Consider the following 57671-nt stretch of genomic DNA (forward strand, 5'->3'; position numbering starts at 1 on the left):
AAGCGCAACAGGTTTCGGTTCTATGCGTCCGGATGGCTCTGGAAGCCATGAGAGTTGGGAGGATTTTATTACAGCATTTTATGGAGAGGATCAAACGGGCACCTTTTGGGAAAATTGGCATGCGTTATTTGATACAAGTTGTCTTGAGCGTGATGTATTCAACGAATGTTATGCCCGGCTACTGGATTACAGCAAATATAACGCTCCGCATCGCTACTTCGTACACGGTGATTGTCATGAATGGAATATTCTTGCCGATGGCAGCAACATCACAGGGATTATAGACGGCAACTTTATGTATGGAGATTTTGTGATTGATATTGTTACGATTGAGCATATTGTTCCTAACAAGGATTTAGCCGTTGATTTTGGGAACTATTACGAGAAAATAGGCATATCTATTCCTGATTTCACCAACCGTTTGACAGGCGCTCGATTATTTAAAGGCTTAGACGGTCTACGATTCTTCGCAAAAATGGGCTGGGATCATGCGTATATCGAATTGCGTGACAGCTTGTTAGGTAAGCGGGGATAGAAATTGATTAGAACTATTTATTACCACGCACAGGATAGAAAAAATAGTAAAATACTACTATTGGACCTTCAAGTAGAATAAAATGGTGGTGTTTTGGAATGAATGAAATAGAAGTAAGGATTTTTACGGAAGATGATATGCAGAAGTTAGGCGATTTGTATCATGCCGTAACCTATAATCATAACTCCGTCTTTTGGTGGGTTGGAGATGAAAAAAATTGGCCGAACGTATTTATAGCGATTGAGGATGAACATATGATCGGTAAGGGCCAAGTTAGTATTATTTCCACGGTCCTGCCGGGCAGCCCAGAGGAGCGTTCGCACTATATTTATTTCAATTTGAAAACACTTCCACAAAGAGAAGACGACTATTCACTGTATGATCTCCTATATGAACGCTTGTTGAATAGGGCATACGAGTTAAAAGAAACACTTCCTGGTTCGAATAGAACTATTATTGGAATAGGTAATCAATCGACTGAAGAGTGTAACAATAACTATTTCATCTCGAAGGGCTTTATCTATGCGAAGAGCCTGTATACAATGCGGAGAGACTTATCCGAGAAGATTGAAGAGACCGTTCTTATTGATCCTTATCGATGCTCGAGAGAGACAATGGACTCAGAGAAACGTATCGAGGAATATTTAGCAGTAGACTTGGAGATTTGGCCGGATGCCCCGATTGGGTATCAGCAGTTGATGGATAGAAAGAAGAATTCTTCGTGGACTATTTTTATTGCCCGGGAAAATGAAACCTTAGTCGGGAGCATCATGGCTTGGATTGATGAGGATGGGGATGGGATTATTGAAGATCTGTTTGTGAGAAATCCTTATCGAAAACAAGGGATTGCAAAGTTTTTGCTATCTCAAGCATTAACATATCTCAAAGATCGTGGATGCTCGTCCGCAGAACTGCAAGTCGAGACAGCCAATAGTTCCGCGCTATCTGTATATCACTCCACTGGCTTCAAAGAAATATCTGAAGAAGTGCGTTACCATCGAGAACTTTAATTCCTGGAGCAAAAGGAAGCAAAACCCCAGCCAAGTGGCTGGGGTTCTTATTACGCTGCGAAAATGAAATGCGGCATCTTCATCAGCAGTGAATGACAGTTAGCCATTAACTTTGATGCTAACTTCCCCGCTTGAAAGATATTCTTCCTCGCCATTCTCATACCTGACTTTCAGGCGACAATTGTCATCAATATCAATGGCTGTTGCCAGGCATTGTTGGTTCTCCTTAAGTACAGTAACGGTTTTGCCCAGGAAAAATATACGTTTTTTATACTCAGGTAGAAATAGCCTGTCCGTCAACCGCGCATAAAAAGCCATGAAATTATTGAGTATTTCTGCCGCTAGCCGGTTACGAAGATCCCCGCTATTCTTGTCATCAGAAAATACAGATGCAGCGATATCTGTAATCTCTTCAGGGAATCCGTGAGAGGGTAGCGATACATTAATTCCTATGCCGAGAACTGCATAATCAAGCCAACCACTTTCTAGTGATAAGGAGGCTTCGGTAAGGATCCCACAGACCTTTTTACCGTCCATAAATACGTCGTTAACCCATTTTATCTTCGCATCTTTATGGGCTACACTCTCGATGGCCATCGAAACTGCGACTGCCGCGGAAGTCGTTAGAAGAAAAGAATCTTGCGCCGAAATCTTCGGGCGTAAAAGGATGCTCATATAGATACCCGTTCCCGAAGGAGAAAAGAACTGGCGGCTTTTTCTACCGCGTCCGGCTGTCTGCTCCTCCGAAAGGATCACTATTCCCTCAGCTGCTCCGTTCAAGGCGAGCTTTTTAACAGCTTCATTCGTTGATGGTACTGTCTTGAGAACTTCAATTTGCAGGTTCTTACACTCGATATTTAAGTAATTCGAAATTGCAACAGCAGATAAAATATCCGTATTAGGTGATAGTGAATATCCTTTATTTGTTACAGCGGTTATGGAGTAACCTTCGTTCTGCAGCGATTTGATGGACTTCCAAACCGCGCTGCGCGTAACGGATAGCTTGGCAGCTAACTCCTCGCCGGAGATATATTCGCCTCTGTTGCCGTCGAGTAAAGCTAAAATACGTTCTTTTACCGTCATGGCAATAAACCCCCACTAGTATATGTCTAACAACCCTATCCCTATATTTTAACATGCCAGGCTGGATAATAACCAGTTGCAAAAGTTAACCGCATGAATGGCCTAGTTTGCCTATTATTGCTCCTAGTTAGGTCATTTCTCATAGTTATAGCTAACGATAATATGTTAGGCCAAGGCAGGCTCTTATATAGCATATTTGAACACTCTTTGGTTGCACGTTTACGTCACTATTGTAAACCAATAATTATTTTTAGGTTTACAATCATAGATTGCTCTATTATAATTCAGCGTATGGAACAGTTTCGATAACATCATCAATACATTTTATGTTCCCAATGGAGGTCTATTTCTTGAAAACAAAAGAACTTGTCTATGCTGCATTATTCGCCGCTCTAATCGCGGTGCTGGGTCTGATTCCACCTATACCACTTGGCTTCATTCCCGTACCAATCACTGCCCAGACACTTGGTGTCATGCTGGCTGGATGTTTTCTAGGCAAAAAAACGGGCGGTCTGAGTCTTGTTATTTTCATCATTCTCGTGGCGATCGGTTTACCTGTGCTGACAGGCGGACGCGGGGGTCTGGTGGCGTTGGTTGGACCGTCTGCAGGCTACATATTCAGTTGGCCGATTGCGGCCTATCTTATTGGTTGGGCTACTGAGAAAATCTGGCCCCAGGTCAAAACATGGAAGCTAGTTGTCATCAATCTGATTTTTGGTGTAATAGTGGTGTATCTCATTGGCGCCCCTGTCATGGCTCTGATTACGAATACGTCGATTTGGGCTGGATTAATAGGTTCGATAGCCTTTCTTCCAGGTGACATCATAAAAGCCATTATTGCAGCCGTCATTACGATGCAGCTTAAAGCGATCAGTCCCATTGAAGAAAAAGTATATAACTCTTGATACTTTACAGAAATTTTTTCACGGCTTGGAAGTAGTGAAGGGAGCAAGACAAATGCTTGTTTTTGATCAAGTTGATTATTATTACCGCCGAGGAAATCCCGTTCTTCAAGATGTAAGCTTCGAGATTCACCCCGGAGAATTTGTCGCCATCGTCGGCGGGAACGGAAGCGGAAAGTCCACACTTGCCAAGTTAATAAACGGTCTGCTGCAGCCGCGAAAAGGGCAAGTTAGGCTCAATCAACTGAATACACTTGACAATGTGGATCTGAAGATGATTCGTGAGCAAGTTGGGCTGGTCTTTCAGAATCCTGAAGATCAATTTATTACGACAACCGTTCTAGATGAAATCGTCTTCGGGTTGGAGAATCTTCGCATAGCAAGAGAAGAAATGCTGCCTCGAGTGCATGGGGCTTTGCAGGCCGTTCGTATGGAAGAATATTTAGACGCCATGCCGCATCAGCTGTCAGGAGGAGAGAAACAACGGGTTGCGATTGCGGCCATTCTGGCCATGCGCCCTTCTGTTCTAGTATTCGATGAGGCTACTTCTATGCTTGATCCGCAGGAGAGAAAAGACATCCTTGAGGTCATGCGCACCGTTCACCGGTCAGGGATGACGATCATTCATATTACTCACCACATGGATGAGATTCTGTCAGCAGATCGGGTGCTGCATCTAAGCAACGGAGTTATCCATTTTGATGGTACTCCGTCAGCCTTCTTCAACAACTTGTCCCTGACTGACCAACTGCCTCCTCCTTTTGTAGTAAGACTGCATCGTACGCTCGGGTTAAATGCTCCCTTGTGTTCTGAATGGAAGGAGACGATCACCACCTTATGGTCTATGAACTAAGGGATGTAAGTGTATCTATGAACGACAGAGAGGTTCTGCAATCGGTAAGCTGCACGCTTCAGGAAGGGAAATGGATCTCTGTCATAGGTCACAACGGGGCAGGGAAGTCCACCTTCGTCAAAGTTATAAAAGGTTTGATTCCATCATTTAGCGGAGAGTACACGATTAATCAACAGCCACTTCCTCGAGATCGTAAAGGGAACATGAAGGTCGTTCCGCAGATTGGTTATGTATTTCAGAATCCGGAGCAGCAAATTTTTGAAACAACTGTCTATAAAGAACTGGCCTTTGCTCTGAAGATAAGAAAGGATCACACTGGAAATAGGGAGCAGGAAATAGAAGCTGTTATGAAGCAAATGGAGCTCTCGTCAGACCTTCTGAATATGTCTCCATACCAGCTAAGCGGGGGACAAAAGCGGCGTGTCGCCATAGCTTCAGTGCTTATTGCAGATCCCGAGTTGCTGATTCTGGATGAACCAACGGCTGGACTTGACCCCTTAAGCAGGGTTGCGCTCCTAGAGCAGATCAAAGCATGGCAGAGGATGAAGAATCGGACGGTAATCTTCATTTCTCATCAGATGGAAGATGTTGCGGAATATTCGGATGAGGTTATGATCTTTAATAGAGGACGTTTATTGGTCCAGATGAATGCGAATGAGCTTTTTTTGCAGCATACAGCGTTCATGGAGCAAGCAGGTCTTCCTTTACCGGAGCCGGTACAACTCCTTAAGCTGATCGAGGAACTATCCGGTCAGATCATAGAACCAGCTAGTTGCAGGGAAGAAGACATTATGCAACAGGTTAGAGCAGTCTGGCAGGCAAGAGGTGTTCAAGACGATGGATAAAATCATACTGGGGCAATATGCAGATACCGACTCAATCATTCACCGACTTGACCCTCGAACCAAACTATTGAGCATTCTTGCTATCATGATTAGCATTGCTCTGATTAAGACGTTTGCCGGATATGTAGCGACAACTATTCTGATGGCAGGACTGGTCCTGTCCGCTAGAGTGCCGATTGTGATGGTTTTCAGAGGATTAAAGCCCATTCTCTTCATTCTTTCCTTCACCTTTATGTATCATATCTTCTTGACTACTGGAACCCCCATCTGGCCTGGATTCTTTCTAAATGTCACACAAGAAGGGATAAAGAACGGAAGCTTTATTGTCTGGAGGATGGTATTGCTTATATTACTAGCTTCGCTTCTAACGTTGACAACCAAGCCGCTTGATCTGGCACAAGGTCTTGAAAAGCTGCTTAAACCGCTGTCACGGTTAGGTGTTCCGGTCGAAGCTTTTGCACTGATGATCGTGCTTGCCATCCGCTTTATACCAACAATTATGCAGGAGCTTGATCGCGTGATGCTAGCCCGGAAGGCTAGAGGTTATGACGAAATGTCTGCCAAGGGCTTCGGGAAGATATTGGCTTATACATCCATTCTGATCCCGCTATTCGTTACGACGATTCAGCGAGCGGAGCAACTGGCTTTAGCGATCGATGCAAGAGCCTACGGGGATGGAAGGGGCCGTACTTCATATAAGGAGCTGAATTTCGCACGGGTGGATTATGTCGCTAGCGGACTAACACTTGCTTTTGTATCATTTATCCTTTATTTGTAAGTAAGTTGGGATCATTTTCATTTTACAGCTGCGTTAATCGCGGCTTTTTTTGCGTTTAGATTAGGAATTTCAATGATTTGTTCGTTTTCTACTTGACAGTAGATAGAACCTGGCTTATATTTAATCATGTGGTTAATTAACCAAAAGGTTAAACAATAAAATCTAACTAAAGGCAGGTTTTTAATTATGGCGACCGTATTGTACATCACTGCAAATCCGAATGATCAAGAAGCATCTTATAGCTTGACTGTAGGAGAAGAATTCGTAGAAGCTTATCGCTCCGCCAATCCCAATGATGAGGTTATTCGTCTGGATCTCTATAAGAATGATATTCCGCAACTGGATGCTGATGTTTTTAGTGGCTGGGGCAAACTGGGAGCAGGAACTGCCTTTGAAGAATTGACCGATGCTGAAAAAGCGAAAGTAGGTCGTCTTGGGCAACTGGTTGATCAATTTGTAGCTGCCGATAAATATGTTTTTGTCAATCCGATCTGGAACTTTTCTTTCCCACCTGTTTTGAAAGCATATATTGACGCGATCTGTGTTGCTGGCAGAACGTTCCGATATACCGATAAAGGTCCGATTGGCCTTATGACTGATAAAAAAGCTGTTCACATCCAAGCTAGCGGAAGCGTATTGTCTCCAGGCTCAATGTATGCAGATTCAGAAATGGGCCACCGTTACTTGGATTCCATTATGAAGTTCATCGGCGTTCCTAGCTTTGAAGGCATCTTTGTTGAAGGCATGGCTAAGTCTCCGGACCAAGCACCAGCGATTAAAGAAAAGGCGATTCAACAAGCGCGCGAAGTTGCCCAAAGTTTCTAATTAACCCTTTGCACAGCCGAGCCGAGCGAGTTTCAGGTCTTTAACCCTGAACCGCTTGGCTCTTTTTTACGCCTACCCGTTTGTATACCTGATTGGGTTATGTAGATGTAACTTCTTGACAATAGATAGGAATGGGAATAAAATTAAACACATGGTTAAATATGACGATGAACTTTTGGATAATGTTTTCCACGTGCTCTCTGATCCGACGAGAAGGGAAATTCTAAAACGTTTGGGTGTCGGAGAGATGACCGTTATGAACTTGGCGAAACCTTTTGATATGTCATTGCCAGCGATCTCTAAGCATTTACGGGTGCTGGAAAAGGCTGGTTTAGTTTCGATTCGGAAGGAAGGAACCTATCGATATTATTATTTGAATCCAACGACTGTGGACAGGGCGCACGAATGGTTAATGGAACTCAGGAATTTCTGGACTCCGCAATTGTCTAACCTGGAGCTTTTCTTGGACAATCAATCAAAAGAAGACTGACGGAGGCACTCTTAATGATAACTATGCTGAATGGAAAATACTCGCTTACGCTTCAACATGTTTACAAAGCGAGCAAGGAAAGAGTGTTTCTGGCCTGGACGAAGAAAGAACAGCTAGAGCAATGGTGGGGGCTGGTAGGCTTTACGACGACGGTTGAACAAATGGAAGTAACCGTGGGCGGAAAATACCGTTTTCATATGCAAGCTCCAAGTGGTAAGGTTTATACTTTAGAAGGTCGGTATGCCGACATCGTTCAGAATGAAAAGCTATCGTTCACCTGGAAGTGGTTAAATGAAGGAGACGATGCAGAGGAAACGCTGGTTACCATAGATTTTGTTGAAAAGGAAGACACAACGGAGCTTGTTATTAAGCACTCTGCTTTTTCTGCAGAGAAGGTAGCTAAGAGACACAATAATAACTGGAACAATGCTCTGGAAGCAAGCCTGTATAATTATATTAATTAAGAGTGTAATGCCCTTGTAACAGCGCCATACTTTTGGACACGCTTCTATAGCGTACACTGAAAGTTGGCGCTGTATTTGTGTTAGCAGGATTAATTAGTTTTAACTGTTTTCTACCGTTCAATTGGAAGGGAAATATTGGTAAAATGTATATATATTGAAGAAGTGTAGAAGGGGAGATTGAATGAATTATAACGAAGTTGTACAAATTGGTGAGACATATTTACTTCCATTAGTAGTAGAGCTTTACGGGCTGGGGGACTATGATATTAGCCGGATTGCGCCCCATGAGGGAGGGCGGAATATCGCCTATTCCTGTGCAAAAGAGGGTGCTGATGCCAAAATAATCAGACTCGCTTACTTAACGGACAGAAGCCGGGAAGATATTCTGGCCGAAGTGGAGTATGTCCGGTTTTTATTTGAGCATGGCGGCAGCGTTTCGAATGTCATCAGTTCTCAGAATGGGAACCTGCTGGAAGTGATTACTCATCAAGACTACAACTTTTATATTACAGTGTTTGATAAGGCCAGGGGAAAGAGGCTGTTGGATAATCATTATCAATACCGGGAAGGCGTCCCTATTACCGAATATTATTATAACTGCGGTAAAACCTTGGGAAAACTGCATCAACTATCAAAAGAGTATACGCCAGTCCATCGCCGGTACAGTTTTTTTGATAAGTACAATGCCGAGTATATTAATGAACTGATTCCCGATTCCTTGTCTCTGCTGAAGGAGAAGATGGTTGAGCTGCTTACAACCTTGCAAGGATTGCATCAGGATAATGAGTCCTATGGGATGATTCATTGTGATTATGGGGACGGAAATTATCATATCGATTTTGATACCGGACAAATTACAGTATATGATTTTGATAACTCGTGTTTCGGTGGGTACATGTTAGACCTGGCATCGACCTGGAGAAATGGAGTGGGTTGGACACAATTTGAACCAGACGTAGACAAGCGCAAAGCGTTTATGGATGATTACTTTAAAGTAGTCCTTGAGGGATATCGATCCGAGACCCAACTCGAACAAGCGATGCTAAGTCAATTGCCTTTATTCATCCAAACGCACCTTATGGAAAACATAGTAGATATCTTCGAGTATAAGCGACACGCCGGTGAAGAGCCAAAGTGTGATGAGGAATTGTCCTATCTCATAAAATGTATGGAAGACGATATTCCGTATTTCGGATTCTTTCATGAGATATACTCGTGTGCGGAACCTTTTGAATATGAGAAACGAGAGATCTAGACTGTATATAGGTTGACGGCTGCCCCGCAGTGCTGGAGTTACAGCACTGCGGGGCAGCCTGCGTATACAAGCATATGTGGAGTAGTCCATCAAGGGAAGATACTTGGCATAAAGGATAAGATATGGGATGATGAAGGTTCAGAAGGAATATGAGCTGAATAATGGAGAAGTTGAGGATGGAGGGGCATATGGAGATTTTTGCAGAGTATTTGGCGAAAATAGATAACCCGCAGCACCGGTCGCGCACAGAAGAAGTGTTGACTTGGGTCGCAGAGAAGTATCCGGAATTAGGGCAAAGAGTGGCCTGGAATCAGCCGATGTTTACCAATCATGACACATTCATAATGGGCTTCAGTGTATCCAAACAGCACTTAGCTGTTGCACCTGAAGGTGCCGGGATCAGCCGCTTTTCGGATGACATCGTACAGGCCGGTTATGACCACACGAAGCAGTTGCTGCGGATTCGGTGGAATCAGCCAATTGACTTTGCATTGCTGGAGCGAATGATTGACTTTAACATTTCGGATAAAGCAGATTGTTTAACATTTTGGCGGAAATAGTATCTAACAAGCACGCCAAGTTGTAATCAGGCTATCGTTTACGGGACGTATAAAGACTCTACACCGGAACGTGACATTTCTATAAGAGAATTAAATAAGGTGAACGGCAGCCCCACTGAGTTACAGCACATTGGGGCTGCTTGTGTCTGCGCGGACATAGGATTAATCGCAGTCGGTTTAAATATCGGTTTCGTTGAGCATGCTTTTGAAAGAGCAATGATCTTGAAGAGGACATTCTGGAAAGGAAGCACTGTTCACCGGCAGTACAGGCTGAATCTCCCTTGTAAGACGTCTAATACTTTTTCCGGGATCTCCCTGACCGTAATATCTTCACCCAGGAAAAGCAGCCAGTTGGTTATTTCCGTTAATTCTTCTGAATGATGAACATTGATAAAAGTTTTTAAGATCGCTGTGGTTTGGTAAGGATTCGTGTATGCGATTGAAAACTTTAGAGGATGGTATTTTTTGAACTGGGCGATTGCCGTTGGACCTAGCTCAAGGACGAGGTTAATTTCTTCTTCCTGCTTGCTGAGTTGTTCCAGGATCTTTTTTTTGCTTACTCTTTTTTTCGTAGGATATGGCTCTACACTCGTGAGATTGTCGACAGAAAACATCCGCCGCTTCTCTTCCACGATGTCAAAGCCTTCAATGATCCATAAGCTTTTTTCACGATAAAGGTGCAGGAGATGGATCGGGTAGGACTTGATTTCCTGCTCTTCTTGGATGGACACCAATAAACAACTGTCCTGCAGAATCATTTGAATGAGGTTCTCTAACATCGGATGGGGCAAATCAGATAATTCAAGCAAGTCGGGATTATTGGGATTGGTTCCTTCAAAGAGCAGGATTTGATTTAGAAGAACAAGGTCATCTTGCTGGTTTTCCGAGATCAGACCTAGCAGTTTTTCAGCTAGTGACTGTCGACTTTTCAGATAAGGGAGCTGTTGATTTCTTGTAGCCATGAAGGCAAGGAACAGCGCCTTAATCTCATTATCGGTAAAGCGGACCGTGGGCAGGACAGAGTTGTTCATGACAGAATAACCCCCATCCCGCCCAACTTCGGCGACTAGCGGCATCCCCATTGCTTCAATTTCTCTGACATCACGAATCGCCGTCGAACGTGAGATGTTGAATTCTGTCATGAGCTCAGAAATGGTAAAGTGGGCGCGGTTGTTGATATAGCGCATGATGATATTAATCCGTTCAACCTTTTTCATAAAGCCCCCTAAACAGTATCACTTTTTGACATGGTTTGAGATTATTATAAACCCATCAAGTGAAAAGACAAAGCAATGGATAAATTTATAAAAAGGAAGGTTTTGAACATGGCAAATTATACGCTTGAAGAAAAAGACAGCTTTATCGTATTAGGTATTGGAACGGAGCTGAAGAGCCATTACACAGACTTTGCTGGCATCAATAAAGAGAAGGCGGATTTCTGGGAAGCTGTGCAACAAGACGGAAGACTTGACGCATTAAAGGCACTTGCCACGAATGACTACATTTTTGCCGTGAACGAAGCGGTGAATAATAAGATGATGTACTATGCTGGCGTGCTGACAGAGGCGACCTTACCAGAAGCAACTAGAGTGATCCAATTTCCTAAGGGAGAATATCTAGTTGTAAAAGGGGAAGGGAACTCAGGGGAAGAGCTGAGCAATAAGCTTACCGGCATTGCTTTTGGCCAAGCCTTGGGAGAAGCCCAGGATGTTGCTTATGTGGGCGGGCCAAATACAACGGTAGAGATGGGGCAGCGTGACGGCGTCGTCTTTGGTGAAATGTGGATTCCCGTTGTTAGAAAATAGAAAATAAATAGAGCGAAGGGGGATGAACATGTCCTATATCGTTGATTTTAAAAATGTGTCTACGGTTGGTTTAGAATCTTCACCGGTCGTAGAAGCACTTGCTGGCTTAAGAGCGAATGAAGCCCGTTATTTTATGAACAAATATAAACATGAGTTTACGGTGATTCCCGCTAGCGAAAGCCAGGAAGCCCTGGATTATGTGAACCGGATTTTGAAAGAAGAACGGGATATCGTGTTTGCAGCCAAGCCTTTAGAAACGTCACGTTTTCAAGTGGAAAATATTCAATTTACCTACGTTTTCTATGAGGATGGGCTTGCGCTTAACGTTATGTATACGGTGGATGATGCTAAGAAGCGGGCTGTCGGGTTCAAGCTTTCTGAGGGAATGGATATTCCCAAGGAGCTGGAAGAGAAGTTTAAGTTCGCAAGGCAGAAATCCAAATTAGCCGGAACGATCCGGGGCTCGTTTTTTGTGATTAAAGGAGAGTATTAAAGCACTACCAGAGATTAGAAACTCCTAGATTTAGCGTAAAGACTAATAGTTATTCACTGAAAAGGGCTGCGATCTAACGCGGCTCTTTTTTTGATTAATGAAGTCATGTTATAACAATTGTTGTAAACACAACAGTTGTTATATAATAAACAAGCTTCAGATTATATATTGCTAAGGAGAAGATCGATAATGGCTAGCGCTGTATCTCATAATCCCAAGGATCTCCGCGTTATTAAGACACGACAACTTATTCTAGATTCTTTTATAAATCTGCTCGGTAAAAAAGATTTTATGTCGATCACAGTGAGTGATATCACAAGAATTGCACTTATTAACAGGGCTACTTTTTACGCTCATTTCCCTGATAAATATGGGCTGCTTAAAGCGCTTCTGTCTGACGCCTTCATGAATTATGTGGATAGAAGAGTGCCAAATGATGCAAAACTAACAGAAGAAACAATAAAACAACTGGTTATTGCTTTATGTGATTATCACGAAGAATCAAGCAGGCAGTGTGTCAAAAACTATGAATCGGTTGCACCATTGGTAGAAAAAAATATCATTTCTGAACTGGAAGAATTCGTCTTTCTTTTATTGTCTAGAACCTGCCAGTCGGAAAATAGCGGACGACTGGAGCGGGCAGCCACAGTAATTAGCTGGTCCATCTACGGTTCCGCTTATCGTTGGTATCTTAATGGCAAAAAGGAGACCCCGGCTGAATTATCGAATGATATTGCGCCTTTGTTTGCTTCATGGATTGTTTACGCCTAATATTGACGCAACAATTATTACGACTTGTATAATATACGACAAATTTGCAAACTTGCTGGTTGAAGAGCCTCAAAGCGCACTGATATTATAACACTTGTATTATAAATAACAGTTGCTGCTTAAGGAGGAACCAACATAAGTACTAATTTTAAACCGTTGAATCAAGTCCCTAGTGCTTTTCATAAAAAAATCGGAGGCATTATCGTTACGGTATTATCAGATGGTAATTTGGAATTTCCATTGGATGCTTTCTTCGAACTAGATAAAGAAGAAGCAATTCAAATGCTGAGAGATAATCTTCAGGCTGTGCCTCCACACATGAATACAAATGGATTTGTAGTGAATAACGATGGCCATATAACTTTAATAGACACGGGATTTGGATCAAGTTATGGACCGTCAGGAGGCCATCTACTTAATAATTTAAATGCTGTTGGTTACTCAGCCAATGATGTTGATGTTGTACTTTTGACTCACATGCATCCAGATCATGTGAATGGCTTATCGCTAGCAGATGGAACTAAAGCTTTTCCAAACGCTAAAGTCATTGTTCATGAGCAGGAATACGAATTCTGGACAAATGAAAATGCTGAGGAGAGTTTCAAGGAAAGCTTCCAAGAACAAGCACAAATGATCGTCCAAATGGTTCAATCAGCCATTGCTCCTTATAAAGATGACATCGTAACCTTCTCCGATTCCGTTGACATTCCTGGAATTACGGCAATAGAAGCTCATGGGCATACGCCTGGTCATACAGCATATCTAATTGAATCTGAAGGAGAGAGATTGTTAATATGGGGTGATATCATCCAGAATGTCACCATCCAGTTCTCCCGGCCACAATTGAAGATTGCCATGGATATTGACTCTGAGCAAGCTTTCAGATCACGCATTAAATTGCTCGACCTCGCTTCAGAGAAACAAATCCGAGTAACAGGGATGCATCTGGATTTCCCGGCTTTTGGTTACGTCAAAAAAGAAGACAACCACTATGTTTATGTGCCAGAACAATGGAGACCTAATGATATCTAAGGGCAGATGCCTAAGCAAAAAAAGAACCTGAATGAAAGATTCAGGTTCTTTTTTATTGCATATGACCAGACATGATGATATAATCTGATCGCGACTTTTAAATTATAAATGGTCATAGAAAGTCTATCTTATAATTTAATCTTACTATGTCGGCCGAGCTCTTGTCAAATGTTTTTTTCTCAAATGAAGGTAAGGAGAGATGTGGAATGCGATCTTTGGTTCTGGATTTTCAGGAAGTGGACAATACACAGCTATCACTCGTGGGAGGAAAAGGGCTTAATCTAGGGACGCTTTCCAAAATGGATGGCATACAAGTGCCGGAAGGATTTTGTGTTACTACTGCGGGATATCAGCAAGCAATGGCACGAAACAAAACATATCCTGTCTTGCTGGATCAGCTCAACACGCTGACTGTAGAAGATCGGGATCAAATCGCTGATCTCAGCAGAAAGATTCGCCAGACAATTATCGAAGCTGAAATTCCTGCTGACGTTGTGAAGGTAGTGACTTATTATCTCTCCCGGTTTGGCAAGAACCAAGCCTATGCCGTACGTTCCAGTGCGACTGCTGAAGATTTGCCCCATGCCTCTTTTGCCGGTCAACAAGATACGTATCTAAATATCATTGGTCTAGAAGACATCTTGCAGCATATCAGCAAATGTTGGGCTTCTCTATTTACGAATCGCGCGGTGATCTACCGGATGCAGCATGGTTTTGAGCACAGACAAGTTCATTTATCTGTTATTGTGCAAAAAATGATCTTCCCAGCGGCCTCAGGGATTATGTTCACCGCTGATCCGATTACAGGTAACCGGAAGCTGTTATCCATCGATGCCAGTTATGGACTTGGAGAAGCACTGGTTTCTGGCCTGGTCTCGGCTGATGGCTATAAAGTACGTGAAGGCGAAATCGTGGAGAAGAGGATTGCAGCTAAGCATCTCGCTATTTACGGGCGAAAAGAAGGCGGAACAGAGACTCGGCCCATCGATCTGGATCAGCAAAAAACACAAACCCTAACGGATCAACAGATTTTAGAGCTGGCACGCCTCGGAAGAGAGATCGAAACTTATTTTGGCAGCCCACAAGATATTGAATGGTGTTTAGCCGAGGATACCTTTTATATTGTCCAAAGCCGGCCGATCACGACATTATTCCCGATCCCTGAAAGTAATGATCAAGAGAATCATGTCTACATCTCTGTGGGTCATCAGCAAATGATGACAGATGCCATTAAGCCACTGGGACTGTCATTTTACCTGTTAATAACGCGTGCACCTATGCGTACCGCTGGAGGAAGGCTCTTTGTGGATGTTACACCTCAGCTGGCCTCACCCGCCAGCAGAGACATAATAATAAACACGTTGGGGCAATCCGAGCCGCTCATCAAAGACGCGCTAAAGACCGTCGTAGCACGAGGCGATTTTATTAAAGAGTTACCGGTGGATACCGCAGTGCCTAACCCAGCCAAAAATTACGCAAGTATGCCAGCACCAATCGAAGCCGATCACTCAATTGTTGCGGAATTGATTAAGAATAGTGAAGCATCATTAGCGGCATTACAACAAAATATCAAAGGAAAATCGGGTGTAGACTTATTTGACGTTATTCTGGAAGATCTCCAGGAATTAAAGAGACTTCTCTTCGACCCGCAAAGTATAAGAGCCATTATGGCTGGGATGAACGCGTCCGCATGGATCAATGAAAAGATGCAAGAATGGCTGGGCGAAAAAAGTGCAGCCGACGCCCTTGCTCTATCTGTGCCGAATAACATTACTTCAGAGATGGGACTGGCGCTCCTGGATGTTGCAGATGTCATTCGCCCTTACCCGGAAGTCATTGCTTATTTGCAGCAAGTCAAAGAGGGCGGCGCTCTGGATGAACTGATTAAGGTTCAAGGGGGACAGGAAGCTTATGAGGCGATTTCTGTTTTTCTGGACAAATACGGAATGCGGTGTGCCGGGGAAATTGATATCACAAGAACTCGCTGGAGCGAACAACCTTCAGCCCTTATCCCGATCCTTCTTGGCAATGTTAAAAACTTCGAGCCTAAGGCTAGTCAGCAGAAATTTGAGCAAGGGCGGCTTGCAGCTTTGAGAAAAGAACAAGAGCTATTAGAGCGACTCAAAGCAATGCCCGATGGCGAGCAAAAAGCAACAGAAACCAAACAAAGGATTGACCTCATCCGGAATTTCAGTGGGTATCGGGAGTATCCAAAGTACGGAATTGTAAATCGCTATTTCGTCTATAAGCAGGCTTTATTAAGAGAAGCTGAAGCACTCGTACAGACAGGCATTATTCATCAAATAGAGGATATCTTCTATCTTTCTTTTGATGAACTTCATGAAGTCGTACGCGCTCATAAACTGGACTATCAGGTCATCAGTAAACGACAAGAGGAGTACAAATTATTCGAAAAACTATCCCCTCCGCGTGTGATCACGTCGGATGGTGAGAACATTACAGGGCAATATAAGCGAGCGCATCTGCCCGCCGAAGCGATTGCAGGTCTGGCGGTCTCCTCTGGAGTGATAGAAGGCCGAGCACGTGTCATCTTAAACATGGAAAAGGCGGATATAGAAGACGGAGATATTCTAGTCACTGCCTTTACTGACCCTAGTTGGACACCACTCTTTGTATCTATAAAAGGCCTGGTCACCGAAGTGGGCGGACTGATGACTCATGGAGCTGTGATCGCCCGTGAATATGGCTTGCCAGCTGTTGTCGGGGTGGAGAATGCTACTAAAATGATCAAAGACGGGGATCACATTCGGGTGAATGGAACTGAAGGGTATGTTGAAATTTTGAAATCCAATTAGACAAAGGAAGCGATGCACGTAAAGAAGCTAACCTCTAGATTGATGGTTAGCTTCTTTTATTATGAGATGAACATTTATTAGAAGTAATAGACAATCAGTTCTCCTTGTTACTGAGACTTTGTTTTCGATATTCCTGCGGAACGAGACCCAATTGTTTACGGAAATTATAAGTGAAGTAACTGGCACTTTGAAAGCCGCATGCCATCGCAATCTCACATACAGATCTCTTTGTTTCCATTAACATCTCGCAGCTCTTTTGAATCCGATATTTCGTTAAATATACATTTGGCGTTTGACCTAAATGCTTGTTGAATAGAGCAACACAGCGGCTTCTGCACACAGCTCCTGCTGCTGCGATATCATCAAGGCTAATTTTATGTTCATAATTCTGATGAATGAAGCTAGTCATCTTCTGGATGAACGTCCACAGTTGTACCTCTTCAGCATGCTCTTCTTTTTGTTGTAATTGATCTCCCATGCCAGCACACAAGGATAAGGCTTGAGCTATTAATCGCAGCGGATTGGGAAGAAGAGGGGCATGCATTTCCTCGTAAATCTCCTGTAAAGAACTCAGGATTGCTAGTTGCCATTCAATCTGAGCATTAAGCAGAACAAAGTCCTCCATCAATGAGCTGAATTTACTTTCCCAATATTTTTTTGCCAGTGACGTACTCTCGCCAAGAAGCGATGGATGAATAACAACGACAATGTATTTGCAGTCTGTGCGATTTTCGGAAAAACCACAATGGAGACGATTGCTATTCACGAATATCCCATTCCCCTGTTCAATGCGAACGGTCTTCCCATTCACAAAATAGTCCATGGTACCTTCAAGAACAAGAATGAACTCCACATCCGGATGCCAATGCGCAGTAGCTGAGTAATTATGAAATTGCTGCAAGTTTCCTTTTCGAACGTAGAGTGGTAGGTCAGAAAGATTATAATTTAAGCGCTCTGATAAATCAGAGAACACTTCTAAGGGTTGGTTCAACGGAATGATCTCCTCTAGTGATATACGATTTTGATAGAATTATATTCGATATTAATGGATAATGCCAATTTATTTAGTCTATATTGATATTGTGACAAGTACAGGAGAAGAAAGGGTTGTGAGGTGAAAAGAAATAATATTAATACTAGGGCGATAAATCCATCGTTTCACCGTGAGTTGTTAACACTAGTCATTCCCATTGCACTGCAAAACCTAATCTCGGCGATGGTCATTTCAGCGGATGTAGTCATGCTGGGGATGATTAGCCAATCTGCAATGTCAGCCGTATCGCTTGCAGGTCAGATTACGTTTATTTTGAGCTTGTTTTATATGGGGATATCAGCAGGAGCAGGAATCCTAACTGCACAGTATTGGGGGAAAAAGGATCTTCGAACCATTCAGCGTGTGCTGAGTATTGCATGCCTATTCTCGTTATGTATCTCTCTGCTTTTCTTCATGTTTTCCTTTTTGTATCCGGAGATGCTGATGAGTTTTTTTACAAGGGACAGCGAGTTAATTCAGTATGGAGCACATTTTTTGCGCTATAATTCGATTTCTTTTCTTGCAATGAGTATCTCTCAGATGTATCTCGGTGTGATTCGAAGTATGGAGAACGCGCGGCTTTCGGCTTGGATTAGCTCGATGTGCCTGATTTTGAATATAGGGCTTAATGCAATATGTATCTTTATACTCTATCCAGGGAACCCGATTAAGGCTATTCAAGCAGTTGCACTTGCCACGGTCATTGCGCGTTTTATTGAACTCGGATGTTGCTTGATTCATTCTGCTACAAGAGGTTCCATTGGCTTCAAATTTCAGAAATGGGATCATGTAGGACGTCATTTGTTCAAGGATTTCATGAAGTACACCTTACCGGTTCAAGGTAATTATCTGGTATGGGGCGGGGCGATCACGACAACCACAGCGATTATTGGTCATGTCAGTGCGGATATGGTGGCAGCGAATTCGGTCGCTTCTGTAGTGAAGAATTTGGCTATTGTACTGTGTGGGGGTATTGCCACCGGCGGAGCGGTGCTCGTCGGGAAATATCTTGGGAATGGGCAGTTGGATAAAGCGAAGCAAGCTGGCAGCAGAATGATTCTCTACGCGCTGATTTTCGGGGTCTTGGCTGGCTGTACGATTTTATTGTTGAAGCCGCTAGTTTTGAATGCCGTGAATTTAAGCGGAACCGCACAAGATATTTTAGGGCCAATGCTTTATATCTGTGCTTATTATTGCATTGCAAAATCCTTGAATGCTACAACCATTGCAGGGCTCTTCATCGCTGGCGGAGATTCCAAGTTTGGTTTTTGGTGCGATACGATTGTCATGTGGGGCATTATACTGCCGCTTAGCTACATGTGTGCTTTTGTCTGGCAGGTACCTCCCGTTATTTTATATGCCGTTATCAGCCTAGATGAAATCATTAAATTACCAGCGGCTTATTATCGGTATCGTCAATATAAATGGCTTAACAATATTACAAGGAACTTTGCGGAGAACGGATAACATCAGCAAATGCTAAAGGAGATTAAGTAATGAATATAAGAGAACGAATGGCTGCCTGCCAACTATTTACGGATCATGATAATAATTATCCAGAGGAAGCTGCTGAATTGGAACGAGCGCGTCAGCGCGGCAAGGTACTTTGTTATGAGATCAATCGTTTACATCCCGACGATATCGAAGGGCGTAAGACCTTAATGAAACAACTCTTTGGCAGAATGGGCAATAACGTGTGGATGGAACCTCCGATTCGTATGTCTTACGGCTCAAATACAACGGTGGGCAACAATGTGTACATGAACTTTAATTTAACAGTAGTTGATGATTATAAGGTGGATATTGGAAACGATGTTATGTTTGGCCCGAATGTTACGATCGCAGTCACCAGTCATCCTGTTCATCCTGTGAAGCGAAAAGAAGGTGCAATGTATGCTCTGCCCGTAGTGATTGAGGATGGAGCCTGGATCGGCAGCGGTGCAATTATTCTGCCTGGGGTAACGATTGGTAGAGGAAGTGTAATCGGAGCAGGAAGCGTCGTCACCAAAAGCATTCCCGCTAACGTTATTGCTGTAGGAAATCCATGCAAGGTACTCCGCGAGATTACAGAGCATGACAGAGAATATTATTACAAGGATATGCGTTTTGATGAGGTGGAGTGGTAAATGAAATTCGATAAGGAGATGAACGAATGAGTATTAGAGAAAAGCTTCACGATGGAAGTTTGTATTTGCCAGGGAATGATGAGCTGAGTAAAGAACAGACCCAGTGTCTAGAACGACTGTACGATTTTAATCAAACGCGTCCCTTAGAAAGTGACAAAAGAGTAGCACTGCTAAAGGAGATGTTCGCAGAGATTGGCGAGGGTTGCTATATCGAACCGCCTTTTCATGCGAACTGGGGTGGGAAGCATGTTCATTTTGGTAAAAACATTTATGCGAATTTCAATCTGACTTTAGTGGACGACACGCATATTTACGTAGGAGACTACACCATGTTCGGTCCTAATGTTACCGTAGCAACCGCAGGTCATCCCATTTTGCCAGAGCTACGCGAACAAGCGTATCAATTCAATTCTCCAGTATCCATTGGAAGAAACTGCTGGATCGGAGCAGGAGTAATTATACTTCCAGGGATTTCTATTGGTGACAATACAGTAATCGGTGCAGGCAGCGTAGTTACTAAGGACATTCCTTCTGATGTAATTGCAGTGGGGAATCCTTGTAAAGTTCTGCGTGAAATCAATGAGCATGATCATTTATATTACTTCAAGAATCGCAGAATCATCAGCGAAGACTTAGGATAGGGGACTATATGAGAACAGAAAAACAAAAAATGCTAGCTGGTGAGTTATATTTGGCGAGCGATTCTGAATTGGAACGTGAGCGAACCCATGCCAGAAGGATGACGAGATTATATAATCAATCAACGGAAGCAGATGTTGAATGGAGAGTACAATTACTTAAAGAATTATTAGGAACAACGGGGAAGAACGTATATATGGAGCCCAATATTCGCTTTGACTATGGATATAACATCCATGTAGGCGAGAACTTCTTTACCAACTTTGACTGCACGATTCTAGATGTCTGCGAAGTACGCATTGGCGATAACTGCATGTTCGGTCCAGGTGTTCATGTGTACACGGCTACCCACCCAATCGACCCTTATGAACGGATTAAGGGACCTGAGTTAGGACAACCGGTAACGATCGGGAATAATGTATGGGTAGGTGGAGGAGCTATTATTAATCCAGGAGTAAGCATCGGAAATAATGTTGTTATTGCTTCAGGGGCAGTGGTTACTAAGAGTGTACCAGATCAAGTGATTGTGGGCGGTAATCCAGCTAAAATTATTAGAACCATCGAGATAATGGAATAATACCTTTACATAAGCGCCATGCTTTCGAACGCGTTCTCAGAACGTCTACAAGAAAGCATGGCGCTTTTAATTATGATAATAATCTATATAGAACGAGAGAAAACTCACTATAAATATTAGGGACCGAAGTTTAGATTGAAATATTGCTAGATATATAAAATAGAGATGCCTGGCATCTTGTTTCTGCATTTTTCATGATAACAAGAATGATGTATCATCATAGAAGACACCTGGGTGTCTGCACATAATAAGGTGAATATCTGTTGAGCAGTTGGGGATAATCACTGGTAATAGGAGGTTATCATATGACGACTTATCATTCAGTAGAGATAGAAGGATTAAAGGTGTTTTATCGTAAAGCTGGTGATCCTGATAAACCGGTCATTGTATTGCTTCATGGCTTTCCGTCTGCTAGTCATATGTTCAGAGAACTAATCCCTGTGTTGGAGAACGATTATTATGTCATTGCTCCTGATTATCCGGGGTTCGGGAATACATCATCACCTGACAGAGAAGATTTTCAGTATACATTTGACCATATTACTGAAATTATGGAGTCCTTTATTGATAAACTAAAGCTGACTCAGTATGCGTTATATGTCTTTGATTATGGGGCTCCGATTGGTTTTCGTATAGCCATGCATCGTCCAGAGCGTGTAACAGCCATAATCAGCCAGAATGGGAATATCTATCGTGAAGGATTAGGAGAGAAGTGGGCAGCACGAGAAGAATATTGGAGTAATCCTACTCCTGAAAAAAGAGAAAGTTATCGAACTGCTTTTGCACCTGACACGATCAAGAACCAATATGTTCAGGGGACCCAAGACAAGAGGGTTTCTCCAGATGGTTATACTCTTGATATTGCGTATATGTCTCGACCGGGAAATGATGAAAAACAATTAGATTTAATTTTTGATTATCAAAGCAATGTAAGACTGTACTCGCAATTTCAAGATTATCTCCGAACACACCAGCCGCCCTTATTGGCAGTATGGGGTGAAAATGATGTTTCCTTTATTCCGGCCGGCGCCAAAGCATTTAAAAAAGATGTACCTAAAGCGGAGGTGCATTTATTGGATACAGGACACTTTGCCCTCGAAACACACGCGCTTGAAATCGGAGAACTAATGCTTCATTTTTTGAAAAGGAATGGAGTGTAAAATAGATCTGAGAACGCTCGGTCAATTAGGTCAGCCAGAATATTCTGGTTGGCCTTTTTAGGTAGAGCACTTTTCTCCTCCTCTTATGTTTAATACTGAGCAAATGTTTCACCTTTATATTTACATAAGCGAAACATCAGAACAACAATTACTTCTCTGGCTTTAAGGAGGTTACAGCCATTAAGATCCTCCGCTTCAGGCGGAGCTTGTCGCTTCGTCAAAAAATAAATATTACCAACATCCTGATTGTCTCCCTGGCACTGGTCTTCTTCACGGTCAACATCTACCGGGTTGTATTTAACCAGACGTTGGAGCGGACGGCTGCGGGTTCGCAGCAAGAGATCAACCTGATGGCGAAATCGCTGTCCACGGCACTCCTCTCGGTACAAAATTTCTCGAAACTAGCACTGATCAATCAGGCTACTCAGAACGTACTTAGTCAGAAGACGGGGACAAGCTCAGATGGAGCCGCATTGAAATCGATTTACAATACGCTGGCTGCCATGCTGGAGTCGGAACCGAACATCGACTCGGTCATTATAGAGTCCAATCAAGGCGAGCTATATTATACGTCGAACTTAACCAATGTTACGCTGCAAAGCCTCTCCGTGTATCCAAAGGAAGCCATCGATGCAGCAAGAGGCGGTGCAGTCTGGGTGGATACGTTCAGTCCATCTTTTCAATCGGGGTTGAAGAATAAGCGTATGATTAGCGTGAGCAGAGTCATCAAAAGTATGGAAAAAGGAACGCCGCTCGGCTATTTATATGTGAATATGGATGAGCGGATACTTGAGCAGTTATATCGTAATGATCAGAATGAGCAGAATTCTACATTAATTGTCAACCCGGACGGGATCATATTGTCCTCTACTCAGCAAGCACTGGTGAGCACATCGATTAAAGATTATTCTTTTGCCCATTGGGTCAATGGTACTGATGAAGGCAGTAAAATTTTTGAGGTGAAGGGACAGCGGTATCTAGTCTCCTTCCAGCAGCTTAAGCCCTATGGCTGGAAGGTTGTCCATCTGGTGCCGACCTCGACGTTGACGCAAGGCTTCTGGAAAATCACGCTGTTAATGATCGTTTTTGGTCTCATCAGCATCTTAACGGCAATCGGGCTGTCTACCGTCTTTTCACGTCTGCTCACCCGTCCGCTTAATCGCTTGAGCAAGGCCTTTGTCGAAGTGGGGGCTGGAAATCTCGATACGCGCGCGCCGGTTGAAACGAAGGATGAGTTCAGCCAGCTCGGCACGACTTTTAACGAAATGGTAGATCGGATTCAGCATTTGGTCCATCGCGTTGAAGATGAGGCCAACAAACAGCGGCTTCTGGAGCTTAGGTTGTTATATTCTCAGATCAAACCTCACTTTCTGTATAATACGCTGGAAACGATACGTTCAATGGCGGTCATGGCCAATGCCAAGGACATTAGCAAGATGCTAAAGGCCCTTGGTGACTTTTTCCGTATCTCGCTTAGCAACGGTCAGGAGCTTATTAGTGCCTTGCAAGAGGAGAAGCATTTGCAGAGTTATCTGTACATTCAGCAAATCCGCTTCAATCGTCTGCAGTACCGCATTCAGTTTGACCCTGATATCAGCGATTATCAAGTGCCAACAATGCTGCTGCAGCCGCTCGTCGAGAATGCCATCCAACATGGCATCAGGATGATGCCGGGTGGAGGAATGTGCGAAATCCTGGGCTATATAGAGCAGGATGGGGAGAATCGTAACCTTTGCTTTATTGTTCGCGACAACGGCATAGGGATGAGCGCTGAACAGCAGCGGCATATCTGGTCCAACAGCGGGGAAGGGGAACTGTACAGTTTTGGATTGAAAAATATTCAGGACCGGATCAGGCTCCGTTTCGGCAAGCCTTACGGCATTGAGATCTCCTCAGAACCCGGACAAGGGACAGAGGTGCTGGTCCGTTTGCCCATTATCCTAAAAGTCATTGAAGCCAAGGAGGTTGACCAATAGATGAATACTCCGCCGATTAGCCGCGTCCTCATCGTGGATGATGAGTATTATTTTAGACAGCTGCTGATGAATCTCATCGACTGGGAACGTCTTGGCTTCGAGGTGACTGCCGAGGCGGAAGATGGCGCAGCTGCCATCAAGATTATTGAGGAGCAAGAGATTGACCTTATTATTACGGATATCGAGATGCCGCAGATGAACGGTCTTGATTTTATAAAGGCGATACGTGGTATGCAGTCATCGGCGAAGCTGATGTTTATCACAAGCTATGATGTATTTGGGTACGCACAAAGGGCGATTTCACTCGGAGCAGACTACTATTTACTGAAACCTATTGATGAAGAAGCGCTTGAAACAGCACTGATGAAGATCCGGGCGGGACTGACTGAGAAATGGGAAGAGCTTCGTTATATTAACCGGTTAAAAAAAGAGGCGGGCTACACATCTCCCCAGGAGGAAGGGCAGCAGCCTGCCGGGGGGAAACAACTGATCAAGAATGCAATGGCTTTCGTAAAGGAACGGTATGCCGACGACAAGCTTTCGCTTCAGCACACCGCTGGCGCTCTATTCGTTAATCCCAGCTATTTAAGTCATGTCTTCAAGAAGGAAACCGGAGAATCTTTTGTGGAGTATGTAACGAATGTGAGGCTGAGTAAAGCAATGGAAATCTTACGGAAGGAAACCTCTGATGAGCCGCCAAAGGTTGCAACCGTAGCTTATCAGGTTGGCTATAACGATCCGTTCTACTTCAGCAAATGCTTTAAGAAGAAATTCGGCATCACTCCCAATAAAGTGAACAGCGGCTCCTATCCAGTGAGAACCTGATCATGTACTGGCAAAGTCCGGCATTCTTGCCGGGCTTTTTTAAATATAAGAATTTACACTGAAACGGATACCGTCCCCTAGAGGACGGCAAAATCATTTCTACTTGTATTAATTACAAGTAAACTTTCAGTGCTATATTTTTCTATACGTAAATTCTATGTTAACTACTATGACATAGCTAAAAATATTACAGGTGGAACAAAGATTTATCCATTCGAAGGCTGCTGAGGTGTTGATAAGATTGTACCTGTAATTCAAATCCGCTAACTTGTTGAAAGGTGGTCCAAGACAGATGATTGGTAAGAAGCTTGGCATGGTTGCAGCATCGGTTACATTAGTGAGTACGGTGCTTACGGCTTGTGGAGGAGCTGCAGAAGAGAAGGTAGATGGCACCCAGACAAAAGAGACACAGGAAGCAAACAGCGGCAAATCGCTAACCTTATGGACATTCGATACAGATCCTATTTTCCAGGCCTCTGCAGAAGCTACTGCATCCGAAATGGGTATTAAGCTGAACTACGAGTATATCCAGGATGAAACCTACAAAACCAAGCTGAGTGTAGCCCTTGCGGCGAACGAACTACCAGATGTCTTTGAACAGCATGCCGGATTATCATTCCGGACCCCTGTGTTGCAATTAAAGACGGCTGCACCGCTGAACGATGTGCTGGAATCCACCGGCCTTGGCTCGAAATTTCTGGACGATCGGCTGGTCAAAGAAGAGGATGGTAACATTTACTCCGTTCCAGCCAATATCAGCACTACGCTGGTGCTCTACTACAACAAAAAGCTGATCAATGAGCTTGGGGTTTCTGCTCCGGCCACATGGGATGACCTCCAGTCTGTTGTTAAAGCTGCGAACGATAAAGGCCTGATTCCGATTGCACTTGGCGGTAAGGAAAGATGGCAGGGAGATCTGCTCTATAACATGTTAGTATTGCGTGAGAATGCGGATGCATTTGATAATGCCATGAGCGGCCAAGGTAAGTTTACCGATGCACCGTTTGTTGAAGCAGCAAACAAGATTCGCACGCTGGTTGACACGAATGCTTTCCAAAAGGGATTCCTCGGCTCGGCCTATCTGGACGCACAGGAATTGTTCAAGAACAATAAAGCTGTAATGTGGGTTGACGGCAGCTTTAACTTCTCCTCTCTGACAGAAGCAATGGGTGATGATCTCGGGTACATTGTGTTTCCAAAGACAGGTACAGAAGATCCGTACAGTGCAACGATCGGCTTCCAGAATCCTAAAGCGCCATACTCCCTATTTGCTAACAACAGCTCAGAGAATGTAGAAGCAGCCAAGGAATTTGCCGTCCGGATGTCCCTGAAGCTCAACGATGAATTTCTTAAAAAAGGACTTCCTGGTTATGCAAAAAGTGATGTAAAACCGGAAATCCAGAACGAGCAGCTTTCCGCATATTCGGCGGATATCGGCAAAACGAAAAAAACACAGGCAATCTGGTTTGGTCTTGTACCAGCCGCTGTCGGCCAGGAATACCGCGATCTGACACAACAACTATTTGGATCTGTGTTAAACCCGGAACAATTTACGGCTCAACTCGAAACAACACTCCGCAAGACGGAGTAGGACCCGGTAACGTACAAGCTCCAAGAAGTTAAGGATTTTAAAAAAAAGAGAGTTACATTTTGGAGAAAAGCGGTGCAGTCGCTTCAGGCCGCATCGCTTTTTATTTAACCTGATAGGTGGATCATTCATGGAAAAGGCACTATCAAGCAAAAAGATGCTCGCTTTGTTCTTACTGCCCGGCCTGATACTATTTTTGACGTTTTATTTTGTACCAATATTAATTACGGCTTATTACAGTCTCCAGAAATGGGATGGCATCAACCCGATGACATTCATTGGAATTGATAACTATATTCAGATGTTCACGAAAGACACGAGCTTTTGGAAAGCGGTCTGGAACAGTCTGGCCTTTATCGCTGTCGGCGTGTTCATTCAGCTGCCACTCTCCTTTGGTCTAGCTCTCCTGGTGTCCAGGAAAGTAAAGGGGCATAAATGGTTCCGCAATATCTACTTCTTCCCTGTGGTGATGTCGACGACAATGGTGAGTTTGCTGTGGGTCAAAATTTATGATCCCAATATCGGTATGCTGAATGAATTACTGGAAGTCATCGGGCTGGGAGGCTGGACTCAAGCATGGCTCGGTGATACCGCGACTGCATTATTGTCCGTTCTCATCGTAACCACGTGGCATTATGTAGGCTACAATATGCTGATGCTTTTTGCAGGCATTCAAGGCATACCGGAGCAGTATTACGAAGCGGCGAAGCTGGACGGAGCTACAGGCTGGATCGCCGTGCGTCATATTACGCTACCGCTGATTGCCGACGTGATTCGGGTATGTGTTGTTCTGAATGTCATCTACGCACTCAAAACGTTCGAAAGTGTGTATGTAATGACCAACGGCGGACCGCTTCATTCTACGACCGTGGTTGCGCTGAAGATGTTCCAGGAAGCGTTCCTGAAGCAAAACTTCGGATACGGAAGCGCGCTGGCCGTATTTATGGTACTGGAATGCCTCGTCATTTCCTGGGTACTGAACAAGGTCATGACCCGGGAAAAAATCGAATATTAAGGAGGACCGATCATGTTCAAGACTACTAAAAAATTCAGTATTTACTTCTTAATGTCCATCATCGCTGTCCTCCAGTTGTTCCCGTTGTACTGGCTTATTGGAAGTGCATTTAAAGACAATTCGGAGATTATCGGCGGAGCGGTGTGGTCACTCCCGAAGGTATGGCGTTTTGACAATTTCACTGAGGCGTGGGTTAGCGCTAAAGTTAGCCAATACTTTTTTAACAGCGTATGGGTTACGGTCATTACACTATGCTGTGTGCTGCTGCTGGCAGCTATGATGGCGTATGCCCTGACTCGAATGAGATTCAAATGGAATAATCTTATTTTGTTTGTCCTGCTGATGGGCGTCATGGTACCGATTCACGCGACGCTCATCCCGCTCTTTATGATTCTGAAAAATCTCAATATTCTCAATTCAAGATTGTCGATCATTCTGCCGTACATCGCCGTCAATCTGCCGATCAGCGTATATATCCTGACTGCTTTTTTACGGAGTATGCCCAAGGAACTGGAGGAAGCTGCTTTTATGGACGGCTGTGGTGTCTTGAAGTCGTTCTTCCGGGTGGTGCTGCCGCTTCTCAAACCGCCGCTCGCTTCAGTTGCCATTTTCGTATTTCTGGCTGTATGGAACGAGCTTCTGATGGCTACCACCTTTGTTCAAAAGTCCAGTTTGCGGACATTGCCGCTCGGTCTGATGAGTTTCAGCGGGCAATACAGTATCAGTTGGGGACCGCTGGCAGCAGCTATGGTCATTTCAACAATTCCGATCATAATAGCGTACGTACTATTCAGCGATCAGATGGAGAAGAGCTTTACGGCAGGTGCGATATTGAAGTGAATGTCATAAGAATGGAGAACGAGAAACATGATGGTTGAAGCAGGCGGAACAGAAAATATAGTCAACATTGCGATCATTGCAACCTCCGATCTCCACGGCAACATTTGGGGATACCGTTACGAAGACAACACGGAGACGGCCAATGATGGAATGGCGAGAGTGGCGACATATGTCCAGGAGGTGAGGAAGAGCGGGTCAGAAGTCATTCTGATTGATAACGGTGATTTGTATCAGGGAAATATCCTGACCGATGATGTGTTTAACAAACAGCCGGATGTCGTTCATCCGGTGTCACAAGTACTTAATGCAATGAAGTATGACGCCATGACCTTGGGCAACCATGACTTTAACTTCGGACTGGACCTTGTCCACAAATGTATACGGGAGCTGGATTTCCCTGTCCTGGCAGCTAATGCATCATACATCAGCGGGGAGTCGTTCGCGGAGTCTTATACCATCGTGGAGGTACAAGGCATTAAGATTGCGATTGTCGGTCTGACGAATCCGAATGTGCCAAGATGGGACGGAGATAAGGTGAAGGAGCTGTGTTTCAGCCCAATGGATGAAACCGCACTCGAACTGGTCACATCGCTCAAAGCTGATGGATTAGCAGACATCGTCATTGTTAGTGCCCATGCTGGAATGGTCGCGGAGTTCGATGAAGAAGGCGGCTCCGATTCCGCAGAATGCATCGCCACACGAGTTCCGGGTACCGATGTCCTGGTGGTTGGGCATATGCACATTCCCGTTAAGGAGCGGATCGGCGATACGATCATTGGAGGTCCACGCAATCTGGGGCGTGAAGTTGTCCGATTCGATCTCACCGTTCAGCTGGACGGCAGAGGGCCAACAATCGTCGGACGCGAAGTCTCGCTTATTGATATGGGAGCTTACGCGCCAGATCCAGACATCCGGGCGCTCGTTCAGGGTGCACATGAAGAGACGATTACCTTCGTTGAGAATGGAGGAGGCGCTTCATCTGATATAGCCGGTGGAGGTATTCTGGGTCAGGCAACCGCCGATTTCCAGCCACAGGAAGAGATCAGAGGAATCTCGGAATGGAAGCTAAGGGATACCGCCATCGTCAAGCTGATCCAAAAAGCAATGCTACAGTATAGCGGCGCGGACGTAGTTGCGACAACTCTTTTTTCAGACAGGGCGGATCTTAAGCAGGGAGACATTACCTACGGGAATATATACAGCGTCTATCCTTTCGATAATCTGCTCTACGTTGTTACTGTAACCGGCAAAGAACTGAAAGCATACATGGAAGTCTCTGCGGCCCATTATAATCAATGGAAAGAAGGCGATCTATCAATCAGTTTTGATCCGGAGGTACCGGGCTATCTCTATGATCTCTTTGCTGGCATTAATTACGGAATTGATCTGTCTAAGCCTGCCGGTGAACGTATAGTTGATGTTATGTTCGAGGGTCGTCCACTCACGGATACGGAAGAGCTACAGCTGGCGGTCAACAATTACCGTTACAGCAGTTTGTTAAAGGCTTCTAAGCTGGTGAGCGCTAAGAAACATTGGGAATCGCCAGGCAGCATTCGTGATTACCTTGTGGAGTGCATTCGGGAACGTCAAAATATATCTCCCGAAATCGATAATAATTGGTCCATCGTAGGAATCGATCTAAGCAGCCCTTACCGGGAAGAAGTCATTAGACTCGTCAACGAAGGCAAGCTTGATCCGCCACATCATAAGTCCCTAAATGTTAATGAAATGCTGGAAGCCGGTTGGCTTCAGAGAATGGAATAATACCTATACATAAGCGCCATGCTTTCGAACGCGTTCTCAGAACGTCTATAAGAAAGCTGGCGCTTTTTTTGTGGTAACATAATAGAGGTGGCTATTTTACAATAAATAAGCAAGCAAAAGATATTTGAAAAGGCGGTATAGGCATGAAAGAGCTATTCACCATAGGTGAAGTATCAAAATTATTCCAGGTTAAAATCTCCACGCTTCGATATTACGATGAGATCGGGCTCTTGAAACCAGAATATATAGATAAGAACAATAATTATCGCTATTATTCAACCCAACATTTCGAAAGATTAAGTACGATCAAATATTTAAGAGCACTAGGCTTGCCAATCAGCGACCTTTTGGATTTCTTTGACTACCGTGATACGGATAAACTGATTGAGATGTTAGAAAGACAACAAACTGAAATTGCTAATAAAAAGAGAGAATTAGAACTGGTCGATCGAAAAATCAAACGCCGTCTGACTCAGATTCATGATGCGATAAATCATCCATTAGGAACCATTATGGAAGTGAAGCTGCCGAAACTTAAAGTGGCCCATCTAACCCATGATTATAGACCTGGTGATGATATTGAGTATCCTATTGCTGAATTAAGAAAAAATTTCAACATTGAAGAAAGTATATTTTTGGGTAAAATCGGGATTTCGGTTGCACTTCAGGATATTGGGGCAAATAAATTTGACCGCTACAACAGTATTTTTATGATTTTAGAGGAAGGCGATGAAATTCCAAAGGCTGCTGTTATTTTTCCCGCTCGTGAATATTTAAGAGTTCGATTCAGTGGGACACATATCAATGCTGCTCCATATTATGAAGAACTACTTAAGTATAGTGTGCAAATGGGTTATCATATCGTCGATGATTCCATCGAAATAACACTGATTGACTACGGAATCACTAACAGCGTGGATAAGTACGTTACAGAAATATTATTGCCTTTTAGTCGAAAAGAAATGTCTTGACCCTCTAGTTACTAGAGGGTTTATTTTTTTGGATATGCCTATTTTGAAAGGAGAAAGAGAGAATGTTGGGTACAGCCTTTAATGTACTAATGATTATTCTGGGTAGTATTATTGGAAGTGTTTTTAAAAAGGGGATCAAGAACGAGTACCAAGAAATGTTGATGAACGCAATGGGATTAGCCGCGTTAGCGCTTGGGGTAAATTCGATTGTACAGCATATGCCTTCTAGTAAATACCCGGTTCTATTTATTGTTAGTTTAGCCCTGGGGGTATTAATTGGGCAAAAGATCAACTTGGAAGAGAGATTTTCTACAGTTGTTAGTAGGTTTTCAAAAGGGAAACTGGCCGAGGGATTATCAACGGCTATTTTATTATTTTGTATGGGTTCACTTTCTATACTTGGCCCGATCGAAGCGGCTCTAAAAGGTGACATGACTTATTTATTTACGAATGGAATGTTGGATTTTATAACTTCTATCGTTTTAGCTTCAACATTTGGTATTGGTATAGCGCTATCTGCTCTAGTCTTATTCTGCTGGCAAGGTTCATTCTTTTTAATCGCGAAACTAGTAGAGAGTTCTTTAAATGCAGATCTGTTAAATGAGATATCTATCATTGGTGGTGTTTTAATATTATGTTCAGGGCTAAGTATTTTAGGGATTAAAAAAATGAAAACATTAAATATTTTGCCCGCATTAGCGATTCCTCCACTTATGTTTTTGATCATGTTTGTTTTTAATATAAAGTAAGCACGGATTCTACATTCCTTTACAACAGCTTTACCTTGTCCTCATGCTAAGCTAACAAATCAATGTTAATTTTATAAAGTTAGTAATCGCAACCCCATACCAACGGGGCAATACGAAAACCTGGAGGACAACATGAGAGACATCAAGAAGAAATTAGGTTTAGCTTTAGCAGTTACGATGACAACCGTTACCTTTGCAACGGCGTATGTGACAACGACAGCACCAGTAAGAGCTGCAGGCGCAGAGAATACCGCTGTACAACAGATTAGAAACGATGAGCCGACATACCAAAGAATTAATCAATATAAGGACCTGGCCATGTATTACTACTGGCATGGTGGCGATGTTCAACAGTCAGAGAAGGATATTTTCAAAGGGATTACGCTTAAAGGAAAGTATGACGTTGTTGAGAACGCCTTTAAGGAAGCAACACTGCTTGACCCGTTTGATTTGGATCTGAAATTCTCTCTAGCTTCCACATTAATCATTGAGAAGAAAGTTCCGGAGGCTTTGCAAACCTATAGACAGATTTTGAATTTAGCGCCTAACAATTTTAATGCAAACCTACTTTATGGCGTGTATTCGAAAGCCAATGGAGACGGAGCTGCCTACAAAGCTGCAATTTCCAAGCTGAAACAGATCGACGCTCAGAAAACAAATCAGTACCTGCAAAAGTTAGAGCGGACAGAGAAGGTATTTAATGAAAAGCTGATTACAACTGTTCCAACAAACGTACAGTCCAAGAATCATGCGATTGTAATTCTGGGATATGCACTTGCTGATGACGGCACGATGAAGGATACGTTGATTGAGCGTTTGAAATCCGGTCTCGCTGTAGCGAATAAATATCCGAATTCTAAAATTATTGTAACAGGCGGAGTTCCGAAGCAAGGTGTTACAGAAGCCGATGCTATGAGCCAGTGGTTGATCGCACAGGGCATTAATAAAGATCGGATTATTCTTGAAAATAAATCTACAGATACCGTTGAAAATGGTCTGTTCTCGACAGCTATTCTGGAAAAAGAAGGCCTGAAAGATGTGACGATCGTGACAAGCGCAAGCCACATTCGCAGAGCAATTGCGGTCTTCAAAGAAGCTGATAGTTTCTATAGCAAAATGAACGGTAAAGCAGCAAGCAGAAACTTCACCAACGCTGTGTATTTGGATTACAAATCGCTTGAAGAAGCACAAAAGGTGACCAGCGATGAGAAGCTCGTGATCTACCGTGACCTGCTTAGAACTTCTGGCATTTGGCAGTATCCTGGCTTGCAAAGATAATCCATTGATCAATTAGCGCAGGCGTGCGCATTCAAGGCACATTTGTGCAGTTCTGTTCAGTATTACCAATCCTCAATTGTATCTCAGTTAGAAATTGATCGGTAATGATCGTATCGCGATTGTCGATTTCATAAATTTCGAAAGGGTCTCCTAAGAGTTGGAGCCCTTTTTTGTTGGCATGCGCAACGACCTCAAGCATTTTCTCATAACTTTGGCGGTAACTGCCCCGATAATAGAATGACAAATAATCACCAGCTGGCAGGATGTAATCATAGTCAAGCTCTCCATCTTCGGCAGGATCAAAGATAAAAAAGACGGAGTTGAAAACATCCCTCATCCCATGGTTTAACTCCTCAAGCGACGCAGATGCACCGTACAATTGGTTGCCTAAATCCAGAATGTGTCTTTTATGCTTCTGATGCAGCTTCTTGATGGCATAATCCATTTCTTCGTCTCTTGTAATACGCGTATTGAGTTGTAGACACGGCCGGTCCGGGTACGTTTTGATGGAGAAGACCCCCGTTTGAATTTGTCGCGCGTCGGTCAGTACTTTGATTCTGCTTTGAATGATACGCTGCGTGGTTTCAAGCTTTGTCATCCGTTCTTTAATCAATTCCTGTTCAGTGTATAACAATTCAAGTGTATTCTCGACGCTTTGGTCATCCAAATACGTTTTGATCTGTTGCATCGTAAAATCTAGTTGACGCAGGTCACGGATAATATTCAATTTATAGATATCATGAAGGCTGTACAGACGATATCCGTTGTCGTCTCGCCGGGGGACCAACAAGCCAAGTTTTTCATAATAACGCAGGGCATCGACACCTATTCCATAGAGCTTCGAAATTTCATTGATTTTATAGTCGTTTTTCATCGTTTTCCTTCCTGTTTGCACTTAGCTATTCAAGGCGTTAACGTGTGCCAAAGACACGCCATACACATCCTTATACAGTAATTTTCTCACCATTTCAAATTGCGTTAGAGTCAAGCCTACCGGATAGCTCATGATCTGTAGTGGCAAGGATGGCTGTTTTACTCGCAGCGGCGGTTGAACATAAGGATAGTCTAACAAACAGAATCCCAGACGCTTGTAAAATCCGATCCTTCTCCGCTTCAGCTCATCATCGGGCAATTCGACTTCCAAGATGATTGGCATGTCGGACTGCTTCATGAAGCGTTCCATTAACCGCTTGCCTATGCCACCACCGCGAATGTTCGGAGAGACAGCCACATTCTCAACGTACCTGAACGTTTCGAACTCCCAACCTGCGAGAAAACCAATCACTTCGTTCTGCTCGTTCTCCTCGGTGATAAGGCGATAGCGAGGATCCGACAGCAGCTTCTTTTGTTCCAAATATTCTCGATACTCTGTTTCGGGAAAAGACTGCTTCATAATTTCAAATACTTGATCAAACCGTTCTTTAAGCATCAACTTAACCACCCTGATTCGTAGAATTCATATTTGATATGAATCACGATAAACCCTGGTACAGTACTAGAGTCAAGGGGGTGGGAGAAAAGGATGATGGAGACAGACACTTCTACTTACGATCTTAAATGTCAATTACATATTTAATGGGGTAGAGAAGCAGTCGCCTCAGTCGATCATCTATAACGGACAATTATACGTCTCGGCAAGCTCCTTTGCCAAAAACTCTGGACAGGATTTTTCTTATGATGGTAAGACCAAGACAGCATGGGTTGGAAAAAAAGAAGGGGCCTTTAAATATCTTTCAGATATTAATTATGCAAGAACAGATGTAAATAATGTGAAATTTCATTTCAACAAATGGGTAAGTGCGGGTGATAATATTTTAAACCCTTATACTGGGAAATTCACAATCGCAGATAATGAATACATTCATGGGATTGGTATAGAAAATGTATTTTATATGTCGAATAATGGTACTGGGTCAATCGAATACAATTTAAACGGTAAGTACAACAAACTTACTGGATTTGTAGGAATAGATGATCACTCGAAGAACAGTAAAAACCCTGGAGTATTAAAATTTATTGTGGATGGAGAAGAGAAATATACCTCTTCTGAAATGTTAGGTGGAGACTTGCCGAAAGAAGTTAATTTAAATATAACTGGGGCGTTAAAATTAAAAATAGAGTTTTCTACAACTGGCGAAGATTACCGTGCTGCACGATGATAGACTTTGTGGAAGCAAAACTATTCCAATAGTGGAGGGGATAACAATCATCACTAAACTTCCGTCCTAATATGACGTTGTTTGCTTTGCGCCTTTGCCTTACCAGAAACCAGGCTTTATTCGCGGTTCAACTTGTGAAAGAGAATAAAGTATTTTCTTAGTGCTTAAGTTAAGATGAGTCCCTGTTTAAGCACTACATGCTACCCGCGTACGTTCTTTAATAGGTGATTGGAAATGGAATATAATGAGGAGGACGTAGCCCAAGCGAAGGCGCGGGAGCGTTCTTTTTATTGAACTAACGGGCAGTTATGCGTAACTTCCAGGGAATGTAAACATCTAAATAACGTAAGGAACGAGGAGGCAGACAATTCATGGGAGGAACGAATGTATGGGATGCGGAGTGGGAGGTTAACGAAGAGCAGGCGCGGACGCTGATCGGCAGACAATTCCCTCAGCTGTCATCGAAGCAAGTGAAGCGATTGGGCTGGGGCTGGGACAATACGGTTTTTCTCATCGGTGACGAGTACGTATTCCGGTTTCCAAGAAGAACGATTGCAGTTGGCTCGATTCGTATGGAAGGGAAGCTGCTCCCGCAGCTGGAGGCATATATGACCATCCCCTATCCTAAACCGTTGTTTTATGGCGAAGCAAGTGACGAATACCCGGCACCATTTCTTGGCTATTCCTACGTGCCAGGAGATTTCCCAATCGGTTTGACGGAAGAACGCCGGGCTTTATCGGCAGAGACGCTGGCGAAATTTTTGCGGAGATTGCATGAGTTTCCGGTCCAGGCGGCGCTGAAGTGCGGAGTTCAGCAAGATCATCGAAACTTGACGGACATAGCATCGCGCAAAGTGAAATTGAAGGGCTTTCTATCGAAGCTGGTTGAACACTTGTCGCCGGAGGAGTCCGGTGTGATCGAAGCGTATATTAGCAGACTGCAAAAGGACCGTGTCGAGGTGGTGAATGCACTGCTACATGGCGATCTTCATTTCAAAAATATGCTTGTGAATGAGAACGGGATCGTTTCCGGCATCATTGATTGGGGCGATCTGAGCGTAGGCCATCCAGCTTGCGATTTGAGCGTTGCTTATAGCTTTTTACCACCTTACGCTCGCGGCGTGTTTTTCGAAACGTACGGAGGAGCGGACGAGGAAACGAAGCTGCTGGCGCGGCTGATCGCGGTATACATCCCCATACTAATCTTAATGCAAGCGGTCGACGACGGGAATGAAGCGATTGCGGCAGAGGCGAAATCCAACATCATGCGGGCACTGTCGGATTAGGCTCATTATTTCGTTGCGGCTATGGGGCTATGGCTATCGGCACCTTTTTGTCGTTTAGAGGCCGTGATAAGGTACGATCCGCCTTCTCTGACGCCGCTTTATGTTGAGGAACAAGAACAACGGCAGCCGACTAAAATCATCGGTTGCGGTTGTTTGGTTAGCGGGCAGATTTCGTCACTGTGACTTTTTTCATAACGTATATCTCCTGAGGCATAGGCCAAAAGATTGATTTACATAAGTTTACAGAAATCTATGTTCCTCCTAATTCTTTGGCGATAGGATAGTAGACGACAAGCAGGAGCTTAATTTTGGAAAGTCCTGCCGATCTATCACTAAAGGAGGAAGGGTATGAAGAAGCATTCAGATTGGAAAAAGAAGCTGATGAAAGGCATGTTCGCAGCGGCGGTAGCTGTTCCGTTGCAGTTGTTCGCATTCGGAACTGGTCCGGCGGCATATGCTGAGGGACCAGCCGATCCTGCGCCGTTCATTGAAGCCAAAATAGTCAATGAGAATGCGGGCAAAAAGATTTTGTTCGATAATACCCATGAGCAGACTGCAGGTGCAGCCGACTGGGTGATTGACGGTGCTTTTTCCGATTTTGGTAACGCACTTGCGCAGAATGGTTATTATGTCAAGGAGCTTCGCAAGACAACACCAATTACGTTAAGCGATCTTTCCGCTTATGACGTCTTCATCACAGCCGAAGCCAACGTGCCTTACAAAGCCAGTGAACAGCAGGCGATGGCGCAATACGTGCAGAATGGCGGTAGCATTTTCTTTATCGCTGATCATTACAACGCAGACCGCAACAAAAACCGCTGGGACGGTTCAGAGGCGTTCAACGGATATCGCCGTGGAGCATGGGAGAATCCGGCCAAAGGCATGAGCGTCGAAGAGGCTGCCTCTGATGCGATGCAGGGTGTGGTTAGCTCTGACTGGCTGGCGAACGAGTTCGGCGTCCGGTTCCGCTACAATGCGCTTGGGGATATCAATGCGACGAACATTGTCGCCCCTAACCAGTCCTTCGGCATCACAACAGGAGTATCGGCTGTAGCGATGCATGCGGGCTCCACCCTAGCCATTCTGGACCCGACCCGGGCTAAGGGCATCGTCTATCTGCCGCAAACCAATGCAGCCTGGCCCAACGCTGTGGATCAAGGCGTCTACAACGGCGGTGGCGTAGCGGAAGGCCCTTATGTGGCTGTTGCGAAAAAAGGGGCCGGTAAGGCAGCCTTCATCGGCGACTCTTCCCCGGTAGAGGATGCAACACCGAAATACCTGCGAGAAGATACGGGCGCCAAGAAGACAACTTATGACGGCTTCAAAGAAGTGGACGATGGCAAGCTGCTGGTGAACACTGTAAACTGGCTCGCCAAAAAGGAGAGCTACACGAATTTCACACAGATTAGCGGTTTGACATTGGATCAGCCGACGGTGCTTCACTCGTTCGAGGAGCCGGTGCTGTCCACCGAACCACAGCCTGAGCCATGGGCTGCGCCAAACGCCGGGTATAAATGGTATGACCGCAGTACGTTCAAGCCAGGCTCTTACGGCGGACCGACAACTAGCGCAAATGCCGTGTACAAATTCACGCACCAGGCTGTGTTGCCAAATGCACAGAATTTTAAAATTCGGGTGATTGCGGATAATTTGCCTGCTGGTTCTACAGTTTCTGGCTTCCAAGTGGGGATCTACCAGGTAAGCGGAGGCGCACAGATTGCGAAGATTCAGAATGATGACGGTACCTGGCCGAGCAACTATGGCTACAGCTCTAACTTTAGCTTGACTTCTGACCTGAATGGCCATGCCTTCAAGGATCTGACAGTACAGATCAAGCCAGGCACGACTGCTGCTTCGAACCTGCGGCTGCGCCTTAATGGTAACAACCTGACGACCGAAGCGGTGACACTGGGGAATGTTCCGGCCGAGCCTCTCCCGGCAGAGGAAGATCCGATTCCAGCCGCGATCTCCGTCAGCGAAGCTCGGAACAAGGCTACAGGAACACTGGTGACTGTGGAAGGAACTGTGACGACGGAGCCGGGTATATTCGGCGGTCAGAGTTTTTACTTGCAGGATGAGACTGGGGGACTGTATGTCTTTCAGAGCCAGAGCGGCTTTCATGCCGGTGATAAGGTTAAAGTGACAGCGCCTACTACTCTGTACAATACAGAGCTGGAGCTGTCCGATGTGGTACAGATTGCGAAGACCGGAACGGCAGCACTCCCGTTGCCGGTTTCGGCAACAGCGGTGAACGATGCTAATCAAGGTCAATTGCTCAAGCTGTCGGGTGTGACAGTAAGCAACATCGTCAGTGCGGCTCCGAGCGGTTCGTTTGAATTTGACGCTATAGCCGCAGATGGGACAAGCAATCATGTACGAGTAGATGCCCGGACGGGCATTACACAGAGCAGCTTCCCATATACGGAAGGGCAGAAGCTGGATATTACAGGTGTTTCCGCGATTTTTAAAGGCGTCTATCAGCTCAAGCCGAGAAGTCTCGAGGACTTCAATCTTGTAAAAGAGGAGAACGCCCCGGTGACGACAGTTACGCTGTCGTCACCGCCGGGGTCTTCTGGCTGGCTGAATCAGCCCGTTGAAATTACCCTGAAGACAGAACCTGCTACGGCAACCATCCATTACCTACTGAACGAAAATACGGACAAGGTGTATAGTGCACCAGTGAATGTGAAGGAAGATGGCCGGCATACGTTGACTTACTATGCGGTGCCAGGTAAGGGCAAGGCGGAAGAAGCCAAGACACTCAGCTTTAATATCGACACAACTCCGCCGACCGCAGTACTGACAGAGTCCGGGCATGCAGTTGTAGATGTGGAGGAAGGGGCCCAGCTTCAATTTGAATTGACCGCCAGCGATACGTTGTCCGGAGTTGCTTCCAAACAGCTTCTGCTGGACGGACTACCAATCACCGAAGGCCAGATCTTGAACGCCTCCGATCTGGGCGCAGGAGCCCATAAGGTTGAATACGTCGTTACTGACAACGCAGGCAATAAGGCTGAGAAGAGCTATTCTTTTCAGGTAACTAGCGGTGCTTCTCTGGCTACAGGCAAACCTGGACAGCCGGTGCTGTCCTCGAACAGCGGTTATGCCAATGGACTTAGCGACGGCAATTATACCGTCACCATGAACCTCTGGTGGGGCAACAATGGCACCAGTTACAAGCTTTATGAGAACGACGTGCTGATCGACAGCAAGTCGCTGAAGGATGCTTCTCCGTCAGCCCAGACCGCAAGTACGGAGCTGCACGGTAAGCCGAACGGAACGTATGTGTACACCGCAGAGCTGACCAACAAATACGGTACGACCAAGAGCAATATCCTCACGGTCACAATCCGCGACGCATCTCCGGGCAAGCCAGTATTGTCCCATGACAATTGGGATGGTGATGGCGACTATAAGGTGACAATGAACCTTTGGTGGGGCACCAATGGTACGGAGTATCGCTTGTATGAGAACGGTCAGCTTATCGACACGCAGGCACTGAACGCTGGTACACCATCGGGACAGAGCGCAGTGACAGACGTCAGCGGTCATGCTCCTGGCCTGTATGAGTACAAGGCCGAGCTAATCAATGCGGCGGGAACGACCGTAAGTGAGACGATAAAGGTAACGGTCAACCGTTAAGCAAATTAAATGTTGGTCAGTTGGTCATGACGTTAATAAAGAAGAGCAGCGCATAACTGGCTGCTCTTCTTTATGCATTGAAGGTAGATTATAGGCGTATTCCACTCGATCCCGACTAGCGTAACGAGTGGAATGCGGCGCGAAGTTCTGTAGTGAACAGCTCTGGCTGCTCCCAAGCCGCGAAGTGTCCTCCCTTGTCGAGCTTGTTGAAATACATAAGTTTGGGGTATGCGCGCTTTGCCCAGCTCTGCGGGGCCTGATAGAGCTCGTCAGGAAAGACGCTCACAGCAACCGGGATCTCGACGCCCTTGACGCCAAAAAAGGAGAGCTTGTTCTCCCAGTAGAGGCGAGCCGAAGAAATCGCAGTGTTCGTCAGCCAGTAAAGTGAGATGTTGTCGAGGACATCATCTCGCGAAAGGCCACCGGGGTGTCCGGCAAAGGCCTGCGAGATCAGTTCCAGACTTTTCGCGTCATGGTCAAGCATAAAGGCGGCCAAACCAACGGGCGAATCAGCCAATCCGGTCAAGGTCTGCGGGCGAGTGCCCATCATTTCAGCATAGCCGATGTGATTGTATACGTACTCTAGCTGCTTGTACGCACGCTTTTCGTCTTCTGAGAGACCGGAGGGCATTGGTCCTCCGCATTTCAGCGCCTTTTCAATATCGGGTGGAACTGTGCCAGGCATGTTGGAGTGAATACCGATCAATCCTTTGGGCTTCTGTACAGCCATCATATCTGTGATTATTGCCCCCCAATCGCCGCCTTGCGCCACATATTTATTATATCCAAGGCGCTCCATCAGCTCTGCCCAGGCACTTGCGATGCGTTCGGGGCCCCAGCCGGTCGTGGTCGGCTTGCCCGAGAACCCGTATCCTGGAATCGACGGAATGACCACATGAAAAGCGTCCGATTCCTTCCCACCATATGCCGTAGGATTGGTAAGCGGATCGATAATCTTTAGTAGCTCGATGATCGAACCGGGCCATCCGTGCGTGATGATGAGCGGCAAAGCGTCTTTATGCTTCGACCGAACGTGGATGAAGTGAATGTCCTCACCATCGATCTCGGTCTTGAACTGCGGCAAGGCATTCAACTTCGCCTCGACCTTGCGCCAGTCGTATTCCGACGACCAATAGCGCGCGAGCTCCTGAATCGTTGACAGCTGCACGCCTTGCGATTGATCAGCTACCGTTTCCTTCTCTGGCCATTTTGTCGCGAGTATACGCTGGCGCAAATCGGTAAGATCTGATTCTGGGAATTTCACATGAAACGGAGTAATCGCGTTCTTGTCTGTAGATTCCTTTAATAGCTCCTTTTGATTAGCTATGTAATCTTGGGAGGGTATTATCCCACCACTTGCTTTGACATTCGTACCCCAGGCCATCAATCCTAAAGACAGAACCAGAGTCATGGCCAAGCGAAACCAGTATCTGCTGCTCATAAGTAGAAACGCTCCATTCGGAAAGTATTATTGGTTACCCTTCCGTTAGGTTCCTCCGAATAGTAATTCTTATTCCATGTTCTCATACAGGTGCTTCACTAACAGCAGATATCAAATGGGACTAACGTAACCCGTCACTCACTTCCATAGAGAGCAGATGACAATCACAAAGACCTAAACTTCAAGACGTCTGTCGGAACGGAGGAAATTCGACAAAATTTTTCTATGGGAAAAGGTGGAAGGATGGTATAATAGACCCATGCTTTTTAGAAACATTAGTAGTCTGGAAGGAGTATGAAAATTGTGATTAAAGGGATTCACATAAAAAACGTTGCAACATATAATCATACCGGTGTTGTTTATGATGAACTTAAAAAAGTGAACTTTTTCTACGGATCAAATGGAAGCGGGAAGACGACATTATCTAATGTTCTCAAAAATGCGGAGAGCTTTCCAAACAGCGTGATTGAGTGGACATCACAGCCATTGAAAACATTAGTCTATAATCAAAAATTTGTTGAAGAAAATTTCCACCAAGATTCAGACATCAAAGGTATCTTTACATTAGGTAAAGAATCAGCCGATATTAAGCAATCCATTCTTCGTAAAAAAAACCTTATTGATAAAGTGGATGAGGAAATTAGGAGATTAACAGCAAACCTAATTATAAAACAAAGCGATTATGAAATGAATGAAGCTGAATTTACGGAAGATTGCTGGAAGCTAAAGAGAAAATATGATGACGTTTTTTCAGCAGCATTTACAGGTTTAAGAAACAATAAAAATAACTTTGCAAAGAAGTGTAAACAAGTACAAGCAGTAGACCCTATATGTGATCTTATTGATCTGAAAGAGCGGGCAAACAAGTTGTTTAGGGGAAGTATTGAGAAACTCCCCCTTATCGATACGATAAAGATAGACAGTCTTCATTCGATTTGTAATCACCAGATATTTCGTGATCAAATTATTGGGAAACAAGAAGTAGATATTGCAGCACTTATATTCAAACTTTCAATAAGTGATTGGGTGAAACAAGGACATCAACATATTGATGCAACGAATGGGATATGCCCATTTTGTCAACAGGAACTGCCAGAAAGTTTTATTCAAAAGCTCAATGATTATTTTAATGAAAATTACGAAAAACAAATGTTAGAACTTCATGATTGCATTGAGACCTATATCCGTTTAATTGATAAACTTGAATCTCAACTTTTGGAATTGATGACTAAACATGGAAATTCATATATGGAACTTAGCGTGATTAGGCAGCAGTATGAACTCATCCAATCTAAAAAAGAACATAATCTTGATTTAATCAAGCAAAAGCAAAGTCAGCCTAGCAAATCGATCGAACCTTCATCCTATGAATCGTTTGTTAATGTGGTTAACACAGAGATTGACAGAGTCAATAAAGAAGTCATGAAGCATAACGACTTTGTCGAAAATCGAGTAAATGAAGAGAAATTATTAATTAAACAGATTTGGGAGTATATTTTTAATGTAAATCAACAAAATCATGAAAAATATATTCGTAAAGAATTTAGTTCAGGAAGCGCGATTGCAAGGCTAACTAGTACCCTAGAATTAAAGAAGGCCGAAAAAAACACGTTAATTTTGGAAGTCGAAGGTTTAGAAGCGCAAATAACCAGCGTCATTCCTTCTGTGAATGATATGAATCGTTTATTGAAAGCATATCATTTTACCAATTTTAAGTTTGCTCATACACAAAATCAAGGGAACTATCGCTTGATTCGTTCTAATGGCCAGGATGTTAATCAGACTTTAAGCGAAGGAGAAAAAACGTTTGTCACTTTTCTTTATTTTATGCACTTATTAAATGGTAGTAACAACAGAGAGCGGATAACGGAAAATAAAGTAGTTATTATTGATGATCCGATATCAAGCTTGGATAGCAATGTGTTGTTTATTGTTAGCAATCTCATTTTAAAGCTTATAAATGAAGTGCGAAGTAATCTAAATAATGTTACCCAACTTTTTATTTTAACTCATAATATTTATTTTCACAAAGAAATAACCTTTAATAAAAAGAGGTCTAAAGGTAGAAGAATGCAAGACGAAACATTTTGGATCATTAGAAAAATCAATGATGTTACCGAGACTAAAACATACGAAATTAATCCTATTAAAAGTTCCTACGAGTTAATGTGGCAAGAATTAAGATTAGCACAAGACAGCTCTTCTATGACAGTCCAAAACATAATTCGTAGAATCATTGAAAATTATTTCAAGTTATTCGGAAATTACAGTGAAGATGATATATTAAATAAATTTGATGAAGAAGAAAAAGTGATCTGTAAATCACTTCTTTCATGGGCAAATGATGGTTCGCATTTTGCTGGTGATGACATGTATATTGAGCATCCAATGGATACGGTGAATAAATATTTGAGGATATTTGAGAAGATATTTGTAGTTACTAATCATCATTCGCATTATAAGATGATGATGGGAATTGATGAAAGTATTGAAGAGGGGTTGGATCAAACACAGATATCATGAAAGGATATGATTCAGTTCTAGTCACTTAGGAGGTTGCCTCCCATCGTGAGACTGTCAGTTCTTAGAACAATTCTGATAAGCGTTACATGTAACCAACTTGAAGTTTCCACAGGTGGCAATCCAGGATATGAAAAATATCCATAAAATAATCTTCTAAAATATCCTCGAATGCTATGAGCTGATGTTTCAAATCGTTAAATTTTCATTTATTGATTAGGCTGGTACTTAAATACAAATTGAGACTTGATCAGGTGTTAAGGATAAGATTAGAGGATGTTTACTTAAATGAGTCTTGAAAACCTAGATTGCGTCTTCGTGATCATCCTCCCGATAAACCATTCCAGAAGGTCTTATAACTGTAGCCCCTTCAAATAAAAATGTTCAGTTAAATACACCCAAGATTGGTTACTACCTTATATAGATTTCTAATACGACTTATTCGATGATAGATCAATAATACTAACAAACCCAAGGAAATATGGAAATAGAAACCCTAGAGTAACTGCTGAGGTGGAAACTCAAGTAGCTAAGACCTTTAGGATTTTCCCTCCAAGGCTTATCTTTTTATTGAATTTAATATGGTTGTGAACAGATGTCGGAGAAATGATAAAAATATGATTACTTTGAAAGTCACACTCTATGTGACTTTTTTGTTCTATGTATATGACAATAACATGGTTACATAGTTGATTAGATAATTACCTATTTGGACATGTAGTCTCAATTGTTAAATAAACAAGGGAGCACAAACTCCAAATTTTGTATTTATATTTAAAAATTCAGTATATAATTTTATTTGTAGATAGTTCAGAGGTGATTTGAATATTGAGAAATTTCACATATAAGGTCATGTGAACAGATAGAAACTATAACAGTAATTTCACGTATTACAATTAAATGAAAAAGAGGAGTAGTTTAGTATGTCAAGAACAGTACTACCAGAAAAGGTGAAAATAAGGCTATGGGGAAAGGCTTCAGGACGTTGTCAGTATGAGGGATGTAATAAGCCTTTATGGTACGATTCGACCACTAAATCTGAATTTAATTCAGCGTACATAGCTCATATTGTGGCAGATAGTCCTGATGGCCCAAGGGGAGATAAGAATCGCTCAGAATTATTAAGCAAAGAAATCAAGAACCTTATGTTACTGTGTGATACTCATCATAGAATGATAGACCGTGATCAAGTAGATGAACACCCAGAAGAAATACTGTTGGAGATGAAAAAAAGACATGAAGAAAGAATGGAAATGCTAACTTCTTTAACAGAAGAAAAACAGTCGTATGTTCTACTTTATGGTGCAAACATTGGGAAAAATGGTGCGAAAGTTAGTATGGAAAAAGCTATACATGCTATGTTACCTGAGAAATATCCTGCTGACAAAATGGGAATAGAGCTTGGTCTCAAAAGTAGTATGTTTAATGATAAAGAACAGATGTACTGGGCTATGGAAGCAGAAAATCTAAAGCGACAATTTAAAGAAAAAGTATCGCAGCGCAGTGAAATTGGCTTAAATCATATGTCTGTTTTTGCTTTAGCACCTCAACCACTGCTGATAGAATTAGGTAGATTATTATCGGATATACAGACCGCAGAAGTATATCAATTAAATCGTGAACCATGTGATTGGAAATGGCAAGAGACACAGTCTGAGGAATTCGAATACCGTCTTGTGCCGCCTGACACAATTACAAATATAGTTGCACTTAATATTTCATTAAGTGCAACTATAGATAATAGTCGCATTCGGGATGTATTAGGAAACGATGTATCGATTTGGACGTTAACGATAGATAATCCATATAATGACTTTTTAAAAAGTAAAGAGCAATTGAGATTATTTAGAGAAATGTTCAGAAAGTCAATGAATCAAATTAAAAGTTTGCATGGTCATAATAATGAACTTCATTTATTCCCTGCTGCGCCAGTATCTATAGCTGTAGAAGTCGGAAGAGCATGGATGCCAAAAGCTGATTTACCTTTAAAGATTTATGATGAAAATAAAGGGTTCAACCTTGTTTGGAGTATTGATTAGATATTTAAGGGAGTTGTTTCGAGTATGGATGAACGAAAAGAATGGATATTAGAGGAACTAGTTGAGAGATTAGACTTACCAGATTCAGCTTATGATAAAGCTAAAAAGCGATATGAGGATTTAGGGGAATGGTTTAACAGGGATAACTCTAAACTAAGTAGTTATGATGTTCATATATTCCCTCAAGGCTCTTTTATGCTAGGGACTGCTATTCGCCCTATTGGTGAGGAAGATGAATATGATTTAGATCTTGCATGTAAATTACGCCAAGGTATCAGTAAAAGTTCTCATACACAAGAACAATTTAAAAAAATTGTTGGCGAAGAGTTAGAAGCTTACAGAAAAGCAAGAGGAATTACAGAACCGTTAGTATCAAAACATCGTTGCTGGAGACTTGAATATCGTGACGATATTAGCTTCCACCTAGATATTGTCCCAGCCATACCACTTGACGAACTTAATAAAGCTATACTACTCGAGTCTATGAATAATAGGGGAACAAAAGAGAGCATTGCAAAAGGTGCATCTGAAAAGGCTATTTCAATTACTGATGACCGAGATCCGAATTATAATAAAATTGTTGTTGAATGGAATATTAGTAACCCTGTAGGATACAGCATGTGGTTTAATGAGCAAAACTACATAACTGAAAGTTATGCGTTATTAGAGAAAGCTCAAGTGGACGAGGTACCAATATATAGACACAAAACCCCCCTGCAAAGGTGTATACAAATATTGAAGAGACATCGAGATATTATGTTTGGAGATGACGAATCAAAGCCGATTTCTATTATTATCACTACATTAGCAGCAAGAGCCTATAATGGCGAAAGTAATATATACATTGCTTTAACTAACATTTTAGAAAAGATGGCTAGTATGATCAATAGTCATTCTCCTCGTGTTCCTAATCCTGTTAATCCAGAAGAGGATTTTGCAGATAGGTGGTCTATGCCTGAGTGTAGACATTTAAATTTAGAAGAGAACTTTACGATTTGGTTGCAGCAAGCTCAGAGAGATTTAAATAGTATAACGACATCGACAGATCCTGTGTTACTAACTGAATCTATTCTCAAAGGTTTTTCTGTATCTATAAATAGCGAGGATCTTAAGAAAAAACTTGGTTTAAGTGATTCATCAACCTTTTCTAGAAAACCAAAGGATCATTTTATCAGTGAACCTGCTAAACCATGGAAAGAAAATATTTAGGTGAACGTATATGAATTTAAATGGTGCTCTAGATTTTCTGAATGACTACCCAGAAATGGGGTTTCGACCCATTAAAAATGGGGAGTTAGTTCTTAAAGGGAATTTTAGATTTAGTGCAAATTATGTAGGTGGTCCAAAAATAGAAGATAGCTATGATCTAGAAATTTTAGTTCCTAAAAGGTTTCCATATGAACTACCCAAGGTTATTGAGTTAAAAGGGAAAATACCAAGAGATCATAATTATCATATTAACCCTGATGATACACTGTGTGTAGGTTCACCACTAAGAGTCATATTGAAAATTAAAAATTCGAATACATTGATTACTTATGCTGAAGAATGTTTAGTGCCATATTTATATGCCGTATCTTACAAGTTGAAAAATGGTGGTGACTTTATTTTTGGTGAACTTGAACATGGCAAAAAGGGAATATTGAATGATTACTGTGATATTCTAAATCTTACTAATCCAAAGCAAGTAGAAAAGGCGCTAAGATTACTTGGTATTAAAAAAAGAGAAGCAAACAAGATGCCTTGTCCATGTCAGTGTGGTAACAGGTTAGGAGCATGCGTTTTTCATCATAAATTAAATTTATTAAGAACTATTGCTCCAAGATCTTTCTATAAAAAACACTTATTAGAATTAAACTCGTGATTAACATTTGCTAAATAGATGTTCATTAATCTTTAAAATCGTGATAATTGAATCTAGTGTAAAATGAAAACTTTCTAAATTAAAAGCACACTGCTCTTATCCCCTTTTAGTAGATTCTCATAAAACCTTATGTGTTAACATGAGGAAATGAGTGACTTTGAAGGGGATTTTTGTATGGCGAAAAAGTGACCAGTCTTTCAATCGTACACAGAGGAATTCAAAGTAAAGGCTATTCAAACTTATCTCACTGGAGTAGAAAGATATAAGGTAGTCGCAGAGAAGTTGAATTACAAACTGTACCCAACTTAAAGTATGGGAAGGAAATATCGAAATGCAGAGCCATTTGATACACGCGAGGGTGCAACAAAAGCTATGAAAGGACGCCTTCGTACGACGTTTGCCAGTATCGAAGAAGAACGGGATTACTTAAAGGCACATAGGTGGATTACTTAGATAGTGATATCCAAATCTATTAACGGAGCGGCGATTGGACTTCAAGACAAAACGCCGTAATCGAGGAGTACGCGACCTGTATGGAGTTACCCGCCTATAATCCGTTGCAGGTCTATCTCGAACAAACTACTACAAGTGGCGAGGTAACACTCTCAGCAGACATAAGCTTATGAACAGGAGCATACAATCAAAGATCATATTTGGCCATTCACTTAGACCATCCCCATTTGAGTATCCTCGAATGCGAATAGCCATGTGGGAAGCGGGTTATACTGTTAACCATAAGAAGGTATGGCGGCTTATGGAGAGATCTAGATTCAGTTGGTCATTCGAAAGAAAAGGAACCGCTCCAACTACGCCCCTTCCGTACTTTATCCTAATGAATTAAAGCGACAGGTATTCTGCAGAAGCTTGGGAGCGATAATACGTATCTCTCGCATGGTACCCATGTTATTATAGTTGTCCGCCATTTAAGATCTTTTTAACAAAGAGACAAGTGTCTAAACGTAATGATGTAAAGTTGGTACTGGGTAGGATTGAACAATGGACGAAAAATAGACTTGTCCTAAGAAGTGTTTCATTTGGACCAAGGCCTCTAATACAACACACAAATAGAAGCATTCAGCGTCAAGGGCAGTACCCTCGCAAGCAACCTCCCTGGATAACACCTGTATCGAATTCTTTTTTACATCTAAAGTCAGAAAAGTTGTACCTTCACCAGTGTGAGTCAGGGGCAAAGATTCATTTGAGGAATATATTCACTTCTATAACTACCAACGTCTTCAGGCGAAACTCAAACTGCGCGTGCCGAATGAGCTTCGGCATGCGCGGGCTGCTTAGCTTTTTCATCAGTCTACTTGACAGGGGTATGACCACAGTCCTCGCTGGCAGCGTTTTTTTATTTTATCGGTATAGTTCTTGTTATTTGCTCAGAAACAGAACTTGATCCTATTGCCGATTCGATATTTGTCAAAATTGCAAATAAACTCAAAGTCAGCTTGGCTCCCATGATTAAAGCACAGTTCTCCTTAAATAGTGAACAGATGTGTATATCATTCAATGAGTAGTTCGTATGGGATCTACGATAGAATGTAATTTAATATATGAAGTACAAAATAAATTATTTTGGTATAGTGAATCCCCTCGCTCGATTAATATGGTTATCACTTGTGGTTTTTCTTTTCTTTAAGACCTTCTCAGGATGAAATATTGTCGACAGATCTCGTTGTTAGTAAAAAGTTCTAGACTTGAACTGTTGATTTTATGTAGTTGTTGCCAATAAAATAATAATTCTGGGATAAAGAATTATACAAAGAGATTCAATAAATGAAATAGTGGCCATCTAATACCTAAAAATCATAAAGTCGTAAACCTCTTCTGTTTGAATTCGCTACATCAAGTTGCTTGAATCTTCCTACATTGATATTCCTTCAATCGAATTCGTTCGGGCGTATAAATCATAACATTGACCCAAGTCCTCAAGAGGCACGAGTTGAATAATACGACAATCTTAACAATGATAGACACTGTATTTGAGTTTAGCTGAGCAGGTAAAATATCTTTTTAAAGCGGCAGGAACTTCATTGGTACGTTCTTTAGCCAGACCCTGGAAATAGCAAACCAACATATTAACGGTACCTGTAAAAAAACTTTTGACAAGTTCAACAGGTACCGTTATCATATAAATCAACAGGTACCGTTACATTGATTAACAGGTACCGTAAATAAAATAACCAAACCCAATTAGGAGGATTCATTATGGAAATGAATACTGAACTGTACGAAAAACTCGCGAAATTGCAATGGCTGCTGCAGAGAAAACAATTTAAGACCCACGCGGCTGTCGGCCCTATGGCAGACACCTCACGGGGACAAGGTAGAATCCTGGCGTTTCTCCGGATGAAAGACGGGATCAGCACAAAGGATTTGTCCTATATGCTGGACATTCGGGTATCATCCCTCAACGAGTTACTGGCAAAATTGGAGAAAGCCGAGTATATCACTCGTAGACCTTCAGACTCAGACAAACGTATTATTTTGATTTACTTGACGGAAAAAGGACAAAAGGAAGAAGAGCAGGAGATAGACGGTGGCAATATCTTTTCTGGTCTGTCACCAGAAGAGCAGGTTACTTTCGGGGAATATCTCACCCGCGTCATAGCCGCCTTAGAGAAGGAGCTTGGAACCGAAGAAGAACGTGACATCATGGCGATATGGATGAAGGCTGCGCGGGAGCGTATGGGAACAGAGGAATTTGATCGATTAATGGCCATGCGCGAACAGATGGGCAGAGAGTGGAGAAATTCTGGGGACGAGCGCTTTGGCGGAAGATTCCCCGGGTTTGGACGGGATGGACGCGGTAACGACATGCGCGGATTCGGCTGGCCTTCTAGAGACGATAGAAATGCTTCGATAGACAATTCGCAAGACCCGGAAGATAAATAACTATATCTGATGAGCAAGAGAACGTAATAAAAAGCGAGAAGGAACAAAGGAGAAGGCCCATCAAATCCTAAATAAATAAAGATAGTGGTGAATCATATGGATGCAGAAAACCTCCATTACTTTGAAAAAGCACCGGTTGCAAAAGCCGTAGCTCACTTCGCAATACCAATGATGTTAGGCACGTCACTGAGTGTCATATACTCTATCTTAAATGCCTACTTCCTCGGCACACTCGGCCATACTGCCATGTTAACTGCACTGGCGCTAACCTTACCGTTATTCGCGATCATTATGGCGCTAGGCAACTTGATTGGCGTCGGTAGCGGTACATTCATCTCCCGTTTACTGGGAGAGAAGCGATATGAGGATGTAAAGCATGTGTCTTCATTCGCTTTTTACAGCAGCTTGATTCTAGGTATAATCTTGATGGCTGCCGGCTTCCCGTTAATTGAACCAATCGTTCATAGCCTGGGAGCAACACCTGACTCCTTTGGATTTACGAAGGACTATGTCACGATCATGTTAATCGGTTCGCCATTCATCGTATTATTCTTCACGTTGGAGAATATCGTACGTTCAGAGGGAGCAGCCATTACATCAATGGTTGGTATGATTCTCAGTGTTGTCGTGAATATTATCCTCGATGCATTAGTGATCTTCGTGTTCCATTGGGATGTGATCGGCGTTGCGTCTGCTACAGTCATTTCCAACTTGGTTGCGAGTGCATTCTACGCTTTCCATATCAGATATAAGAGCCAATTCTTTACCCTCTCCGTAAAATGGTTCAAGGTTACCAAGGAGATTCTCAGCAATGTACTCAAAATCGGAATTCCCATTTTTATCATGAGTGTCTTTATGGGAGCAATGTCACTCATCTTTAACCATTATCTTATCGAATACGGGGATCAGGCCGTAGCGGCCTTTGGTATTTCATCACGTTTATTGCAATTTCCTGAGTTTATTCTGATGGGATTATGTGAGGGTGTCGTGCCGCTCATAGCCTTCACTTTTACAGCGAATAAATTACGCATGAAGCATACTATAGGATTTACCATCAAAACGATGGTGGCGTTGGCCATCGTGTTTGGCATCTTCGTCTATCTGATTTCCGACCACTTAATCGGTTTGTTTACCAATGACCCGCTATTAATTGAAATGGGCAGCTACATTCTGCATGTGACGTTCTTATCCTTGTTCATTACAGGGATGACGTCGTTGTTCACAGGGATCTTCCAAGCAACTGCGCAAGGAACCGCAGCGTTTATTATGTCAGTCATTCAAGGACTCACGCTAATTCCTGTGCTCTATATCGCCAATCGTATGAACGGCTTTCACGGGGTGATCTGGTCGCTTGTCATTTCGGATGCTGTCGCATTCCTTGTTGGTGCCATCATGTTGTATATTCTACGAAACAAATTGCAGCCGGATTTAGAAGCATTAGCACAGTAGGAAAAAAGAAAGCAGAGCACATGCAAAAAGACAGGATAAGGGTGTCCCTTGATTCTGCCTTTTTTTGTTTTATAGATGAAATTAAACCTTCATAAGAGACTCATTCCGATTCTGCAACTTCTTCAAGTGAATAGATGAGGGGCAGATGCTCAATCGGTGACGACATGATGATCTGAATGGTATAAGTTCCATACTTATCGCACTGTTTACCAAACTCTTCAATGGAGGATGTAGAGTCAGTCACGACTTTTAATAAATAATTGTAATCACCACTGATGCGATGACACTCCTTTATATACGGGGAAGAACGTGCAAAATCAAGAAATGCAGAGCAATCTCTAGTTCGCAAAAGCATATATGCCGCAGCGTTTTTGCCTATTTTTTCAGGAGAAATGACTGTCCGATAACCCTCAATAACCCCTTTTTCCTCCATTCGTCTGACTCGCTCCGATACAGCAGGTTGGGACAGGCCCACATATTTGCCGAGCTCTGTCATCGATATTCTTCCCTGTTCCTGAAGATAAAACAGAATTTGCTTGTCTATTTGATCCATTACAACTAGCTCCTTTTAAATCCAAAGTGAAGTACATATAATTCAAAGTATTCCTTAGCAATATGGCTATAATTCATCGATTACGCTGTGCAAATTATTCAAATTCATTATTATAATAAACTTGTATCAATCAAGTATCAATACACTAAACATTCAGATAGGAGTAATGTTATGAAAGAGTCATTGTTAAAAGCACATCGTCTATTTAAAGATAATCTGCCAAGTTATTCAGCATCCGTTGATGAGGTTCGCCGAATTACAGAAGAACAAATGTGGGGCTCACTGCCGGTAGCAAGTGATTTGATGACAGAGGAGGTAGACATTGATGGAATGCAAGGGGAATGGCAATTTTTCCCTGAGTCCAGCGAAGAATGTGTACTACTATATTTGCATGGCGGTGGGTATATGATGGGAAGTATCAATTCACATCGGAGTGAATCCAGCGAAATAGGAAGAGCGGCTAAGGCTCGTACATTGGCTATAAATTATCGTCTGGCCCCAGAACATCCTTTCCCTGCTCCAATTGAAGATGCGATGAAAGCTTACAGTTGGTTACTGGACCAAGGGTATCATCCCAAAAATATTATTATTGCTGGTGAATCCGCAGGGGGGAACCTTACGGCAGCCTTTTTAATGTACATCCGTGATACCGGGACACCATTACCGGCAGGTGGGATAATGATCTCCCCATGGATTGATTTAGGACTAACCGGAGAGACTTACACCACCAGAGAGGGAGTAGACCCGATTAATACCAAAGCAGCCATCCAACAATTAGCTGATAATTATTTAAATGGTGTCTCACCGACAGTTCCGTATGCCTCGCCGATTTACGGCGATTTGAGAGGATTGCCCCCAATCTACGTCATGGTCGGAGAAGCTGAAATTATGTTAAGCGAGTCATTAACGTTCGTGACACGTGCAGCATTGGCAGGCGTTGATATCCGTTTCAGATCTTGGCCGGGGATGATCCATAACTGGATCTTCTGTCACTCTTTCCTGGAAGAGGCGAGAGAAGGAATAGATAGTGCAGGGGCATTCATGGAAGAACTGTACTCAAAACAATAATTAGTTTGAATCCAAAATAAGAAGATGACATTCTCCCCTCCGGTAAACAGTGAACATGAACTCATAAAAGATGAGCCTTATAACTGAAAGCCGGAGGGGGCTTTATTATTTTCAAACTGCAATCCCGAATGTTAAAACCCTGTTATAGTTCTTCTATAAAAGAACTCAGCGTGTTCGTTAAAAAGGTATCTTTTCGCCGGATAAATACGGTTGTAACCTCATTGTATGGTTTAGGTATTCCAAATCCATTGATTTTACCTTCGTCAATTAGTCGAATGACCGATGATTTCGGAACAATGGTAACGCCAATTCCGGCAGTGATGCTGCCGATTATGGTTTCAAATGAACCGAATTGCATAATCTGCCTCGGAATAACGCCCTCTTCCTTTAACCAACTTTCGAGCCTTTCACGATACCCGCATCCTTTGTTGAACAGCAACAGAGGTTTTTTTGTGATGTCCTCTTTTGCAAAAGATTCGCTCTTAGTAACGAGGATAAGTTCCTCTCGAAAAACCTTTTGACATTCGATCAAAGGATGCTGCACAGGCCCTGTCACAAAAGCACCGTCTAGTTTCAGACTCAACACATCTTGAAGGAGCTGCTCGGTCACACCTACGGTCAGTGATAGATCGACATTTGGGTTCTTTTCGAGGTAGGAGGATAAAATTCCAGGCAAACTGATTACCGTTTCAACGATCCCAATATTGAGGATTCCTGAAGGAGTATCTGTACCCTGAAAGACATTCCTGATCTCATCTATTTTCCCTAATATTTCTTCTACATATACGTTCAACCGTTTTCCTTCAGCGTTTAGTACCATGCCCCGTTTATGTCGATAGAAGAGTTCAGTTTGTAGTTCCTTTTCGAGTTGCTTGATTCTTGCTGTTACGTTGGATTGAACATAACTTAATTTAACTGCAGCTTGACTTACGCTACCTAATTCGGCAACGGTCTTAAAAATTCTCAAGTCATTGAGTTCCATATTCCTTCTCCTATGTTAGCTTGCTTTTAAGGTAAAAATGATTCCATTCAAATTTCAAGTATCATTGTAAATGATGATAACTTCAACTTTCAATCATTTTACTGCTGATTTTGAATCCCTTATGATTAATACCGTTAAATAAATTAGAGATCATGTGGGGGATGAACGATTTGACAAGAAAGCAAGTATTCCTGGGCTCGGCTCTTTGCCTAACGGCCAGTGTATCATGGGGGGCCATGTTTCCAGTAGCGCATAGCGCACTACAAAATATCGATCCATTCTATTTTTCTTTTATCCGGTATTTCCTTGTGACCGTTATTCTCGTGTGTTTGCTATGGTTCAAAGAAGGGAAAGCTGCCTTTCGCTTTGAAGGAAAGGGACGAAAGCTTCTGATTTATGGGACCATGGCATTTACAGTGTACAATTTCATGGTTTTTTCAGGGCAGCACCTAATGGGGGAAGCAGGTACGATAACAGCATCGATTATGGAAGTACTTATGCCTTTAATTTCAATCCTTATTGTCTGGTTCAGAACAAAAATTAAACCAACTAGAAGTACACTCATCACCATAAGTATAGCTCTAGCAGGTGCTTTACTTGTTATTACCAAAGGGGATCTTTCATTTTTCACAATGGCGACGCAGCATCTTTTCCCCGTGTTACTAATCTTTATCGGTGTAGTAGGGTGGGTGCTGTATTCATTAGGAGGCAGCGAGTTTAAAGAATGGTCCACTTTAAGATATTCAACCTTAACTTGCTTGCTAGGCACAACCGTTTCTATGGTTATTGTTTCTCTAGCAACTCTATTCCATCTTATCCCTGCTCCGGATTGGAATACGCTATCCTCCATAAAGTACGAGATGTCTTTCATGGTACTCATGCCCGGGCTTGTTGCGTTATTAAGCTGGAATGCCGGCATTAAGATACTTACGCCGCTGAATGGTATCCTTTTTATAAGCATGGTTCCTATAACAACGTTTATTCTTATGGTTTTCCAAGGCTATGTGATCAGTCTTTATGAATTTTATGGTGCCTTATTAGTGATTTTTGCTTTAATTCGGAACAATCTCTACCAACGTAAAAATACAAAAATACATATTCCCGTAGATATCAAGACTACCTGAATTTAAGGAAGTGTCGGTAAGTGAGTTCCCAGCAAAACCAAGACAAACCAAAGGTCCTATACAGAAAAATTAATAGTGTACTCATCATATTGATAGTTGTACTATTGGGAATGCTCTTTTTCAATCCAGCAGAAAAGCGAAACGAACCGGAACCAACACCGGATGTACTACCTAGCGCGAATGATGAATCTCCTCACATTCCGAACATACCCGCCGAGGATCAGACATCTGCTAACAATGAAAAATCTCGTAAGCTGGCATATCTCACATTTGATGATGGACCAAGTAAGTACACCAATGAGCTCCTGGATATTTTGAAACAGTACAATGCGAGAGCAACATTTTTTCTGATTGGATCCAAGTTGAATCATTATTCGGGTGAAGTGCAAAGAATTGTTGAGGAGGGCAGCTATCCCGGGCTTCATAGCATAACGCATGATTATAACAAGTTGTATAAGAGCGGTAGTTCCTCCAATTTTATAACGGAATTCAAACAGGAGCAGAAGATGGTTGAAGACATTGTTGGATTCGCTCCGGATCTGATTCGTGCGCCATATGGAAGCAAACCACAGATTGATGAAGCATTCCGTGGGGACATATCTGCAGCAGGTTTTCGCATGTGGGATTGGACTGTGGATTCTAGAGATTGGGACTTTCCTGAGCAGCCTGATAAAATTGTGGAATTGATAAGCAGCCTTCTGAACCGAGAACAAGAGATCATTCTACTACATGAGCGCAAGCAGACAGTGGAGGCATTACCACATATTTTGGAGCTGCTTAAGGAACGTGGTTATGAGTTTGAGGTGTATGATCCCAATGCTCACTTCATAGCTAATTTTAGTGGTGATATACGATTGTAAAGCAGAACAAACAGAAACTGGATAGAGGCTTGCTGAAGGAAATTATACCGATTGGTTAATAATGACATTGACATCCGCAAGATTTTCCAGAATAATAGAGTCTAATTGAATACTGGTACCTTTAAATCAGTCCAGAGAGGCTGGCAAGGGCAGCGGATGTTTATAATCACGCGTGAATCAGGGCATATTCCGACAAGGGCTGCTCTGTGTCTTCGCGCGGGTTATGATGCAAAAAAGAGGCTACTTGTCAGTTTGAGACTTGACGAGTAGCCTCTTTTTTCTGCTTTTTGGTATCAGAACACTTTAAGTTGGGGGTATTCTGATGAGCAAACAAGATCAAGAATTTTCATGGCAAGCGGTGCCGAAATCGCAGAGAAACCATTTTTGGAAGACGTTATCCGTAATGCTCGGATTCACATTCTTCTCGGCAAGTATGCTGGCAGGGGGAACGCTCGGAGTTAGCTTGACGTTCATGGAGTTCATTGGCATCGTACTTGCAGGGAATTTGGTGCTTGGTATTTATACGGGAGCGCTGGCGCATATCGCCGCCAAAACGGGCTTGTCCACGCATTTGTTAGCAAAATATGCATTCGGTCAGAAAGGGTCGCACCTGCCTTCGTTCCTGCTCGGCTTCACGCAGGTCGGTTGGTTCGGTGTTGGTGTAGCGATGTTCGCGATTCCAGTCGCTAAAGCGATGGATTGGAATGTGTACCTGTTGATCATCCTGT

General features: G+C 43.0%; 51 protein-coding genes (2 of these 51 only partly in view). 43 read left to right on the top strand and 8 right to left on the bottom strand.

What is annotated here, in order from left to right; all coding sequences use genetic code 11:
• Positions 1-535, top strand: partial view of a phosphotransferase family protein gene (locus AC3Y23_RS09410; protein ID WP_379197999.1) — the 3' portion only. 389 nt of this gene lie to the left of the window's left edge; only the last 535 of its 924 coding nucleotides appear in the window; the start codon falls outside the window, past its left edge; its stop codon occupies positions 533-535.
• 98 nt (positions 536-633) lie between these two features.
• The gene (locus tag AC3Y23_RS09415; RefSeq protein ID WP_379198001.1) at positions 634-1545 is read left to right on the top strand and encodes a GNAT family N-acetyltransferase; all 912 of its coding nucleotides are present in this window, start codon (positions 634-636) and stop codon (positions 1543-1545) included.
• A 99-nt stretch (positions 1546-1644) separates the two neighbouring features.
• Here AC3Y23_RS09415 and AC3Y23_RS09420 read toward each other — a convergent pair whose 3' ends face one another.
• Complete coding sequence (locus AC3Y23_RS09420) at positions 1645-2628, bottom strand: biotin--[acetyl-CoA-carboxylase] ligase (protein WP_379198003.1); 984 nt, start codon at positions 2626-2628, stop codon at positions 1645-1647.
• Between the two features lie 350 nt (positions 2629-2978).
• Between AC3Y23_RS09420 and AC3Y23_RS09425 the strand changes: the two genes are divergently transcribed.
• The 9 genes from AC3Y23_RS09425 to AC3Y23_RS09465 all read left to right on the top strand — a co-directional run bounded on the left by AC3Y23_RS09425 (position 2979) and on the right by AC3Y23_RS09465 (position 9600).
• Positions 2979-3533: a biotin transporter BioY gene (locus tag AC3Y23_RS09425; protein ID WP_379198005.1), complete on the top strand. Its 555-nt coding sequence runs from the start codon at positions 2979-2981 to the stop codon at positions 3531-3533.
• Between the two features lie 52 nt (positions 3534-3585).
• Complete coding sequence (locus tag AC3Y23_RS09430; RefSeq protein WP_379198007.1) at positions 3586-4383, top strand: ATP-binding cassette domain-containing protein; 798 nt, start codon at positions 3586-3588, stop codon at positions 4381-4383.
• Positions 4384-4400: 17 nt separating this feature from the next.
• Positions 4401-5228: an ATP-binding cassette domain-containing protein gene (locus AC3Y23_RS09435; protein WP_379198009.1), complete on the top strand. Its 828-nt coding sequence runs from the start codon at positions 4401-4403 to the stop codon at positions 5226-5228.
• Positions 5221-6006, top strand: coding sequence for an energy-coupling factor transporter transmembrane component T family protein (locus AC3Y23_RS09440; RefSeq protein WP_379198012.1), 786 nt, complete (start codon positions 5221-5223; stop codon positions 6004-6006). The genes AC3Y23_RS09435 and AC3Y23_RS09440 overlap by 8 nt, the downstream gene beginning before the upstream one ends.
• Positions 6007-6192: 186 nt before the next feature.
• The gene (locus tag AC3Y23_RS09445; protein ID WP_379198014.1) at positions 6193-6831 is read left to right on the top strand and encodes an FMN-dependent NADH-azoreductase; all 639 of its coding nucleotides are present in this window, start codon (positions 6193-6195) and stop codon (positions 6829-6831) included.
• Positions 6832-6982: 151 nt separating this feature from the next.
• A complete protein-coding gene (locus AC3Y23_RS09450; RefSeq protein WP_379198016.1) occupies positions 6983-7321 on the top strand; it encodes an ArsR/SmtB family transcription factor in 339 nt (112 codons plus the stop codon).
• 14 nt (positions 7322-7335) lie between these two features.
• Entirely contained in the window at positions 7336-7785 is a 450-nt protein-coding gene (locus tag AC3Y23_RS09455) for an SRPBCC family protein (protein ID WP_379198018.1), read from the top strand.
• 181 nt (positions 7786-7966) lie between these two features.
• Positions 7967-9040: a phosphotransferase enzyme family protein gene (locus tag AC3Y23_RS09460; RefSeq protein ID WP_379198020.1), complete on the top strand. Its 1074-nt coding sequence runs from the start codon at positions 7967-7969 to the stop codon at positions 9038-9040.
• Between the two features lie 188 nt (positions 9041-9228).
• Complete coding sequence (locus AC3Y23_RS09465) at positions 9229-9600, top strand: iron chaperone (protein ID WP_379198576.1); 372 nt, start codon at positions 9229-9231, stop codon at positions 9598-9600.
• 254 nt (positions 9601-9854) lie between these two features.
• Here the strand turns inward: AC3Y23_RS09465 and AC3Y23_RS09470 are convergent, their stop codons facing one another.
• Positions 9855-10817, bottom strand: a complete 963-nt coding sequence (locus tag AC3Y23_RS09470) for a helix-turn-helix transcriptional regulator (protein ID WP_379198022.1) — start codon at positions 10815-10817, stop codon at positions 9855-9857.
• Between the two features lie 108 nt (positions 10818-10925).
• Between AC3Y23_RS09470 and AC3Y23_RS09475 the strand changes: the two genes are divergently transcribed.
• The 5 genes from AC3Y23_RS09475 (at position 10926) to ppsA (ending at position 16517) form a co-directional block, all read left to right on the top strand.
• Positions 10926-11405: a GyrI-like domain-containing protein gene (locus AC3Y23_RS09475; RefSeq protein ID WP_379198024.1), complete on the top strand. Its 480-nt coding sequence runs from the start codon at positions 10926-10928 to the stop codon at positions 11403-11405.
• Between the two features lie 28 nt (positions 11406-11433).
• Entirely contained in the window at positions 11434-11898 is a 465-nt protein-coding gene (locus AC3Y23_RS09480; protein ID WP_379198026.1) for a DUF8821 family protein, read from the top strand.
• Positions 11899-12087: 189 nt separating this feature from the next.
• Complete coding sequence (locus AC3Y23_RS09485) at positions 12088-12669, top strand: TetR/AcrR family transcriptional regulator (protein WP_379198028.1); 582 nt, start codon at positions 12088-12090, stop codon at positions 12667-12669.
• Between the two features lie 156 nt (positions 12670-12825).
• Positions 12826-13701: an MBL fold metallo-hydrolase gene (locus AC3Y23_RS09490; RefSeq protein ID WP_379198030.1), complete on the top strand. Its 876-nt coding sequence runs from the start codon at positions 12826-12828 to the stop codon at positions 13699-13701.
• A 206-nt stretch (positions 13702-13907) separates the two neighbouring features.
• A complete protein-coding gene (gene ppsA, locus AC3Y23_RS09495; protein WP_379198578.1) occupies positions 13908-16517 on the top strand; it encodes a phosphoenolpyruvate synthase in 2610 nt (869 codons plus the stop codon).
• Between the two features lie 94 nt (positions 16518-16611).
• On the opposite strand, the gene AC3Y23_RS09500 is transcribed toward ppsA, so the two are convergent.
• Positions 16612-17508, bottom strand: a complete 897-nt coding sequence (locus AC3Y23_RS09500) for an AraC family transcriptional regulator (protein WP_379198032.1) — start codon at positions 17506-17508, stop codon at positions 16612-16614.
• A 177-nt stretch (positions 17509-17685) separates the two neighbouring features.
• Between AC3Y23_RS09500 and AC3Y23_RS09505 the strand changes: the two genes are divergently transcribed.
• From AC3Y23_RS09505 to AC3Y23_RS09570, 14 genes are all read left to right on the top strand, one after another.
• Positions 17686-19017, top strand: coding sequence for an MATE family efflux transporter (locus tag AC3Y23_RS09505; protein WP_379198034.1), 1332 nt, complete (start codon positions 17686-17688; stop codon positions 19015-19017).
• A 29-nt stretch (positions 19018-19046) separates the two neighbouring features.
• Complete coding sequence (locus AC3Y23_RS09510) at positions 19047-19676, top strand: sugar O-acetyltransferase (protein ID WP_379198037.1); 630 nt, start codon at positions 19047-19049, stop codon at positions 19674-19676.
• Positions 19677-19702: 26 nt separating this feature from the next.
• Complete coding sequence (locus AC3Y23_RS09515; protein ID WP_379198039.1) at positions 19703-20317, top strand: sugar O-acetyltransferase; 615 nt, start codon at positions 19703-19705, stop codon at positions 20315-20317.
• A gap of 8 nt (positions 20318-20325) precedes the next feature.
• Positions 20326-20892 (top strand): sugar O-acetyltransferase, encoded by a 567-nt coding sequence (locus tag AC3Y23_RS09520; protein WP_379198041.1) that lies wholly within the window; start codon positions 20326-20328, stop codon positions 20890-20892.
• Between the two features lie 305 nt (positions 20893-21197).
• The gene (locus AC3Y23_RS09525; RefSeq protein ID WP_379198043.1) at positions 21198-22052 is read left to right on the top strand and encodes an alpha/beta fold hydrolase; all 855 of its coding nucleotides are present in this window, start codon (positions 21198-21200) and stop codon (positions 22050-22052) included.
• Positions 22053-22258: 206 nt separating this feature from the next.
• Positions 22259-24028: a cache domain-containing sensor histidine kinase gene (locus AC3Y23_RS09530; RefSeq protein ID WP_379198045.1), complete on the top strand. Its 1770-nt coding sequence runs from the start codon at positions 22259-22261 to the stop codon at positions 24026-24028.
• The gene (locus AC3Y23_RS09535; protein ID WP_379198047.1) at positions 24029-24853 is read left to right on the top strand and encodes a response regulator; all 825 of its coding nucleotides are present in this window, start codon (positions 24029-24031) and stop codon (positions 24851-24853) included.
• A 292-nt stretch (positions 24854-25145) separates the two neighbouring features.
• Complete coding sequence (locus tag AC3Y23_RS09540; RefSeq protein WP_379198049.1) at positions 25146-26444, top strand: ABC transporter substrate-binding protein; 1299 nt, start codon at positions 25146-25148, stop codon at positions 26442-26444.
• Between the two features lie 127 nt (positions 26445-26571).
• The gene (locus AC3Y23_RS09545; RefSeq protein ID WP_379198051.1) at positions 26572-27456 is read left to right on the top strand and encodes a carbohydrate ABC transporter permease; all 885 of its coding nucleotides are present in this window, start codon (positions 26572-26574) and stop codon (positions 27454-27456) included.
• A gap of 12 nt (positions 27457-27468) precedes the next feature.
• Entirely contained in the window at positions 27469-28296 is an 828-nt protein-coding gene (locus tag AC3Y23_RS09550) for a carbohydrate ABC transporter permease (RefSeq protein ID WP_379198053.1), read from the top strand.
• Positions 28297-28323: 27 nt separating this feature from the next.
• Positions 28324-30060, top strand: a complete 1737-nt coding sequence (locus AC3Y23_RS09555; RefSeq protein WP_379198055.1) for a bifunctional metallophosphatase/5'-nucleotidase — start codon at positions 28324-28326, stop codon at positions 30058-30060.
• Between the two features lie 143 nt (positions 30061-30203).
• Positions 30204-31031 (top strand): MerR family transcriptional regulator, encoded by an 828-nt coding sequence (locus AC3Y23_RS09560; RefSeq protein WP_379198057.1) that lies wholly within the window; start codon positions 30204-30206, stop codon positions 31029-31031.
• A gap of 62 nt (positions 31032-31093) precedes the next feature.
• Positions 31094-31780, top strand: coding sequence for a DUF554 domain-containing protein (locus tag AC3Y23_RS09565; RefSeq protein ID WP_379198059.1), 687 nt, complete (start codon positions 31094-31096; stop codon positions 31778-31780).
• 132 nt (positions 31781-31912) lie between these two features.
• A complete protein-coding gene (locus tag AC3Y23_RS09570) occupies positions 31913-33058 on the top strand; it encodes an ElyC/SanA/YdcF family protein (protein ID WP_379198061.1) in 1146 nt (381 codons plus the stop codon).
• A 31-nt stretch (positions 33059-33089) separates the two neighbouring features.
• On the opposite strand, the gene AC3Y23_RS09575 is transcribed toward AC3Y23_RS09570, so the two are convergent.
• Positions 33090-33932, bottom strand: a complete 843-nt coding sequence (locus AC3Y23_RS09575; protein WP_379198063.1) for a MerR family transcriptional regulator — start codon at positions 33930-33932, stop codon at positions 33090-33092.
• A gap of 21 nt (positions 33933-33953) precedes the next feature.
• A complete protein-coding gene (locus AC3Y23_RS09580; protein WP_379198065.1) occupies positions 33954-34487 on the bottom strand; it encodes a GNAT family N-acetyltransferase in 534 nt (177 codons plus the stop codon).
• A gap of 310 nt (positions 34488-34797) precedes the next feature.
• Between AC3Y23_RS09580 and AC3Y23_RS09585 the strand changes: the two genes are divergently transcribed.
• The 3 genes from AC3Y23_RS09585 (at position 34798) to AC3Y23_RS09595 (ending at position 40145) form a co-directional block, all read left to right on the top strand.
• A complete protein-coding gene (locus tag AC3Y23_RS09585) occupies positions 34798-35217 on the top strand; it encodes an NPCBM/NEW2 domain-containing protein (protein WP_379198580.1) in 420 nt (139 codons plus the stop codon).
• Positions 35218-35588: 371 nt separating this feature from the next.
• Positions 35589-36503: a phosphotransferase gene (locus AC3Y23_RS09590; RefSeq protein ID WP_379198067.1), complete on the top strand. Its 915-nt coding sequence runs from the start codon at positions 35589-35591 to the stop codon at positions 36501-36503.
• 348 nt (positions 36504-36851) lie between these two features.
• Entirely contained in the window at positions 36852-40145 is a 3294-nt protein-coding gene (locus tag AC3Y23_RS09595) for an endonuclease (RefSeq protein WP_379198069.1), read from the top strand.
• Positions 40146-40260: 115 nt separating this feature from the next.
• Here the strand turns inward: AC3Y23_RS09595 and AC3Y23_RS09600 are convergent, their stop codons facing one another.
• Entirely contained in the window at positions 40261-41586 is a 1326-nt protein-coding gene (locus tag AC3Y23_RS09600) for an epoxide hydrolase family protein (protein ID WP_379198071.1), read from the bottom strand.
• 303 nt (positions 41587-41889) lie between these two features.
• Between AC3Y23_RS09600 and AC3Y23_RS09605 the strand changes: the two genes are divergently transcribed.
• The 6 genes from AC3Y23_RS09605 (at position 41890) to AC3Y23_RS09630 (ending at position 52356) form a co-directional block, all read left to right on the top strand.
• On the top strand, positions 41890-44109 hold the full coding sequence (locus AC3Y23_RS09605; RefSeq protein ID WP_379198073.1) for an AAA family ATPase: 2220 nt from the start codon (positions 41890-41892) through the stop codon (positions 44107-44109).
• A 920-nt stretch (positions 44110-45029) separates the two neighbouring features.
• Positions 45030-46145: an SAVED domain-containing protein gene (locus tag AC3Y23_RS09610; RefSeq protein ID WP_379198075.1), complete on the top strand. Its 1116-nt coding sequence runs from the start codon at positions 45030-45032 to the stop codon at positions 46143-46145.
• 24 nt (positions 46146-46169) lie between these two features.
• Positions 46170-47354: a nucleotidyltransferase domain-containing protein gene (locus AC3Y23_RS09615; RefSeq protein ID WP_379198077.1), complete on the top strand. Its 1185-nt coding sequence runs from the start codon at positions 46170-46172 to the stop codon at positions 47352-47354.
• Positions 47355-47364: 10 nt separating this feature from the next.
• On the top strand, positions 47365-48009 hold the full coding sequence (locus tag AC3Y23_RS09620; protein WP_379198079.1) for a hypothetical protein: 645 nt from the start codon (positions 47365-47367) through the stop codon (positions 48007-48009).
• Between the two features lie 2211 nt (positions 48010-50220).
• Entirely contained in the window at positions 50221-50907 is a 687-nt protein-coding gene (locus AC3Y23_RS09625; protein ID WP_379198081.1) for a MarR family winged helix-turn-helix transcriptional regulator, read from the top strand.
• 96 nt (positions 50908-51003) lie between these two features.
• Positions 51004-52356 carry an MATE family efflux transporter gene (locus tag AC3Y23_RS09630; RefSeq protein WP_379198584.1) on the top strand — a complete coding sequence of 451 codons (1353 nt, stop codon included), beginning with the start codon at positions 51004-51006 and terminating at the stop codon, positions 52354-52356.
• Between the two features lie 100 nt (positions 52357-52456).
• Here the strand turns inward: AC3Y23_RS09630 and AC3Y23_RS09635 are convergent, their stop codons facing one another.
• The gene (locus tag AC3Y23_RS09635; RefSeq protein WP_379198083.1) at positions 52457-52909 is read right to left on the bottom strand and encodes an Lrp/AsnC family transcriptional regulator; all 453 of its coding nucleotides are present in this window, start codon (positions 52907-52909) and stop codon (positions 52457-52459) included.
• Positions 52910-53080: 171 nt separating this feature from the next.
• Between AC3Y23_RS09635 and AC3Y23_RS09640 the strand changes: the two genes are divergently transcribed.
• Positions 53081-53977: an alpha/beta hydrolase gene (locus tag AC3Y23_RS09640; RefSeq protein WP_379198085.1), complete on the top strand. Its 897-nt coding sequence runs from the start codon at positions 53081-53083 to the stop codon at positions 53975-53977.
• 142 nt (positions 53978-54119) lie between these two features.
• Here AC3Y23_RS09640 and AC3Y23_RS09645 read toward each other — a convergent pair whose 3' ends face one another.
• Positions 54120-54959: a LysR family transcriptional regulator gene (locus AC3Y23_RS09645; RefSeq protein WP_379198087.1), complete on the bottom strand. Its 840-nt coding sequence runs from the start codon at positions 54957-54959 to the stop codon at positions 54120-54122.
• Between the two features lie 161 nt (positions 54960-55120).
• Here AC3Y23_RS09645 and AC3Y23_RS09650 point away from each other — a divergent pair, with 161 nt between their 5' ends.
• From AC3Y23_RS09650 to codB, 3 genes are all read left to right on the top strand, one after another.
• A complete protein-coding gene (locus AC3Y23_RS09650; RefSeq protein ID WP_379198089.1) occupies positions 55121-56083 on the top strand; it encodes a DMT family transporter in 963 nt (320 codons plus the stop codon).
• Positions 56084-56193: 110 nt separating this feature from the next.
• Positions 56194-56943, top strand: a complete 750-nt coding sequence (locus AC3Y23_RS09655; RefSeq protein ID WP_379198091.1) for a polysaccharide deacetylase family protein — start codon at positions 56194-56196, stop codon at positions 56941-56943.
• Positions 56944-57265: 322 nt separating this feature from the next.
• Positions 57266-57671 carry the 5' portion of a cytosine permease gene (codB, locus tag AC3Y23_RS09660; protein ID WP_379198093.1) on the top strand. It continues 872 nt past the right edge of the window, so the window shows 406 of its 1278 coding nt (coding positions 1-406); its start codon is at positions 57266-57268; its stop codon lies off the right edge, out of view.

The organism is Paenibacillus sp. MAHUQ-45 (genome assembly GCF_058133325.1).

Excerpts from the sequence above, each read along its gene's own strand:
- AC3Y23_RS09485 (WP_379198028.1), top strand. The coding sequence starts at position 12,088 with ATGGCTAGCGCTGTATCTCATAATCCCAAGGATCTCCGCGTTATTAAG.
- AC3Y23_RS09515 (WP_379198039.1), top strand. The coding sequence starts at position 19,703 with ATGAGTATTAGAGAAAAGCTTCACGATGGAAGTTTGTATTTGCCAGGG.
- AC3Y23_RS09430 (WP_379198007.1), top strand. The coding sequence starts at position 3,586 with ATGCTTGTTTTTGATCAAGTTGATTATTATTACCGCCGAGGAAATCCC.
- AC3Y23_RS09520 (WP_379198041.1), top strand. The coding sequence starts at position 20,326 with ATGAGAACAGAAAAACAAAAAATGCTAGCTGGTGAGTTATATTTGGCG.
- AC3Y23_RS09580 (WP_379198065.1), bottom strand. The coding sequence starts at position 34,487 with ATGCTTAAAGAACGGTTTGATCAAGTATTTGAAATTATGAAGCAGTCT.
- AC3Y23_RS09625 (WP_379198081.1), top strand. The coding sequence starts at position 50,221 with ATGGAAATGAATACTGAACTGTACGAAAAACTCGCGAAATTGCAATGG.
- AC3Y23_RS09475 (WP_379198024.1), top strand. The coding sequence starts at position 10,926 with ATGGCAAATTATACGCTTGAAGAAAAAGACAGCTTTATCGTATTAGGT.
- AC3Y23_RS09640 (WP_379198085.1), top strand. The coding sequence starts at position 53,081 with ATGAAAGAGTCATTGTTAAAAGCACATCGTCTATTTAAAGATAATCTG.
- AC3Y23_RS09590 (WP_379198067.1), top strand. The coding sequence starts at position 35,589 with ATGGGAGGAACGAATGTATGGGATGCGGAGTGGGAGGTTAACGAAGAG.
- AC3Y23_RS09465 (WP_379198576.1), top strand. The coding sequence starts at position 9,229 with ATGGAGATTTTTGCAGAGTATTTGGCGAAAATAGATAACCCGCAGCAC.
- AC3Y23_RS09525 (WP_379198043.1), top strand. The coding sequence starts at position 21,198 with ATGACGACTTATCATTCAGTAGAGATAGAAGGATTAAAGGTGTTTTAT.
- AC3Y23_RS09440 (WP_379198012.1), top strand. The coding sequence starts at position 5,221 with ATGGATAAAATCATACTGGGGCAATATGCAGATACCGACTCAATCATT.
- AC3Y23_RS09455 (WP_379198018.1), top strand. The coding sequence starts at position 7,336 with ATGATAACTATGCTGAATGGAAAATACTCGCTTACGCTTCAACATGTT.
- AC3Y23_RS09655 (WP_379198091.1), top strand. The coding sequence starts at position 56,194 with ATGCTCTTTTTCAATCCAGCAGAAAAGCGAAACGAACCGGAACCAACA.
- AC3Y23_RS09460 (WP_379198020.1), top strand. The coding sequence starts at position 7,967 with ATGAATTATAACGAAGTTGTACAAATTGGTGAGACATATTTACTTCCA.
- AC3Y23_RS09540 (WP_379198049.1), top strand. The coding sequence starts at position 25,146 with ATGATTGGTAAGAAGCTTGGCATGGTTGCAGCATCGGTTACATTAGTG.
- AC3Y23_RS09420 (WP_379198003.1), bottom strand. The coding sequence starts at position 2,628 with ATGACGGTAAAAGAACGTATTTTAGCTTTACTCGACGGCAACAGAGGC.
- AC3Y23_RS09610 (WP_379198075.1), top strand. The coding sequence starts at position 45,030 with ATGTCAAGAACAGTACTACCAGAAAAGGTGAAAATAAGGCTATGGGGA.
- AC3Y23_RS09445 (WP_379198014.1), top strand. The coding sequence starts at position 6,193 with ATGGCGACCGTATTGTACATCACTGCAAATCCGAATGATCAAGAAGCA.
- ppsA (WP_379198578.1), top strand. The coding sequence starts at position 13,908 with ATGCGATCTTTGGTTCTGGATTTTCAGGAAGTGGACAATACACAGCTA.
- AC3Y23_RS09635 (WP_379198083.1), bottom strand. The coding sequence starts at position 52,909 with ATGGATCAAATAGACAAGCAAATTCTGTTTTATCTTCAGGAACAGGGA.
- AC3Y23_RS09630 (WP_379198584.1), top strand. The coding sequence starts at position 51,004 with ATGGATGCAGAAAACCTCCATTACTTTGAAAAAGCACCGGTTGCAAAA.
- AC3Y23_RS09535 (WP_379198047.1), top strand. The coding sequence starts at position 24,029 with ATGAATACTCCGCCGATTAGCCGCGTCCTCATCGTGGATGATGAGTAT.
- AC3Y23_RS09620 (WP_379198079.1), top strand. The coding sequence starts at position 47,365 with ATGAATTTAAATGGTGCTCTAGATTTTCTGAATGACTACCCAGAAATG.
- AC3Y23_RS09470 (WP_379198022.1), bottom strand. The coding sequence starts at position 10,817 with ATGAAAAAGGTTGAACGGATTAATATCATCATGCGCTATATCAACAAC.
- AC3Y23_RS09415 (WP_379198001.1), top strand. The coding sequence starts at position 634 with ATGAATGAAATAGAAGTAAGGATTTTTACGGAAGATGATATGCAGAAG.
- AC3Y23_RS09645 (WP_379198087.1), bottom strand. The coding sequence starts at position 54,959 with ATGGAACTCAATGACTTGAGAATTTTTAAGACCGTTGCCGAATTAGGT.
- AC3Y23_RS09615 (WP_379198077.1), top strand. The coding sequence starts at position 46,170 with ATGGATGAACGAAAAGAATGGATATTAGAGGAACTAGTTGAGAGATTA.
- AC3Y23_RS09570 (WP_379198061.1), top strand. The coding sequence starts at position 31,913 with ATGAGAGACATCAAGAAGAAATTAGGTTTAGCTTTAGCAGTTACGATG.
- AC3Y23_RS09435 (WP_379198009.1), top strand. The coding sequence starts at position 4,401 with ATGAACGACAGAGAGGTTCTGCAATCGGTAAGCTGCACGCTTCAGGAA.
- AC3Y23_RS09450 (WP_379198016.1), top strand. The coding sequence starts at position 6,983 with ATGGTTAAATATGACGATGAACTTTTGGATAATGTTTTCCACGTGCTC.
- AC3Y23_RS09560 (WP_379198057.1), top strand. The coding sequence starts at position 30,204 with ATGAAAGAGCTATTCACCATAGGTGAAGTATCAAAATTATTCCAGGTT.
- AC3Y23_RS09575 (WP_379198063.1), bottom strand. The coding sequence starts at position 33,932 with ATGAAAAACGACTATAAAATCAATGAAATTTCGAAGCTCTATGGAATA.
- AC3Y23_RS09545 (WP_379198051.1), top strand. The coding sequence starts at position 26,572 with ATGGAAAAGGCACTATCAAGCAAAAAGATGCTCGCTTTGTTCTTACTG.
- AC3Y23_RS09555 (WP_379198055.1), top strand. The coding sequence starts at position 28,324 with ATGATGGTTGAAGCAGGCGGAACAGAAAATATAGTCAACATTGCGATC.
- AC3Y23_RS09565 (WP_379198059.1), top strand. The coding sequence starts at position 31,094 with ATGTTGGGTACAGCCTTTAATGTACTAATGATTATTCTGGGTAGTATT.
- AC3Y23_RS09480 (WP_379198026.1), top strand. The coding sequence starts at position 11,434 with ATGTCCTATATCGTTGATTTTAAAAATGTGTCTACGGTTGGTTTAGAA.
- AC3Y23_RS09510 (WP_379198037.1), top strand. The coding sequence starts at position 19,047 with ATGAATATAAGAGAACGAATGGCTGCCTGCCAACTATTTACGGATCAT.
- AC3Y23_RS09550 (WP_379198053.1), top strand. The coding sequence starts at position 27,469 with ATGTTCAAGACTACTAAAAAATTCAGTATTTACTTCTTAATGTCCATC.
- AC3Y23_RS09650 (WP_379198089.1), top strand. The coding sequence starts at position 55,121 with ATGAACGATTTGACAAGAAAGCAAGTATTCCTGGGCTCGGCTCTTTGC.
- AC3Y23_RS09595 (WP_379198069.1), top strand. The coding sequence starts at position 36,852 with ATGAAGAAGCATTCAGATTGGAAAAAGAAGCTGATGAAAGGCATGTTC.
- AC3Y23_RS09600 (WP_379198071.1), bottom strand. The coding sequence starts at position 41,586 with ATGAGCAGCAGATACTGGTTTCGCTTGGCCATGACTCTGGTTCTGTCT.